General features: G+C 62.0%; 63 protein-coding genes (2 of these 63 only partly in view). 25 read left to right on the top strand and 38 right to left on the bottom strand.

Going from position 1 to position 54,627, the window contains the following annotated elements; genetic code table 11:
• Positions 1–61: the start of an aldehyde dehydrogenase family protein gene (locus ACODNH_RS15110; RefSeq protein WP_306705554.1), read on the bottom strand. 1,466 nt of this gene lie to the left of the window's left edge; 61 of the gene's 1,527 nt are visible here — the first part of the coding sequence; it begins with the start codon at positions 59–61; the stop codon falls past the left edge of the window.
• 369 nt (positions 62–430) lie between these two features.
• On the opposite strand from ACODNH_RS15110, the gene ACODNH_RS15115 reads away from it, so the two are divergent.
• Positions 431–1,549 carry a bactofilin family protein gene (locus ACODNH_RS15115; RefSeq protein WP_306705556.1) on the top strand — a complete coding sequence of 373 codons (1,119 nt, stop codon included), beginning with the start codon at positions 431–433 and terminating at the stop codon, positions 1,547–1,549.
• Between the two features lie 28 nt (positions 1,550–1,577).
• Here the strand turns inward: ACODNH_RS15115 and ACODNH_RS15120 are convergent, their stop codons facing one another.
• The 4 genes from ACODNH_RS15120 to dapA form a co-directional block, all read right to left on the bottom strand.
• The gene (locus ACODNH_RS15120) at positions 1,578–2,105 is read right to left on the bottom strand and encodes a hypothetical protein (RefSeq protein ID WP_434530509.1); all 528 of its coding nucleotides are present in this window, start codon (positions 2,103–2,105) and stop codon (positions 1,578–1,580) included.
• 370 nt (positions 2,106–2,475) lie between these two features.
• Complete coding sequence (locus tag ACODNH_RS15125) at positions 2,476–3,306, bottom strand: 2,3,4,5-tetrahydropyridine-2,6-dicarboxylate N-succinyltransferase (protein ID WP_306705559.1); 831 nt, start codon at positions 3,304–3,306, stop codon at positions 2,476–2,478.
• A gap of 413 nt (positions 3,307–3,719) precedes the next feature.
• A complete protein-coding gene (gene dapB, locus ACODNH_RS15130; RefSeq protein ID WP_306705561.1) occupies positions 3,720–4,469 on the bottom strand; it encodes a 4-hydroxy-tetrahydrodipicolinate reductase in 750 nt (249 codons plus the stop codon).
• Entirely contained in the window at positions 4,466–5,386 is a 921-nt protein-coding gene (gene dapA / locus ACODNH_RS15135; RefSeq protein WP_306705563.1) for a 4-hydroxy-tetrahydrodipicolinate synthase, read from the bottom strand. The genes dapB and dapA overlap by 4 nt, the downstream gene beginning before the upstream one ends.
• Before the next feature lie 1,224 nt (positions 5,387–6,610).
• Between dapA and ACODNH_RS15140 the strand changes: the two genes are divergently transcribed.
• Positions 6,611–7,108, top strand: a complete 498-nt coding sequence (locus tag ACODNH_RS15140; protein ID WP_306705565.1) for an NYN domain-containing protein — start codon at positions 6,611–6,613, stop codon at positions 7,106–7,108.
• A 148-nt stretch (positions 7,109–7,256) separates the two neighbouring features.
• Here the strand turns inward: ACODNH_RS15140 and ACODNH_RS15145 are convergent, their stop codons facing one another.
• Positions 7,257–7,439: a hypothetical protein gene (locus ACODNH_RS15145; RefSeq protein ID WP_306705567.1), complete on the bottom strand. Its 183-nt coding sequence runs from the start codon at positions 7,437–7,439 to the stop codon at positions 7,257–7,259.
• A gap of 591 nt (positions 7,440–8,030) precedes the next feature.
• On the opposite strand from ACODNH_RS15145, the gene ACODNH_RS15150 reads away from it, so the two are divergent.
• Together ACODNH_RS15150 and ACODNH_RS15155 are read left to right on the top strand one after the other, a co-directional pair.
• Entirely contained in the window at positions 8,031–8,498 is a 468-nt protein-coding gene (locus ACODNH_RS15150) for a PUA domain-containing protein (protein WP_306705569.1), read from the top strand.
• Positions 8,499–8,617: 119 nt separating this feature from the next.
• Entirely contained in the window at positions 8,618–9,103 is a 486-nt protein-coding gene (locus ACODNH_RS15155) for a hypothetical protein (protein WP_306705571.1), read from the top strand.
• Here ACODNH_RS15155 and ACODNH_RS15160 read toward each other — a convergent pair whose 3' ends face one another.
• The gene (locus ACODNH_RS15160) at positions 9,104–10,054 is read right to left on the bottom strand and encodes an AEC family transporter (RefSeq protein ID WP_306705573.1); all 951 of its coding nucleotides are present in this window, start codon (positions 10,052–10,054) and stop codon (positions 9,104–9,106) included. It abuts the gene before it with no gap.
• 146 nt (positions 10,055–10,200) lie between these two features.
• On the opposite strand from ACODNH_RS15160, the gene ACODNH_RS15165 reads away from it, so the two are divergent.
• The 4 genes from ACODNH_RS15165 to ACODNH_RS15180 all read left to right on the top strand — a co-directional run bounded on the left by ACODNH_RS15165 (position 10,201) and on the right by ACODNH_RS15180 (position 11,983).
• Positions 10,201–10,590 carry a nascent polypeptide-associated complex protein gene (locus ACODNH_RS15165; RefSeq protein WP_306705576.1) on the top strand — a complete coding sequence of 130 codons (390 nt, stop codon included), beginning with the start codon at positions 10,201–10,203 and terminating at the stop codon, positions 10,588–10,590.
• Between the two features lies 1 nt (position 10,591).
• Positions 10,592–11,314 carry a methyltransferase domain-containing protein gene (locus tag ACODNH_RS15170; protein WP_306705578.1) on the top strand — a complete coding sequence of 241 codons (723 nt, stop codon included), beginning with the start codon at positions 10,592–10,594 and terminating at the stop codon, positions 11,312–11,314.
• 76 nt (positions 11,315–11,390) lie between these two features.
• Positions 11,391–11,600 (top strand): hypothetical protein, encoded by a 210-nt coding sequence (locus tag ACODNH_RS15175; protein WP_306705579.1) that lies wholly within the window; start codon positions 11,391–11,393, stop codon positions 11,598–11,600.
• Between the two features lie 2 nt (positions 11,601–11,602).
• Positions 11,603–11,983 carry a hypothetical protein gene (locus tag ACODNH_RS15180; protein WP_306705581.1) on the top strand — a complete coding sequence of 127 codons (381 nt, stop codon included), beginning with the start codon at positions 11,603–11,605 and terminating at the stop codon, positions 11,981–11,983.
• Here the strand turns inward: ACODNH_RS15180 and ACODNH_RS15185 are convergent.
• The 3 genes from ACODNH_RS15185 to ACODNH_RS15195 form a co-directional block, all read right to left on the bottom strand.
• Positions 11,964–12,575, bottom strand: coding sequence for a hypothetical protein (locus ACODNH_RS15185; protein ID WP_306705584.1), 612 nt, complete (start codon positions 12,573–12,575; stop codon positions 11,964–11,966). The two genes, ACODNH_RS15180 and ACODNH_RS15185, sit on opposite strands and share 20 nt — an antisense overlap.
• A gap of 9 nt (positions 12,576–12,584) precedes the next feature.
• Positions 12,585–12,911, bottom strand: a complete 327-nt coding sequence (locus ACODNH_RS15190) for a transcription factor S (protein ID WP_005535365.1) — start codon at positions 12,909–12,911, stop codon at positions 12,585–12,587.
• A gap of 116 nt (positions 12,912–13,027) precedes the next feature.
• Entirely contained in the window at positions 13,028–14,122 is a 1,095-nt protein-coding gene (locus ACODNH_RS15195; protein WP_306705586.1) for a DUF7139 domain-containing protein, read from the bottom strand.
• Positions 14,123–14,255: 133 nt separating this feature from the next.
• Between ACODNH_RS15195 and ACODNH_RS15200 the strand changes: the two genes are divergently transcribed.
• Together ACODNH_RS15200 and ACODNH_RS15205 are read left to right on the top strand one after the other, a co-directional pair.
• Positions 14,256–14,543 (top strand): DUF5789 family protein, encoded by a 288-nt coding sequence (locus ACODNH_RS15200; protein WP_306705587.1) that lies wholly within the window; start codon positions 14,256–14,258, stop codon positions 14,541–14,543.
• A 160-nt stretch (positions 14,544–14,703) separates the two neighbouring features.
• Positions 14,704–14,904, top strand: coding sequence for a hypothetical protein (locus ACODNH_RS15205; RefSeq protein WP_306705589.1), 201 nt, complete (start codon positions 14,704–14,706; stop codon positions 14,902–14,904).
• Between the two features lie 98 nt (positions 14,905–15,002).
• Here the strand turns inward: ACODNH_RS15205 and ACODNH_RS15210 are convergent, their stop codons facing one another.
• The 9 genes from ACODNH_RS15210 to ACODNH_RS15250 form a co-directional block, all read right to left on the bottom strand.
• Entirely contained in the window at positions 15,003–15,167 is a 165-nt protein-coding gene (locus tag ACODNH_RS15210; protein WP_005535361.1) for a hypothetical protein, read from the bottom strand.
• Positions 15,168–15,256: 89 nt separating this feature from the next.
• A complete protein-coding gene (locus ACODNH_RS15215) occupies positions 15,257–15,421 on the bottom strand; it encodes a hypothetical protein (RefSeq protein ID WP_306705592.1) in 165 nt (54 codons plus the stop codon).
• A gap of 75 nt (positions 15,422–15,496) precedes the next feature.
• Complete coding sequence (locus tag ACODNH_RS15220) at positions 15,497–16,267, bottom strand: creatininase family protein (RefSeq protein WP_306705594.1); 771 nt, start codon at positions 16,265–16,267, stop codon at positions 15,497–15,499.
• Between the two features lie 81 nt (positions 16,268–16,348).
• Entirely contained in the window at positions 16,349–18,046 is a 1,698-nt protein-coding gene (locus ACODNH_RS15225; protein ID WP_306705596.1) for a glycoside hydrolase family 13 protein, read from the bottom strand.
• 98 nt (positions 18,047–18,144) lie between these two features.
• Positions 18,145–19,227 carry a M24 family metallopeptidase gene (locus ACODNH_RS15230; protein ID WP_434530510.1) on the bottom strand — a complete coding sequence of 361 codons (1,083 nt, stop codon included), beginning with the start codon at positions 19,225–19,227 and terminating at the stop codon, positions 18,145–18,147.
• 130 nt (positions 19,228–19,357) lie between these two features.
• Positions 19,358–20,317, bottom strand: coding sequence for a nucleoside hydrolase (locus tag ACODNH_RS15235; protein WP_434530511.1), 960 nt, complete (start codon positions 20,315–20,317; stop codon positions 19,358–19,360).
• Between the two features lie 116 nt (positions 20,318–20,433).
• Complete coding sequence (locus ACODNH_RS15240) at positions 20,434–21,447, bottom strand: ornithine cyclodeaminase family protein (RefSeq protein WP_306705602.1); 1,014 nt, start codon at positions 21,445–21,447, stop codon at positions 20,434–20,436.
• A gap of 78 nt (positions 21,448–21,525) precedes the next feature.
• A complete protein-coding gene (locus tag ACODNH_RS15245; protein ID WP_306705604.1) occupies positions 21,526–21,798 on the bottom strand; it encodes a DUF7513 family protein in 273 nt (90 codons plus the stop codon).
• Positions 21,795–23,348, bottom strand: coding sequence for a Na+/H+ antiporter NhaC family protein (locus tag ACODNH_RS15250; RefSeq protein ID WP_306705606.1), 1,554 nt, complete (start codon positions 23,346–23,348; stop codon positions 21,795–21,797). Before ACODNH_RS15250 ends, ACODNH_RS15245 begins: the two co-directional genes overlap by 4 nt.
• Before the next feature lie 330 nt (positions 23,349–23,678).
• Between ACODNH_RS15250 and ACODNH_RS15255 the strand changes: the two genes are divergently transcribed.
• The gene (locus tag ACODNH_RS15255; protein WP_434530512.1) at positions 23,679–24,431 is read left to right on the top strand and encodes an IclR family transcriptional regulator; all 753 of its coding nucleotides are present in this window, start codon (positions 23,679–23,681) and stop codon (positions 24,429–24,431) included.
• A gap of 105 nt (positions 24,432–24,536) precedes the next feature.
• Here ACODNH_RS15255 and ACODNH_RS15260 read toward each other — a convergent pair whose 3' ends face one another.
• Positions 24,537–25,283, bottom strand: coding sequence for a helix-turn-helix domain-containing protein (locus tag ACODNH_RS15260; RefSeq protein ID WP_306705610.1), 747 nt, complete (start codon positions 25,281–25,283; stop codon positions 24,537–24,539).
• A 138-nt stretch (positions 25,284–25,421) separates the two neighbouring features.
• On the opposite strand from ACODNH_RS15260, the gene ACODNH_RS15265 reads away from it, so the two are divergent.
• Together ACODNH_RS15265 and ACODNH_RS15270 are read left to right on the top strand one after the other, a co-directional pair.
• On the top strand, positions 25,422–26,465 hold the full coding sequence (locus ACODNH_RS15265; protein ID WP_306705613.1) for a DUF1611 domain-containing protein: 1,044 nt from the start codon (positions 25,422–25,424) through the stop codon (positions 26,463–26,465).
• Positions 26,462–27,541 (top strand): dipeptide epimerase, encoded by a 1,080-nt coding sequence (locus ACODNH_RS15270; RefSeq protein WP_434530513.1) that lies wholly within the window; start codon positions 26,462–26,464, stop codon positions 27,539–27,541. Before ACODNH_RS15265 ends, ACODNH_RS15270 begins: the two co-directional genes overlap by 4 nt.
• A gap of 42 nt (positions 27,542–27,583) precedes the next feature.
• Here the strand turns inward: ACODNH_RS15270 and ACODNH_RS15275 are convergent, their stop codons facing one another.
• On the bottom strand, positions 27,584–28,708 hold the full coding sequence (locus ACODNH_RS15275) for a polymer-forming cytoskeletal protein (RefSeq protein WP_306705617.1): 1,125 nt from the start codon (positions 28,706–28,708) through the stop codon (positions 27,584–27,586).
• Between the two features lie 174 nt (positions 28,709–28,882).
• Between ACODNH_RS15275 and ACODNH_RS15280 the strand changes: the two genes are divergently transcribed.
• The gene (locus ACODNH_RS15280; protein WP_434530514.1) at positions 28,883–29,725 is read left to right on the top strand and encodes a DUF7537 family lipoprotein; all 843 of its coding nucleotides are present in this window, start codon (positions 28,883–28,885) and stop codon (positions 29,723–29,725) included.
• A 22-nt stretch (positions 29,726–29,747) separates the two neighbouring features.
• On the opposite strand, the gene ACODNH_RS15285 is transcribed toward ACODNH_RS15280, so the two are convergent.
• A complete protein-coding gene (locus tag ACODNH_RS15285) occupies positions 29,748–31,208 on the bottom strand; it encodes an alpha,alpha-trehalose-phosphate synthase (UDP-forming) (RefSeq protein ID WP_434530515.1) in 1,461 nt (486 codons plus the stop codon).
• Positions 31,209–31,537: 329 nt separating this feature from the next.
• Between ACODNH_RS15285 and ACODNH_RS15290 the strand changes: the two genes are divergently transcribed.
• A complete protein-coding gene (locus ACODNH_RS15290; RefSeq protein ID WP_434530516.1) occupies positions 31,538–32,230 on the top strand; it encodes a 6-hydroxymethylpterin diphosphokinase MptE-like protein in 693 nt (230 codons plus the stop codon).
• A 15-nt stretch (positions 32,231–32,245) separates the two neighbouring features.
• Here ACODNH_RS15290 and ACODNH_RS15295 read toward each other — a convergent pair whose 3' ends face one another.
• Entirely contained in the window at positions 32,246–33,244 is a 999-nt protein-coding gene (locus tag ACODNH_RS15295) for a TIGR04024 family LLM class F420-dependent oxidoreductase (protein ID WP_434530517.1), read from the bottom strand.
• A 247-nt stretch (positions 33,245–33,491) separates the two neighbouring features.
• Between ACODNH_RS15295 and ACODNH_RS15300 the strand changes: the two genes are divergently transcribed.
• Together ACODNH_RS15300 and ACODNH_RS15305 are read left to right on the top strand one after the other, a co-directional pair.
• On the top strand, positions 33,492–33,824 hold the full coding sequence (locus ACODNH_RS15300) for a DMT family transporter (RefSeq protein ID WP_373567948.1): 333 nt from the start codon (positions 33,492–33,494) through the stop codon (positions 33,822–33,824).
• A 107-nt stretch (positions 33,825–33,931) separates the two neighbouring features.
• Entirely contained in the window at positions 33,932–34,612 is a 681-nt protein-coding gene (locus ACODNH_RS15305; RefSeq protein ID WP_306705627.1) for a haloacid dehalogenase type II, read from the top strand.
• A gap of 246 nt (positions 34,613–34,858) precedes the next feature.
• Here the strand turns inward: ACODNH_RS15305 and ACODNH_RS15310 are convergent, their stop codons facing one another.
• Positions 34,859–35,512 (bottom strand): potassium channel family protein, encoded by a 654-nt coding sequence (locus tag ACODNH_RS15310; RefSeq protein WP_306705629.1) that lies wholly within the window; start codon positions 35,510–35,512, stop codon positions 34,859–34,861.
• A gap of 212 nt (positions 35,513–35,724) precedes the next feature.
• Between ACODNH_RS15310 and ACODNH_RS15315 the strand changes: the two genes are divergently transcribed.
• Entirely contained in the window at positions 35,725–37,179 is a 1,455-nt protein-coding gene (locus ACODNH_RS15315; protein ID WP_306705631.1) for an APC family permease, read from the top strand.
• A gap of 3 nt (positions 37,180–37,182) precedes the next feature.
• The gene (locus ACODNH_RS15320) at positions 37,183–37,836 is read left to right on the top strand and encodes a potassium channel family protein (protein ID WP_005535322.1); all 654 of its coding nucleotides are present in this window, start codon (positions 37,183–37,185) and stop codon (positions 37,834–37,836) included.
• A gap of 134 nt (positions 37,837–37,970) precedes the next feature.
• On the opposite strand, the gene ACODNH_RS15325 is transcribed toward ACODNH_RS15320, so the two are convergent.
• Positions 37,971–39,128: a dihydropteroate synthase gene (locus tag ACODNH_RS15325; RefSeq protein ID WP_434530518.1), complete on the bottom strand. Its 1,158-nt coding sequence runs from the start codon at positions 39,126–39,128 to the stop codon at positions 37,971–37,973.
• Positions 39,129–39,251: 123 nt separating this feature from the next.
• On the opposite strand from ACODNH_RS15325, the gene ACODNH_RS15330 reads away from it, so the two are divergent.
• Positions 39,252–40,439: a sensor histidine kinase gene (locus tag ACODNH_RS15330; protein WP_434530519.1), complete on the top strand. Its 1,188-nt coding sequence runs from the start codon at positions 39,252–39,254 to the stop codon at positions 40,437–40,439.
• Positions 40,440–40,535: 96 nt separating this feature from the next.
• Positions 40,536–41,552 carry a phosphotransferase family protein gene (locus ACODNH_RS15335; RefSeq protein ID WP_434530520.1) on the top strand — a complete coding sequence of 339 codons (1,017 nt, stop codon included), beginning with the start codon at positions 40,536–40,538 and terminating at the stop codon, positions 41,550–41,552.
• Here ACODNH_RS15335 and ACODNH_RS15340 read toward each other — a convergent pair.
• A complete protein-coding gene (locus ACODNH_RS15340) occupies positions 41,549–42,427 on the bottom strand; it encodes a carbohydrate kinase family protein (protein WP_434530521.1) in 879 nt (292 codons plus the stop codon). The genes ACODNH_RS15335 and ACODNH_RS15340 overlap by 4 nt on opposite strands.
• Before the next feature lie 166 nt (positions 42,428–42,593).
• Here ACODNH_RS15340 and ACODNH_RS15345 point away from each other — a divergent pair, with 166 nt between their 5' ends.
• The 3 genes from ACODNH_RS15345 to ACODNH_RS15355 are packed head-to-tail and all read left to right on the top strand — an operon-like array spanning position 42,594 to position 45,890.
• Positions 42,594–44,087 (top strand): hypothetical protein, encoded by a 1,494-nt coding sequence (locus ACODNH_RS15345; RefSeq protein WP_434530522.1) that lies wholly within the window; start codon positions 42,594–42,596, stop codon positions 44,085–44,087.
• A complete protein-coding gene (locus ACODNH_RS15350; protein WP_306705646.1) occupies positions 44,084–44,767 on the top strand; it encodes an ABC transporter ATP-binding protein in 684 nt (227 codons plus the stop codon). Before ACODNH_RS15345 ends, ACODNH_RS15350 begins: the two co-directional genes overlap by 4 nt.
• Positions 44,757–45,890 carry an ABC transporter permease gene (locus ACODNH_RS15355; protein ID WP_306705648.1) on the top strand — a complete coding sequence of 378 codons (1,134 nt, stop codon included), beginning with the start codon at positions 44,757–44,759 and terminating at the stop codon, positions 45,888–45,890. Before ACODNH_RS15350 ends, ACODNH_RS15355 begins: the two co-directional genes overlap by 11 nt.
• Here the strand turns inward: ACODNH_RS15355 and ACODNH_RS15360 are convergent.
• The 12 genes from ACODNH_RS15360 to ACODNH_RS15415 form a co-directional block, all read right to left on the bottom strand.
• Positions 45,887–46,399: an HTH domain-containing protein gene (locus ACODNH_RS15360; protein WP_306705650.1), complete on the bottom strand. Its 513-nt coding sequence runs from the start codon at positions 46,397–46,399 to the stop codon at positions 45,887–45,889. The two genes, ACODNH_RS15355 and ACODNH_RS15360, sit on opposite strands and share 4 nt — an antisense overlap.
• A 631-nt stretch (positions 46,400–47,030) precedes the next feature.
• Positions 47,031–48,104, bottom strand: a complete 1,074-nt coding sequence (locus ACODNH_RS15365; protein ID WP_306705652.1) for a methionine synthase — start codon at positions 48,102–48,104, stop codon at positions 47,031–47,033.
• A 4-nt stretch (positions 48,105–48,108) separates the two neighbouring features.
• Positions 48,109–49,107 carry a 5-methyltetrahydropteroyltriglutamate--homocysteine methyltransferase gene (locus ACODNH_RS15370; RefSeq protein WP_306705654.1) on the bottom strand — a complete coding sequence of 333 codons (999 nt, stop codon included), beginning with the start codon at positions 49,105–49,107 and terminating at the stop codon, positions 48,109–48,111.
• A 62-nt stretch (positions 49,108–49,169) separates the two neighbouring features.
• Positions 49,170–49,760 (bottom strand): HemK2/MTQ2 family protein methyltransferase, encoded by a 591-nt coding sequence (locus tag ACODNH_RS15375; protein ID WP_306705656.1) that lies wholly within the window; start codon positions 49,758–49,760, stop codon positions 49,170–49,172.
• Between the two features lies 1 nt (position 49,761).
• A complete protein-coding gene (locus tag ACODNH_RS15380; protein ID WP_306705658.1) occupies positions 49,762–50,619 on the bottom strand; it encodes a 16S ribosomal RNA methyltransferase A in 858 nt (285 codons plus the stop codon).
• An 81-nt stretch (positions 50,620–50,700) separates the two neighbouring features.
• Positions 50,701–51,273: a DUF655 domain-containing protein gene (locus tag ACODNH_RS15385; RefSeq protein WP_306705659.1), complete on the bottom strand. Its 573-nt coding sequence runs from the start codon at positions 51,271–51,273 to the stop codon at positions 50,701–50,703.
• A 179-nt stretch (positions 51,274–51,452) separates the two neighbouring features.
• Positions 51,453–51,809: an RNA polymerase Rpb4 family protein gene (locus tag ACODNH_RS15390; RefSeq protein WP_306705661.1), complete on the bottom strand. Its 357-nt coding sequence runs from the start codon at positions 51,807–51,809 to the stop codon at positions 51,453–51,455.
• Positions 51,806–52,096, bottom strand: coding sequence for a 50S ribosomal protein L21e (locus tag ACODNH_RS15395; RefSeq protein WP_005535295.1), 291 nt, complete (start codon positions 52,094–52,096; stop codon positions 51,806–51,808). The genes ACODNH_RS15390 and ACODNH_RS15395 overlap by 4 nt, the downstream gene beginning before the upstream one ends.
• Before the next feature lie 113 nt (positions 52,097–52,209).
• Positions 52,210–52,476 carry an elongation factor 1-beta gene (locus tag ACODNH_RS15400; protein WP_004962801.1) on the bottom strand — a complete coding sequence of 89 codons (267 nt, stop codon included), beginning with the start codon at positions 52,474–52,476 and terminating at the stop codon, positions 52,210–52,212.
• Positions 52,477–52,478: 2 nt separating this feature from the next.
• Entirely contained in the window at positions 52,479–52,658 is a 180-nt protein-coding gene (locus ACODNH_RS15405) for an HVO_2753 family zinc finger protein (RefSeq protein WP_004516620.1), read from the bottom strand.
• Between the two features lie 72 nt (positions 52,659–52,730).
• Positions 52,731–53,330 carry a DUF2391 family protein gene (locus tag ACODNH_RS15410; RefSeq protein ID WP_306705672.1) on the bottom strand — a complete coding sequence of 200 codons (600 nt, stop codon included), beginning with the start codon at positions 53,328–53,330 and terminating at the stop codon, positions 52,731–52,733.
• Positions 53,327–54,199: a 3-hydroxyacyl-CoA dehydrogenase family protein gene (locus ACODNH_RS15415; protein WP_306705675.1), complete on the bottom strand. Its 873-nt coding sequence runs from the start codon at positions 54,197–54,199 to the stop codon at positions 53,327–53,329. The genes ACODNH_RS15410 and ACODNH_RS15415 overlap by 4 nt, the downstream gene beginning before the upstream one ends.
• Before the next feature lie 136 nt (positions 54,200–54,335).
• On the opposite strand from ACODNH_RS15415, the gene ACODNH_RS15420 reads away from it, so the two are divergent.
• Positions 54,336–54,627, top strand: partial view of a sugar phosphate isomerase/epimerase family protein gene (locus tag ACODNH_RS15420; RefSeq protein WP_306705676.1) — the start only. 677 nt of this gene lie beyond the right edge of the window; the window shows 292 of its 969 coding nt (coding positions 1–292); the start codon lies at positions 54,336–54,338; the stop codon falls past the right edge of the window.

Consider the following 54,627-nt stretch of genomic DNA (forward strand, 5'->3'; position numbering starts at 1 on the left):
GACGCTTCTTTATCGCTGACTTCCGCTCCGTGGCGCTTTGCTGCTTGCTGTCACTAGACATATCTACGGCCAACATTTCATGCCATTAATACTTAAAGTTGTATGGTGGTGTGGCCAGTAGCAATTACAAAAAAGAGAATTTAGAAGAAAAAGAAACGAGTATTGGTTTCTCCTTGTCCGACACACTTCTAAAGTACAATCGACATCTCGGCTGTGCTATCGGACAAGAGGTCACCGGGAATCGCTGTCGACCTATCTCCAAAATATCGGATAGTCGACACAGACCCCTCGCTCGGTCCAATCCCCGCGGTTGATGCCCGCGTTCCGAGTGCCGATGCTCCGTGCACTCCCGCTACTCTCTTCGGGTGGTATTCTCGCTACCTGATAGTGTCAGTGTATATTTATCATCTTGCCAATAAAATCAGATTGTATGTGTTCTAGACTCTCAAGCGGTGGCCGGCAAGTCGTGACGCTCGCAATCGTATCGCTCGTTTTGCTATCAACTGTGACCGGTACCGTCGCCGCGCAGTCATATCAGGGAGCAAGCGGAACGATAATCGTCGGACCCGGCGAGACGGTCGATAGCATCGCGGGGGTCGCCGGAACGATCATCGTCCGTGGGACGGTGACCGGAGACGTCGAAACAGCGGCAGGTGCCGTCCACGTCACCGAGACCGGCAGGGTTGGTGGGGACCTCGAAGCCGCAGCAGGGACTGTCCGTATCGATGGCACTGTCGGTGGCAACGTGAGTGTCGCCGGCGGCACAGTCGAGATCGGCGAGACAGCACAGATTGGGGGGAACCTCGAAGCAGGTGCGGGTTTCCTCGCGATTCAGGGGACAATCGACGGGACCGTCCGCGCTGGCGCAGAGGAGTTCGCCCTCGGGCCAACGGCGTCGGTCGGTGGCGATGTCCGCTACGACGCCGCGACGTTCACCCGCGATTCCGGGGCCACCGTCGGCGGAAGCGTCATTCAGGACGAGAGCATCGGCGACAGCGCCGGGCCGGATTCCGGCGGGTTCACGCTGCCGTCGTGGCTCGGTGTCGTCTACAGCCTGCTCGTGAACTTCCTGCTGGGTGCGATCCTACTGGCCGCCTTCCCATCGTTTTCGACGCGCGTCGCCGGACACGTCACGGAGCACTCGGTGAAGTCCGGGGGCGTCGGCCTGTTGACACTTGTCGTCGTGCCCATCGTCCTCGTCGTCCTCCTGTTCACCATCATTGGCATCCCGCTCTCGCTGGTCGGTGCCGTCGTTTTCGGCGTCGCGGCGTGGGTCGCCGTCGTCTACGGCCAGTTCGCCGTCGGGTCGTGGGCACTCTCGCTCACTGATCGGGAGAACCGCTGGCTCGCGCTCGTCGTCGGCCTCGTCGGCTTCGCTCTCCTCGGCGTGATTCCAGTCCTTGGCGGCCTGCTCGAACTGGTTGCGTTCCTGCTCGGCCTCGGCGCGCTGGCGCTCACGCTCAGAGAGTCATACCGGAACCGCGGCACGAAGCCGTCGGGCGGCCGGCAGACGACGCTCGACGAGAGTAGCGACACTCCCGCGGCGTGAACGCCGACTGACGCAACTGCGACGCCCTTCAGGCCTCGCTCGCCACGCTGTCAGGAGCCCTGCGACCCCTGGCCGCGGCGTAGGTCCAGCCGAGGAGCAGGCCGTACACAAGGTGGGCGACGCCCACCGACGCTACGACGAGGAAGCTCCCGAGCATGCCCGGCAGCGGGACCAGCGGTTCTGGGAACGACTGGACTCCCAGTGCGCTCATCGAGACCGGGAGCAAGAACCCTGTCGAGAGCAGGCCGATCGCGGCCGCGAAGACCACGCCGGCCGCGACGCTCTCCCCGACAGACTCGATCTGGCTGTGGAACACCGGCCGGGAGACGACGAATGCGAACAGCAGGCCGGCGAGGATGCTGTTCAGCAAGTGGACGATCCACCCGCCGAAGACGGTCGGCCAGCCGTACAGTGCCCCGATGAACGGCATGAGGTTTGCTCCGGCGTGGAACACGACGCCCATGCCGACGCCGGCGACCAGCCCACTCGCACCGCCAGCGACCCATCTGTACCTCGTCACCGCCGAGACGCGAGAGACGGTGTGTCCCTGGCTCATGCGATAGTGTTTGTGATATGGTAACAAATATGTGGGCGATTGTTCACTCCGTGGTAACGGGTGCTTGTTCGCATGGCCACAGCAGCACACCCTGCGACGGTGCCCACCGTCACTCGGATACAGCACTTCACGGCTCACGGCGCTCGCCGTGTCGAGGGTCGCGCGAAGCCCGGCCCTCGCTACTCCCCGGCTCTCGCCAGTCGCCGTTCCGCCGAGGTTCTCCGCTTCGCTCAGAACCTCGCTACTCACTGATCGCTTCGCTCACCGTCCGTCTAACGAGAACCGCACCCTACGTCGCGCCTCTCGCTACTCCACGGCTCACGAGGTTCGCCGTTCCGCCGAGGCCCGCTCACTGCGTTCGCGCGCCTCGCTACTCCCGAAGCGCGTCTTCTCGCTCCGTCGCTTCCAGCGTCTCCTCCTCCACATCAGTCGCCACGACGGCTGGCTTGTACGCCCCGCCGGGGATCAAATCGTTCTCGCCGACCGAGGAGTCGACAAAGCGCTGGAACGCACGCCGCTCTGGCGGCAGTTCGCCGTACAGCACTTCATCTTCAACGAGGTCGTACACCGGAATCCGCGGTGTCAGGAGCGTGTTCTCGCCGACGATGGAACCCTCACCGACGACGAAGCCGCTGGTGACACGGCAGCCAGCGCCCAGCGACACCTCGTCCTCGACAATGACCGGTGCGTTCTCGACCGGTTCGAGTACGCCGCCGATAAGCGTGTTCGCGCCGAGTTTGACGTCCTGGCCGATCTGGGCGCAGGAACCGACGGTATCACAGGAGTCGACGAGCGTGCCGTCGCCGACGTACGCCCCGATGTTGACGAAGGAGGGCGACATCATGATACAGTCCTCGCCAAGGTACGCACCCCGGCGGATCGTCGTGCCATCCGGCGTGTTGCGGGTTCCGCGCTCGCCGAGGTCCGCGGTCTCTCGCAGCGGGAGTACGTCGTGGTAGTCAACGCCGCCGTACTCGCGAGCGACGGTCTCACGCAGGCCGAAGTTCAGCAAAATCCCCTGTTTGACCCAGGCGTTCGCCTCCCACTCACCGCCGGACTTCTCCGCGGCGCGGACCTCGCCGGCCTCCAGCGCCGCGAGGAACTCTGCAAGTACGTCGAGGTGGTCGTCTGTTGCGTCGGTCGCTGAGAGGCCGTCCTGTTTCCGCTGCCAAAGGTCGTCGATGTCGGCTTTGAGACTCATACCACTCGGTTGCGACGCCGGGGGCTTACCTATCGGGGTTTCGAGATGGGTGTGCTACCACGCAACACTTTTTCGGTGTTGTTCTTTTAGTCGGATCCGCGCCCGGAAATGTACCCACAGTCCCGGCACATGCTGATGCGTGGCGCCGTCACTTCGAATTCACTGGAACATCGTGGGCAATCGGCCGCTGGGAGTTGTACGCGCTGGTTCGTAGCCATACACGAAACTCAGCAATTCCGGCATATAAGGCTGACCGTGGTATTGAGAGAGGTCTTCGAGTGTGTATTATCACATATTCATACTTCTCGGACAGCACGTCTCAGTATGTGTCGCCGTTTTCTGCGTCGTCTAAAACAGCAATCAATTGCCAAGTACACCGCGAAAAACCGTCTCTGTTGTCTTCCTGCTTCCGTTCAGGCGTCTACAACATCGCCAAACTCGTACCAGCCAGCGTCGCGGCCGACGAGCCACGCTGCTGCATCGAGTGCGCCGGCGGCAAACACGCCGCGGTCCTCGGCGCGATGGGTGAGTGAGAGGACTTCGTCGTTGCCGGCCAGCACGAGTTCGTGCTCCCCGCGAACGTCGCCAGCCCGGCGAGCGAACACGCCGATCTCGTCGGCCTCGCGTGGGGCGTGCCCCTCTCGGCCGTACACTGGCTCCACGTCGCGCTCTTCCTGAATCACGTCGAGGATACTGCTGGCAGTTCCTGACGGCGCGTCGACTTTGCGGTTGTGGTGGGTCTCCATGAGTTCGAGGTCGTAGTCTTCGAGCGTCCCGACGGCCTCGCTGACGAGACGCTGGAGGACCTGAATCCCCTGCGAGAAATTCGTGGCCTTTAGCAGCGGAATCGCCTCGGTGGCGTCTTTCAGGCGAGCCAGCCCGTCCTCGTCGAAGCCGGTGGTTCCGACGACCATCGGGACACCAGCTTCGACGCAGGCTTCGGCGACGGTCAGCGCGCCCTCGGGGACGGCGAAGTCGACCACGACGTCCACGTCGTACTCTTGTAGCGCCTCAGCAGCCTCAGCCGGGTGGACGACAGGGACGCCGTCCACCGCGTCCGTCTCGCTGGTCGCGAAGCCGACCACGACCTCGCTGTCGGTGGCGGCCTCGATGACGGCCCCGCCCATCTGACCGGTGACACCGTTGACCGCCACTCGCATCATCGTTCGGCCTCCGCGTACTCGTCTTCGAGGTCCTCGGTTTCAAGCGTGGCAAGCACGTCACGCAGGTGATCGAGGTGTTCGTCGGACAGGCGAGTCAGCGGCGAACGGAGGTGTGCCGGGCCATAGCCCCGGATTTGCATGGCCTCCTTGACAGGGATGGGGTTGGTCTCGACGAACATCGCGCGGAACAGCGGCCCGAGTTCGTGATGAATCGCCCGCGCTCGCTCGAAGTCGCCGGATAGCGCCGCACCGACCATGGCGCAGGTACGCTCCGGTTCGATGTTGGCCGAGACGGAGATACAGCCGGTCCCGCCAACTGACAGCATCGGTAGCGTCATCCCGTCGTCGCCGGACAGCACCGCGAAGTCCTCGTCCCGCGTGCGTTCGATAATCTCGGATATCTGGTTCATGTCGCCGCTTGCGGCCTTGTATGCGCGGATGTTCGGGTGCGATGCAAGTTCGGCCGCCGTGTCTGGTTCGATGTTCTGGCCCGTCCGCGAGGGGACGTTGTAGACGATCTGTGGCAAGTCGACGGCGTCGGCCAGCGTCGTGTAGTGGTCGATAAACCCCTGCTGTTCGGGCTTGTTGTAGTACGGCGAGATGAGCAACAGGGCATCAGCGCCGGCCTCGGCGGAGCGCCGCGATAGCTCCAGCGCTTCCTTGGTGTTGTTCGACCCTGAGCCGGCGATGACCGGCACGGCGTCGACGGCGTCGATGACCGCCTCGACGACCTCGATGTGTTCGTCGTGGGAGAGCGTCGCCGATTCGCCAGTCGAACCGACGGGCACGAGTCCGTCCACGCCGGCGGATTCGAGCCGCTTGGCGTCTTCTCTGAGTGTTTCGAAGTCAATACTGCCGTCCTGATGGAACGGCGTGCACATCGCCGGGAACACGCCGTGGAAGTCAATCGCTGTCATTGCTGAGTGTGTGGTGTCGCTGTGGGTTCGGTTGTTCGATCGGAAACGGTGCGGAAGCCGGCCGATACCGCCGGCTGTTGTGTGTCAAACGACCTGACCCGAGACGGAGTCGCCACGTCCGCCACGAGTCGCTAAAACGTCGGTTTGCGCTTTGCGCGGACGACGCCCTCTCCGGGGAGCCACGAAGCGGTTCCGGACTGACGGCGTCGTCGCATGGTCGAGTAACTGCGTGTGACCGACTTAGCTTTTGTGTTCTCACTGTCCCCGTTCACAGTACGCTCGAAGGGCTATCGTTGACGGAGCGACTGCATTTTGTTTATTTGCGTCCTGCCTGAAACAACCGGCCAGCAGACGTGCAAAGAATACAATTGAACCAGTGACGAACGCTAACAAAGACACAACGGATATAAGATATTGCACAGAAGATGGGCTTGCTTACTCGTCTGATGAGTTAGGATACTAAAAAGCACTCCTTATATATTTCAGTAATTGCGTAAAATGGAATCAACATCGAAAAATCGATTCAGTGGCCGCGCTCTCATTATACTTGCAGTAGCATCGTTCATTATATCCGGTCTACTCATTGGTGCTCCCTCGGAGCCGACGAACTCAGCTTTCACCACAGAGACGAATGGATCGCAAGTCTCTCCCGATGCTGAAGTAGTCAGTTACAATAACCTTTCAGCAGCGGGCCAAGACGTGTTCGACCAAACACTCCGTGCTGATGGGGCTGCTACAGTGCATCAGTCACCGCCAGATTTTGACTATCTAGGTGACACGATGGACTATACCTACGTCGAAAAAACGGGAGTATATACACTATAGGCACTGGATCAAATACATGCAGGGTGTGTGCCTTCGTGGAGACAGTTAGTATCGTGACTGGACTCGCGGGGGTCATCCTGTTGCTGTGTGGAGTATATCGCTTGGTGAGCGGGGAGGCTGACGCTACATAGAGATGATGACCGGTAGAGCGTCTTTTGACGGTCTGGTTTCAATTTGGCCGCAGGTTTCGCTCACGACCAATTCTGATCAACGTTAGAGCTTTTATAACCTATGAGTTATAATCACTGCACTGTCCGACTGTCTGGTCTCTATATTGATATATTCTCTCCACGACTAGAATTGCTGAATGTACAACAACTGGTCAGTTGGAGCATAATTACCCCGTGATTTCACGTTTTTATCCCGAAAGCATATTCCGGCCGATAGCCAATACCTGATATGACAGTTTCCCAGCCGGGACAGCGCGTGGCCGTACTGGCCGACGCGCAAAACCTCTATCACACTGCCCGGAGCCTTTACTCGCGGAACATCGACTACGGGGCACTACTGGAAGAGGCCGTTGACGGCCGCGAACTGACCCGTGCTATCGCCTACGTCATCCGAGCTGACTCGCCCGAAGAAGAGTCGTTTTTCGACGCGCTCGTTGATATTGGCTTCGAGACGCGCATCAAGGACATCAAGACGTTCCAGGATGGATCGAAGAAAGCCGACTGGGATGTCGGGATGAGTCTCGACGCGGTCTCCTTGGCGAATCACGTCGATACGGTAGTGCTCTGTACCGGCGACGGGGACTTCGCTCGCGTGTGTCGGTATCTCCGCCACGAGGGCTGTCGTGTCGAAGCGATGGGGTTCGAGGAGTCGTCTTCTGAAGACCTCAAAGCGGCCGTTGACGGGTTTATCGACATGAGCGACGATTCCGACCGGTTCCTGCTGTAGCCGAACCAGTGTGTGGGCGTTCATTCCGCTGCTGTGCCAATTGCTGGTACGACTACGTAACTGAACGCCCCTGCGGTTTCCTGCGGTTCAACGGACTTACAGCTACGGTGTTTGGGTTGCTGTCGAATAAAAAAGGCTCTCTCGGCGGTTAGACCGGGCGACCGTCTTCTGACGTTCCAACGAGGAGGGCTCCGGCAGCCAGCCCCAGTGCAGCCAGCACTCCGGCAGCGGCCGGGATACCGATGTCGATTGCCCCTGTACCAAGGATGAGCACAGTGCTGATCACCAGCAGCACAGCGCCCAGAATTACTTTTCGCGTGTCCGTAGCCATATCACCTGTTTCTAAGAAGTCATCCGGTATAAATTTCCCCAAAACCGACGGAGGAAAGTATGGTACAAGACAGCAATGCTCAATATTTCTCTTGAGGGACACCGCTTCTCCGGCCCGGCGGAGCGGTATTTCGGGCCCACCTGCATAGCTGAAGCAGTACATACATCCCCTCGTAGTGCCCCCGACCAGTTGGGTCACAGAGACGACGTGTTGCCACGTGCTGAAGCGTGTCGGTACACCCTCGCGGCTGCTCGTCACGGAACAGGCGCGAGATAGAGACCCACTGCAGTTCCAGGCATCGTAGTCGGACCTCCGACCACGGATTGGATACAGAGGCACACGCCCCGTACACTCGGGCCGGGGCGACTGACGGAACGAACCAATGGCATTCCGGTTCGAGTCTGTCACCCAGAGGGCCGGACCGTTGATTCGGAACGGACTGGGGGGAGTGGCACTCAACATCGCCACACGATTTGCGTCGGCCGTGGTTCGGGCAGCCACGGTCTGGCACACATTTCGATTCGGATTCTACTGGATAGTGGCACGGACGGAACCGAAAGGCGGTTTATCACCCGGCATCGAACACGGGCAATGAGTGACGATGAGTTCCGCGGGCTCCGGCGTGCAGCCGACTACCAGTTCGGCGGTGGCGGCGGGACAGCGCTGTTCGCAGATCCCGATACCCTTGACGTAACACACACCAGTTCCGGCCGTCCGCGGCAGGTCCATGACACGGATGGCCGCATCGCCACATACGGCGACGATGGGCGCTTTCGACTCGGACTCGCTGGGGGGAACCGGCTCCTTGATTCGTTCGACGGGACGCGACACCGCGTAGTCGTCGGCGACGAGAGCGAGCCGTTCATCCGCGAGGGCCGCAACGCCTTCGCGAAATTCGTGCAGTCCGCCGACAGCGCCCTCCGTCCGGGGGACGAAGCCCTCGTTGTCCATGAGAACGGCTATCTGCTCGCCGTCGGCCGCGCGGAACTGCCCGGCAGCGGTATGGACGACTTCGAGACGGGGATGGCGGTGAAAGTCCGGCAGGGCGCAGAGGACTGAGACGGAGTGGCGTCGTGATCTTCTGGTATGTGCCGACCTCGGGGTTGGCACTCTCCAGACCTGCTCGACACCACCTTGTATGACAGAAAGCATTTGCTACTCCCGTCGGGACGAGCGATATGCGCCGCCGCACGCTCCTCGCCGCGCTCGCGCTCTCTCCAGTCACCGGCTGTGTTGCGCCCGGTGACGACACAGCGACGAACAGCTCAACGCCACCGGCAGCCACAGCGACGCCAACGGAACAGTCGACAGCACCGGTGAGCGAGACACCACAGAACACGCCGACACCGACAGTAACGCCCGCCCCCGACGACCCGATCCTGTTTGTTGTCGACAACGACACGGACAGTGAGCAGACTGTCACACTCACCATCACACGGGACGAAACGACGGTTCTCGATGAGACGGAGACGCTGGCTGCTGGCGAGTCTGCCGAGTATGACCCGATGATCGGTACGACCGGCGAATACACGATTACCGTGGAAGTTGTCGGCGGCCCAAGCCGAACTATTGAACGGACGATTGGTCAGTTCGCGGTTAGCAACGGCTCGAATTACTTTGTCGATATTACCGCCGACGAGATTAGGATATACTGGGAAGAGTAGTCACAGCACCAGTCCGGACTGCAGCAGCCACACCAGCAGCGTGACCGTTACCGCACTTGCGATGGTCGTCAAAAACACCGTTGCGCTGACGAGTTCACCCGGCGACTGGTCTCCTGCCCCGTGGCTGAACGCGCCAACGAGGATAATTGTCGTCACGCCGGTCGGCGTTGCCAGCAGTAGTACGACCACCTGCGCGACCGTCTGGTTCTGGAATCCGACCGCAAGCACCGCGGCGAACGCGAGCACCGGAGCCAGCAGGAGTTTCAATGCGCTGGCGATACCGACGGACCGGAAATCGCTGTCCCCGTCGACGTTCGATAGCTGGATGCCCAGAATGAGCAACATCACTGGAATCGACGCGTTGCCAAGCAGTTCCAGCGTCTGCATCACTGTCGACTCCGTCGGCGGCACCGCGCCGACCCATCGGAGTGCCAGCGCCACGATGACGGCGTAGATGAGTGGCACACCGAACACGCGGCGCATATCCGACAGCGGGCTGCCGCCGCTACCCCGGGCGGCAATGTAGATGCCGACGGTGTAGAGCAACACGCCCTGCAGTGCAGTCACGAGGACAGCCGTACTGCGCCCGGTCGCGCCAAAGGCGAAGTCCGCCAGTGGAATGCCGTAGTTCCCAGTGTTGGGGAAGATCGACACGAGGACGAACGCGCCCAGAAGCGGTTCCGAGTGTCCGGTCAGGCGGCCGACGCCCTCCGCGAGGAGGAGCATCGCGGCGGTGAATAGCACGATGGCGAGGACGACGCTCAGAATTGTGTCGCTGGCCAACGTGGACGTGGTCAGGCTGTGGACGACGAGCGCCGGCGCGAGGACGTACACCGTGATGGTGTTGAGCGCGTCGGGGTCGGTGCCTTTCAGCCGGCCGAGCGCAAAGCCGGCCGCAGCGACGGCGACGACTGGGAGAATCGCTGTGGCGAAGATAGACAGCAGTGACACGGCGGGGATGCACGGGCGAGCCTTAGAATCGTTACGAAGCCGTGGGTGTGTGCCGGTTTCGTCCGGGCAGCAGGCCGCTCTCGCAACGAACGTCGGCCCGAGCCCGGGTCGCTACGCTTTTCTGCCCTGCCCCGCCAGTCCTACGTATGTTTGGCGGAGGCGGCGGGATGAACCCGCGCAAGATGAAGCAGATGATGGAACAGATGGGCATCGACATGGAGGATATCGATGCGCAGGAAGTAATTATCCGCACCCCGGACGAGGAACTCGTCTTCGACGACGCGGAGGTCCAGCTCATGGAAGCGCAGGGCCAGAAAACGTATCAGGTCGTCGGCGATCCCGAGAGCCGCGAACTCGGTTCCGGCGAGGGCTCGGCCGCGGCTGACGACGCCGACGAGAGCAGCAGCGACGACGGCGTCGACGAGGACGACGTCGAACTTGTCGCGATGCGGGCCGGCGTCGACGAAGATACCGCGCGAGAGGCGCTCGAAGCCAACGACGGCGACCTCGCGGACGCGGTCGACGAACTGGAGTAACGTGGCGTACCTCTTCGTCCACGAAGACCGCGAGTACCTGCTGGACCCCGGCGAGCGGTTCGAATCCGACCTCGGCATTCTGGAAGTGCCTGAGGACGTGGAACCGGGCGATGTCGTCGAGACGCATCTGGGCACCGGCTTCACCGTCCGCCGACTGCGTGGTCCGGACCTGTTTACCCACCTCGAACGCACCGGCGCGCCGATGATGCCTCGTGACGTGGGGCTAGTCGTCGGCAAGACCGGCGTGGCAGCGGCAGATCGCGTTCTCGATGCCGGCACCGGGACCGGCATCCTCAGCGCGTACATGGGTCGCATTGGCGCTGACGTGGTTACTTATGAGCAGGACCCGGAGTTCGCCGAGGTAGCGCGACAGAACATGGAAATCGCCGGCGTTGCGGACACTGTCGATGTCCGGACCGGCGACATCACCGATGACCTCGACGACCTTTCGGGCTTTGACGTGCTGACGCTTGACACCGAAGACGCGCCCACTGTCGTCGAGCGAACGCCCACGCTGCTGGACCGCGGCGGGTCGCTGGCAGTGTACTCGCCGTTCGTGGAGAACACGCGCGAGGTCGTCGCGACGGCCACCGAGGTCGGCCTTGACGGCGTTGAGACGCTCGACACCATCCAGCGGGAGATGGACTTCGACGACCGCGGTTCGCGCCCTTCGACCGGCGGCGTTGGCCACACTGGCTATCTGACGTTCGCGCGGCGTCCCTGACAGTGCCTGTCAGTTCTGCCAGACCCCTGTTGTTGGGGTCGGCTTTAAACATGTATGAGTACGTATGGGATACTGCATGAGCGAATCAGAAACGCCGATGGAGACGACAACCTGGCCAGACCTCGCAATCGGGCTCTACGACCGTCTGACTGGACGCAACGCTGAAATAACGTACGACTTCGATGACATGGAAGTCGATGTCCCAAGCAAGGCCGGCGATGACGCCGACCACGCTCGCTGGCGGGTCGATGGCACGCTGACTATCACGACACGCGATAACGACTGACAGTGGTCACCACGGCGAAGGCGGTCGGTGATCTGTTCGACCTGATCGAGCGAAAACCGGACCTCCTCGTCGACGCCGACCTGACCGTCGAGCGGGACGGGGTCGCGTTCACCGTCCGCGGATACGACGATCTCGTCGCTGTCGACCTGCCGTCGTTCGGGGCGGCGCTCGATCTCTGGCGGGATCGGCTGGTCGAGGGACGGGACGCCGCCACGGCGCTGGCTGCTGCCGGACTGACGGCTGAAATCCGCGTTCGCGGAGCGCCCGTCGCCCGCCTCGGTGCGGACGCCGTGCCGAGTTCGCTCGCGAAGCGACTCGGTCTCGGGCCGATCCAACTGTTCCTTGACGGCGCGCTCTTGGCGATTACGCCACGGCGCGAATGAGGGAAAGCAGTTCGGTCCGGTAGTCCGACGGCGTCCGCCGCAGCGGTTCAGGCGGATTTTCCACATTCAAAAGTGTCGCCAGCGACCGGTCGGGATACGCTCCAGCGGCGATCCGGAACCCGTCGCTGTGCCAGACGCCGACCCAGCCGGTAATCGACAGCGTCGCGTCGGTCGCTTCGAGATCGAGTTCGGCGCTGTAGGTCCGGAGCCGCGCCCGGTCGCCGCTGTCCACGCGGACTCGTTCTCTCCGCCCCCGTTCGATGGATTCGAACCCCCTGTCGGCCAGTTCATCGGCGAAAGCCGACTGGGCCTCCGAGCGGACCGTCGGGAGAATCATCGCCGGGCCGATACCCGGCGCAAGCGGCGGGGTAAACGACAGTGCGGTCGCGAAGAAGAACCGCCACTGGTGGTCAAGCCCGATGGCGTCTCGGACAGCCTCACGCGTCTCGGCAGCATCGTACACCTTCGTCGCCCCTTCGACGCGGGCCGTTGGTAATTGAAAGACTGTTTCGACGCTCTCGTCGACGAGCTTCCAGCCACCATCGCGCAACTGGTCGGTCGGCACGTCCGGGTACGCGGGGTCAGTGGGCACGGGCTGGCCTCAGTGGTCGTCCTCTCGCCACTTGTGTTCGCACTCGGTGCAGGTGAAAAAGCGCGTCTCGGATTCGTCGGCCGCGCGGATCTGCTTCATCTCGTAGAAGGCCCGCTCGTTCCCACATTCGGGACAGCGAGCGCCCGTCGTCGGCCCCATGTCTTCGGCATCGACCTCGGAGGTGTCGACGACTTCCGACTCCTCCTGACCCTGCGTGGTGACAGCCATCTCCTGTTCGGTCTCGGCGTTTCGAGCCTTCTCGTAGCCGCAGCTACCGCAGACCCAGCGCTCGTCGTCCGTTTTCATCATCGAACCGCATTCGTCGCAAAACTCCATTGTAGTACCACCGTTTGCTTGCCGACCGTGTTAAACACCCGGTTTCGACCGGGCCGTTCTCTCTCCGTGTTGCCGTGTAGTGCAGAACGAACAGCAAAATCGGCGTGTCGACCGTCTCAGTCGTTGCGAACCCACGCCGAGCAGGCTTCCATGTCGTCCATGACCTCGCCGTGGAACGAACAGTACGGCTCAATGTCGCCGTCCTGCATCACGTATTCGAAGTGCCGGCAGTTCCCGCAGTAGGTGTCCGGTTCGCCCTGATGGACCGCCGTCTCGGTAATCGCGTCGCGTCCCGTTGTCGCCGCCCCGCCGTCGGTCGACGGCGATGCTTCCGGGCCTGCCTCAGCAATCCTTGGGTCGAGTGCGTTCTCAGAGGGGCCGGTCTGGTCCGGTCCACTCGACGCGGTGTTTTGCTGACCGGTGCTCGAACGACTGTTCGCCTGACGGCCTGATCGTCGCTCCGTCGCTGTACCGCTATCTGACTGTGGTGAAGACCGCGTGCTGCGGTCAGACTGCGTGTCTCTCGTCGGTTGCCGACGGCGGCTGTCGGCCGTGCGCGTGTCGCCCGAATGCTGTCCGGTCCCGCCATCGCTGACAGCGCCCTCTGTACCTGCCCCCGGTCGATTCGTCTGCGTCTCAACCGTGCCGTCTGGGTCCTGTCCGAAAAACCCGATGCCGCCCAGCCCCGGGAGCGTTCGTGCTTCCTCAACGAGGCGAATTGTCCCTTCCTCGGTAACTTCCATGCGTGCCGTCCCGCCGGGGTCGTTTCGCGTCTTGAACGTCGCAAGCGACGCGAACAGGCACCAGAACGTCGTTACGATACCAGCGAAATAGACAACGCCGGTAAGCAGTGCCAGCAGCGGGTCGCTGCTGGTCCAGCTGTAGGGGTACAGCGACCGGAACAGGCCGACGCCGGCCGCCGCGACACCCGTTCCGCCGAGCGCGGTCAACCGGATCCGACGACTGGCCGGCAACACCGCGAACACGCCGAGAATAACCGACGGCAGCCCGAGCCCGGCGATGATGCCGGCGACTCGCCTGGCTGCGTAGGCGTCCAGTCCGTATCTGTTTCCGACGGCGGTCGTTGCGAGCGCGATTGCCCCGACGAGTCCGGCAACACCAACGAGAAACAGAGCCGTCCCGACGAGTTGCTGGCGACGCGATGCGACGCGTCCAACCTCCCCTTCGTACACGTCGGTGAGACTAGTCATGCAGTACACTACTGCTACATCAGATAAAACTACCCGTCAGACAGATGCATGACGCGGGCACGCGCGTACGCAGTCCGATAGGTACGCGAGCCGTTCCGAAAGCACTAATCGGACCCACGGGCACTGTCCGAGTATGAGCGACGACGAAAGCGAGGACGCGGAGGAGCCGGCTGTCGAACTCGGTGACGGACCCGACGTTGCCGGTGCGCCGCTGTCCCGCGTCTCGGCCCGGCTCACCTGGGGCATCGAACACAGCACCATCGTCGACCGCGAAGGTGACACGACGATTCGGACGCCCGACGGCCCGCAGGAACTGGCAACGGTGCTTGAGGATGTCGGCGTGCCGTATTTCTCCGACCGCCATGAGTTCGAGAACGCGGTCCGAGACGTCATCGGGACCGGTCCCGTTCCGACTGAGTAAGCTGGGTAGCGGACTTTTGTCTGGCCAAAGATGGCCACACTAGCTGGTCCAGCAGCGGTCCATCCGACGACATTGCCCGTCTGGCACCTGCTGTCTGCGTGGCACTCCGCCATCATGTTTGAACCGCAGGGTTTGATACCGTTTGTTGCGGAGACAGCGTGTGTTCCATAGTGGTGGGCTATCCTGGAAAGAGCGAACCGCATTCGCTATCTGGGGATTCGGGGTAATCATCGTACTCCGAACTCTGTACGATGTATTCAGCGTAGAGGGGCGCGAGTTAGCTATCGTGGCCGTCGTCTTGTTCTTTGGCTCGTTCTACGGCGTGTTCATGCCAGTCTGGCGGCGGCTCTCAGCGACGTGACTCACAAGAAGAGGTGCCTATACGGACACAGCGGCGTCAACGGTCCGACGCAGCACGGTCCGCTACCGTAGCGTCACAACACAACAGCTTGCGACCAATTACCGCATATTTTCGAGCGCGTACACCGTGTCGGAGATAATCCACTCCGTCTCACAGTCGGCGTGCTCAATGCTGAGCGCGTTGAAGGTCTCTCGCCCGTCATCGACCGTTATTTCGAACGCTCGGCTACGAAGCGACTCCGGGTGGGGACTCGGTGGGGACACACATCCTCCTCATAGGGTGGGACCGATAAACGAGTCGATTCGCGGCGAGAGGGCCGTAACGCGCCGATTGGCCGCCGTCTGGCGATTGGTCAGGATTCGGGGCGGTCACTCGCTTCGGCCCTGCCGCGGCGCTTCCCGAACAGGTACGCGGCGACGATGAGTGCGATGGGGATGATGAGGAAGATACCCATCATGATGAGGAGGATAACCAGTTCGACAGCACCGGGCATACCGGGAAACAGGAGGGGGACCATACGTTCCGTACACCCGCCTGTCGCAAAAATCCACCCGCAAAGTGAGCGCCGGAATTCGCTCCTGCTGTGTCCGGCTTAGACGTGTGGCTCCGGCAGCAGGTCATCGAACGCCTGCGCGTCCAGCCACTCACAGAGCCTGACGAGCTGTTCGGTCGCGGCCTCGAACATCTCCGCGCCCTTCTCGGCCGTCGCGTCCGTCTGGTCGCCCAGAACGCCGTTGTCGGTGTTATCAGCGGCGTCATAGAAGGTCCGCGAGCCGTATTTCTTTGTCTCCGCCGCCTCGACGCTTGGAATCCCGCCGTCCCGTGCGTCTTCGAGGCGGTCGTCATGGACCAGTTCGGAGCGCAGGTGTTGAATCATGGCCGTCTCTTTCGGCCCGCCGTGTGGCCCGTTCTGCTCGAACAGGTCATCCACGAGGTCCGGGATGCTCTCGTCCCACATCCACTCGATAGCGTACAGCACTTCGTCGTCCCGGAGCCGGCGGCCGACCTCTCTGAGGTGCTCGATATTCCCGCCGTGAGCGTTCACGTAGATGACCCGGTCGATGCCGTGGTATGCAAGGTTCCGGGTGAACGACTCGACGTAGTCACGAAACACCGGCGCGTCGACCCACATCGTCCCGTTGAACTGCCTGTGATGGGGGCTCACGCCGACGTTGATCGTCGGGGTGCAGAGGTAGCCAGTCCTATCGGCGGCTTCCCGGGCGAACGCTTCCCCAATGAGGTGGTCCGTCGCCAGCGGGAGATGCGGGCCATGCTGTTCGGTCGACCCAAGCGGCACGAGCGCGAGCGACTCCGTCTCGAAATAGTCGCCGAGGTCCGGCCAGGTCTCGTCGGCAAGATACATACCCCGTGCTGGTGACGGGCGAGCCTTCAATCTGTGCCTCGCGACGACCTTTGCAGTGGGATTCAGGAAGAGAGGAAGTTATCAGTCGAATAGCTCGTAGACGCGAGCCTCGTACGGTGCGAGTGTCACCGTTCCCGGGTCCGTGTCGTCGCAGTCGTAGTTGCCCTCGACCAGCGTCGCATCGGCGTACTCGACCGGGAGGTCGACGGTCTCCGTCACGTCGTCGAAGTGCAGGACGACGAGAACCCGCTCGGTTCCTGAGTCCGTCGATAGCGACCGCGTGAAGGCGAAGACGGTTTCGTGGTCGGGGAGCAGGTCGGTGTAGTCCCCGTACACCAGCACGTCTCTGTCGGAGCGTAACTGGATGAGTCGTCGGTAGTAGTTGTAGACGGACTCCCCGTCGGCTTGCTGGTCGGCGGCGTTGATATCTCTGTAGTTCGGATTGACCTGGATCCAGGGGTCACCGTCGGTGAAACCGGCGTTTTTCGAGTCGTCCCACTGCATCGGCGTCCGTGCGTTGTCGCGGGTCCGATAGCCGACGATATCTTTCACGTCATCGTACTCCTCGACGCCCTCTTGATCAAGTAGCTCTCGTGCATGGTTAATAGCGTCCACGTCGCGGAGGTCGTCCATCGTCTCCCAGTCGGCGTTAGTCATCCCGAGTTCCTGGCCCTGATAGATGTATGGCGTGCCACGGAGCGTGAGGATGAACGTTCCAAGTAGCTTCGCCGATTCCCGGCGGTAGTTTTCGGGGTCGCCGTAGCGGGAAACGCTCCGCGGCTGGTCGTGATTCTCCCAGTACAACGTGTTCCAGCCGTCCGCCGCCAACCCGTCCTGCCAGCGGTCGATGATACGCTTCAGTTCCGGCAGGCTCCAGTCGCCGACCGACCACCGCTCGCCGTCAGCGTAATCGAGTTTCGTGTGCTGGAAGTGAAACGCCATATCCAGCGGGCCATCTGTGTCGGCGTACTCGAGAGCCGATTCGACGGTGAGCTGTGGCATCTCCCCGACGGTCATCACGTCATAGTTCGATAGCACTTTCTCGTCCAACGCCGTCAGATACGACAGCATCTCCGGACCGTCGATGAAATGCTCGGCGCCGACCCACTCGCTGTCCGGGTCGCCGTCGGGCAACCCTTCGACTTTCGACAGGAGGTTGATTACATCCATCCGGAAGCCGTCGATACCCTTCTCCAGCCACCACTCGATGGTGTCGAAGATGTCCTGTCGGACGCCGTCGTTGCGCCAGTTCAGGTCCGGTTGCGAGGTGTCATACAGGTGAAGGAAGAACTCGCCGCGCTCCTCGTCGTACTCCCAGGCGGAGCCTCCGAAGAAGGACTCCCAGTTGTTCGGCGGTACGGGGTCGCCGTCCTCGTCTGTCCCGCCTTCACGCCAGATGTAGTAGTCCTCGTACTCCGGGTCGCGCTGGCGGGATTTGCGAAACCACTCGTGCTGGTCTGAGGTGTGATTGACGACGAGGTCCATGACGAGCCGCATGTCCCGGTCGTGGACCTCCTCGACCAGCGTTTCCCAGTCGGCCATTGTCCCGAACTCGTCGTAGATGGCCTGATAATCGCTGATATCGTAGCCATTGTCCTTCTGCGGGGAGTCATACACCGGGTTAAGCCAGATGACATCGATGCCGAGGTTGGCGACGTAATCCAGGCGATCGATGATGCCCTGCAAATCACCGATACCATCGCCATCGCTGTCATTGAAGCTCCGGGGATAGATCTGGTAGACGACTGCTTCCTTCCACCAGGCGCGCTCTGCGGTCATACAGAGAGGTAGCCTGACGCGTCGGTTAAATCCACGGGTTCGTACAACACCCGTTGTAAACTGCTCAACCTTACCGAGTAACGGCGGTCCCAGTACCGCTACAACTCTAGCACCGTGTGTCGCGGGAGTTCGAGGTCGTAGCCGACCGCCGAGACCATCTCGGTCGGCCAGTCGCCGGTCCCGGACAGCAGTTCGATGTCGTCATCAGAGACGAGATACGTGTCCTCACTCTTCGTCCCGTCGATAGTCGGGTTCCAGGCGTACCCGTGTGGCAGCGTGACCTCGCCCTCGTGTCCGGGCGTGGCGATCCACTCGCGGCCGGCGAAGCCCGTTGCGCCGCCTTGGTGATGGTTCTGCCACTCGCCTTCCCAGCCGACCTCGGCGTAGGCGTCCTGAATCGCGTCGAACACGTCGCCCGCTGTGCCGCCACCCCGGCCGGCTGCCTGTGTCGCGGCCAGCGCAGTGGTCTCGACTCGGGCGGCTTTGCGGGTTCGCTCGATGAGCCACTCCGGCGGGTCGAACGCGACCGCCCGGGTGGCGCTGACGTGGAGGCCGTTCCGCTCGACGGTCACCGACACGAGCGCATAGTCCCCGAGTTCAGTGTCAGTCGGAGTGTAATGGCGATAGGATTGCGCTCGCTCGGCGCTACCGACGAGCACGACGGGCGTGGCGATGCCCCGGCCTTCGAGCTTCTGTCGAAGCACCGCGGTCACATCGAGTTCGGTATGTGAGGGCTCGACGTTCCGTGCGACAGCCTCGACTGCTTCAGTCGTGTCTCGCGCGAGGTCACGACATTGCTTGATCTGGGTCTCGGTCAGCGGCTGTCGGAGTTGCGTGGCGTCGACTGATTCGAAGCCGGGGACATCGAAGTCCGCCGCCGCCGGGCCCGGGCTCGCTTCAGCGACGGCTTCGGCCAGCGACTCCACGTGCCAGTCGAACGTCTCCACGGTCACATCGCCGTCCAGTTCCTCGTCACGAAGCCGTGGCGCCTCGATGTTATTGGCGACGACCCGTACCTTGTCCCCGTCGTAGCCCGCGGCAGCGACGCCGATGTCGCCCTCTCGGTCGACGACATTGTCGCCACCTCCCGTGAGCCACGCGAAGGAGTTGGGTCGGGCGAACCAGACGGCTTCGAGCCCTGCTGTCCGGAGGTACTGATCGAGACGGTCTGTAAGCGTCATACCCTGACATCTCGCCGGCCCCCAGTAAAAACCAAGGACAACACGCGGCAACAGGACTGGCGCCACAGTCTCGCACAGCGGCAATTACGACACACCGTTCGCTACTATCGTCTTCGACGCCGCTCCTGACTCACTCGGCGATGCCGCTGTCAGGGTCTCGGGACTGGAGCAGCGAGTACATGACCGACTGGAAGGCGTCGCTGTCGACGGACTCCACGACGTGGGTGTTCGGTTCACCATCGGTCACACCGTTGACGTCGACGCTGGTGTACCCGCGGGTGAGCCCGTCGCGGTCGTCCACCGCGACGTGATACGTCGACACCGCCTCGCGGAGTTCCGGGTACGCCAGCAGCGCGGCGGTGACACTGTCCGGGAGTGCTGTCCATCCGGGGCCGTCGTGGCCCTCGCTGTTGAACGCTCGGGCCTGCCTGGTTACCGACTCGAAGAACGACGCCAGTTCAGTGTCGAACGCCGATACCGCCTCAAACTCGGGCGAGCCGAACACCGCGTCTCGAAGACACACGCCCCAGTCGACGAGTGTTACCTCGAAGGCGTCGAACACGCGTTTGGCAGCGTCGGGGTCGACCCACAGATTGAATTCCGCGGCGGGGGTGATGTTCCCCTCACAGTTGACGTTCCCGCCCATCACCCACACCTCATCGACAAGGTCCGGAAGGTCAGGCTCGCGGGCGTACGCCAGCGCCAGATTGGTCAGCGGGCCGATACAGAGCAGCGTGATTTCACCCGGAGCCGCTCGACAGCGGTCGACAATCTCGTCGGGGCCAAAGCCCGCCGCTGATTCGATGTCCGTTTCGGGGAACAGGTCCCCGCCGAGGCCGTCTTCGCCGTGGATATACTCCGCGTGTTCGAACTCCTTGAGAAGCGGCTGTCTCGCCCCTTCGTAGACGGGCACGTCGAGGGAATCGGCGATATCGAGCGTGTACTTCGCGTTCTCGACCTCCCTGTCGAAGGGCACGTTGCCGGCGACGACCGTGACCGCTTCGACGGTAATTCGATCACTGAGACAGGAAAGAAGAATCGCCTGTGTGTCGTCGCCCGCGGTATCCGTGTCAATAATGACGCGTCGCATACCCGCTCATCGCAGGGCCCATACAAATGTCTCGGGCCGCAACTGTGTGCCACATCGACACTGCGGCACTCAGTAGCGATGAATGAACGACCAAGTGACGCTGTGAACCGCCGGGATTACACCATTTCGAGGCGGTGTCCGCTGTCGTCACCGAGCGATTCGTACACGATACGTGCGGCAGCGATGTCCTGAATCGCGAGGCCGGTCGAGTCGAAGACCGTAATCCCGGACAGGTCCTCACGGCCGGACGCGTTCCCGACGACAATCTCGCCGAGTTCGGCGTCGATATCCGACTCGTCGATTTCGCCCGTGCTCCATGGGACGTTTATTTCGCCGGAGTGGGTCGTTTGCTCGAAGTCGTCGATGACGAGCGTCGCCTCGCGGATGACCTCGGTGTGGAGTTCCTGCTTCCCTTCAGCGTCGGCACCCATAGCGTTGACGTGGGTGTGCTCCCCGAGGTCCTCGAGCGTGACGATGGGGTCTTCGACTGGCGTGACTGTCGACAAGACATCACAATGTCCGGCCTCGGAAATTGTGCCTGCTCGCACATCGAACTCGTCGCCGAAGGTGTCGATGAACCGCTGGACACGGTCGTCGTCGAGGTCGCTGACGATGACGGACTCGATCGGTCGCACCTGGGAAATGGCCTCCAGTTGCGTGTACGACTGGACGCCGGCGCCGATGATGCCGAGCGAGGACGCATCCTCGACGGCGAGATGGTCCGTCGCCACGGCGGCGGCCGCACCGGTTCGCTTCATCGTCAGTGTCGTGGCGTCCATCACGGCAACCGGGAAGCCGCTTTCGGGGTCCGTGTACACGAGCGTCCCCATCACAGTCGGCAGGTCGAACTCGTCGGGGTTGTCCGGGTGTACGTTCACCCACTTGATGCCCGACGCTTCCCAGTCGTCTGTTTCGAGGTAGGCCGGCATCGACCGGAAGTCCCCGTTGTGCTGTGGTAGGTCGATGTAGGACTTCGGCGGCATCTGCGCCGTGTCGTTTTCGTATGCGGCGAACGCGGCCTCGATGGCCGGAACGAGGTCCGCCATCTCGACGGCCGCCTCGATGTCCGTACTGGGGACGATAGTCGTCTGGTTGTTCTGTCGTGCTGTGGAATATAGTGAATTGCTCATAGTGTTGTGAATGTATTATATCGGGTTATTCGATCGCGCGATACTGATTCAGCGTATTCTTGGCTCTCTGTGGTACTGTCAGAACGACCCCTGAGACAGCGTCTTTTTGTGAGTGATACGACCGCGGTGCTCGGCGTCGTCAAAGGATTCGACCGTTGCGAGCACACGACAGCCGACGATATCCGCCTCGCCGTTTTCGAAGTGAAGGCGGGTCTCGCCGACCTGTGCGACCAACTCGCCGGATTCCTCGTCGAGTTCGGTGACGTACACCTCTATCTCTTCGCCCGCCTCGAACGTCGGCGTGGTCGACCTGAACGACATCCCGGTAAGGAACTTGGTAAACATGCTCATAGACGGGTCACATCCTTGGATTTGCGGTCAGTGGTGTACTCGAGCCCGAACCCGGTCAGCGCGGAGAGGAGGAACACGCCGAACAGGAACCAGCCGTGGAAGACGTACGGCCAGACCTGCACGGGGTTGACTACCATCGCGCTGGTGAACCACTCGTACTGTCCGGGGAGGCCCTGTAGCGTCGCGAAGCCGATGAGGACACCGCCGCCCCACGGGAAGATGTACCCGAGCGCCGAGGTGTTCGCGTCGAGGATATTCGCCCGGCGGTAACTGTTGATGTTGTACCGCTGGCCAATGCGGGCGATGTACGGCGCAATCGCGATCTCTGCCGCCGTGTTGATCGTGATCATCGAGTTAACGAGGGCGGTGCCGACCACCATCGTCGTCTCGGCCTTTCGGACGCCCGTTGCGACGTTTTCAAGCAGCCATTCCTGTATCGCTTCGAAGCCACCGCCACGGATCATGATCTCAGACCCGGCGACGATGAGCAAGACGAGAACGATAAGCGGGAAGAACCCGGCTGCACCGTTGTAGATGGACCCGGTGACGCCGGCGTTTTCGGCCGCGACCACTTCCGCGATGGGAAGCGAGCCGGCCCAACTTGCGGCTGCTGACGTTTCGGGAACTTTGAACAGCAACACGTCACTCAGCGGTGCGAGACCGAAGACGACGTTGAAGACAACCGCAACGATGAGTCCCCACGAAATGGCTTCGACAATGTGTCGGCCCATGACCGCCGTCACGATGACGACGAGCATGGAAATGAGGTGCAGCAGTCCCGCTGGTTCGCTGTTCTGGACGAACAGGTCCTGTGCCTGCTGGGAGATGTCCAGCCCGGGCATCGCGTTTCCGGCAAAGACGTACGCCGCAAGCGCCAGTACCGCCGCAATAACGGCGTACTTGAACCGCGAGGCGACGACCCCGCCGATATCAGCGTCTTGCGTCACTGCGCTGACAATCGTCGTATCGCTGACCGGCGCGAGGTTGTCCCCGAAGACGGCCCCGGAGAGAATTGCCCCGAACAGCAACACCGGGTTCGCACCGAGCAGGATACCGGCCGGGAAGAAAAGCGCCGAGAAGGCGACTGCCGCTCCGTAGCCGGTTCCGATTCCGGTCGTAAAAAGCGCTGCGAGGATGAAGGTGGCGGCGGGGAACAGCGCGCCCCCGACCTCGGCCGCGTTCGCTGCCCAAACGAGCCCGCCGACGAAGCCACCTGCCTGGAGCGTGTTCGAGAACATTCCTGCCCAGAGCCACGCGACCACTGCTGTCGCGGCGACCCGCTTCGTCATCCCATCGAAGATGGTGTTCGCGTAGTTCTTCCAGTCTCCTTTGGCGAAGAACATCCCGACGATGAGCGCCACGAGCATTCCCGCGACAAGCCCAGTCGTATCCCCGATACCGAACAGACCACTCTGGACAATCGCCCACAGGATAAACAGCCCTATGGGAACGACACTCATCCACCGTCCACCGTAAAACTCGATTGCTTCGACATCCGGGCCGGAGATCTCTTCGATCTCTGTCCCATCGCCACTATCCGTGTCTGACATGCATTCTGTGCCTCGTCAAATACACACGCAAAAGTTCATGATAATAACTATCTCTCCGGTAACAAATCACCGGAGCCGTCTCTGGTAAAGGCTTCTCTTGTCATGGTTGCTGTAGCTATATAAAAGTCCACTTCTATCGGAATTTGAGCAGTGTAGTAACCCTGTATATAGCCCGAACTCAAGCGATAGAACTAATTTCAGATAGATATTCTGAAAAATATAATTTCTGGTAATTGAATAGCTATCAGCTATCGGAATAAGATATAATCTCCACGGTATCTATTCCACTATGACCGGACTTTTTTATACCATGATCAAGTCCACAGTGGTATGGACAGTTCTGGCGGTCGTCGTCTCCAGACGACCGAAACCTCCCTCGCAATCATCGATGCGGTAAACGAGATGGGGGAGGCTCGAATGAGTGAGCTTGCGGACCGGCTGGACCTCTCGACGAGCACCATTCACGTCCACCTCAAGACACTCTTGGACCAGGAGTATCTGGTCAAACGAGGTGAACAGTACCGACTCGGCATGAAGCTGTTCCACCTTGGGGAGGGCGCTCGAACCCGCAATGAGTGGTACGAGGTCGCCCGTCGCAAAACACACGAACTCGCGGATAGTTGCGGTGAGGAGGTCACGTTCGCTGTCGAAGAGTACGGGCGTGCGATAACGCTGTTCAACGTCGTCGCTAACGTCCCCTCGAAAGGGTTCCAGGTGGGACGGTACTACTACTTGCACAACTCAGCAGTCGGGAAGGCGATTCTCGCCGGGTTGCCGGAGACCCGAGTCAACGAAATTCTCGACCGATGGGGACTGCCCGCTGAGACAGAGTACACGGTCACCGACCGAGAAGCGCTTCTGGAAGACATCGCCCGCACGGAAGAGCGCGGCTATTCGGTGAACGATCAGGAGGCAGTCGAGGGGCTTCGGTCAGTCGGTGTGCCGGTTACTGCCCCACACGGCGGCGTTCTCGGCGCGCTCGATATCTCCGGTCCACTGTATCGGCTGCCACCGAACGAGGAACTCGCATCGATGCTGCAAGACGTCGTCGAGGAACTGGAGTCGGAACTCGGGGTCCAGTAGCGCTCGGTCGCACCTGTAGTTGTATTCTAGGTGCAAATATGAGACGCTGGCTCTGTGACCACGGACGCGACAAATAGAAACACGGGCCGAGACGCTGTGCTGCCATCAGTCCCGGTCAGCACCGCTGGGACCGAGAAGTGTGGCCTCGACTTTCCGGAGGTGTTCGTGAAACGTCGTCTTCGCGACACCAAGCTCGTCGGCCAGCTCGCTCCCGCTTACTTCTCTCGGGTAGTCGTAATAGCCGCGGTTGCGGGCCAGTTCGAACACTTCGCGCTGCTTGTCGGAAAGCTGCCGGACAGCCAATCCATCGGATTCCCTGCTTCCAGTAGTCGCGGACGTAATCTGTGTCACGGTTATCGTCGCGTCTTTCTCTGCGCACACGGCGTCGAGTTTCTCCTGTATCGTCGCCCGTGATTCGTCGATAGCGACCGTCCAGTACTCGGTCCCGTCACGTATTCGGATCGGCTCCTGATTCATGAACCCGTGTGAGACCAGCGCGTCGTGGATGCTCTCTTCCGGGCCGTATTCGACAAGAAGCGTGCGCGTTGCTTTGTTTACCGGTGCCGATATTCCGCCGAAGCTACGACGGGTATCCATTTCCGTGACTGCGTGGGTGTGGTCGGACGCCCGGGTCGCCGCAACGAGCGCCTCGACCGTGGCCGCTGACTCAGCGTATGCAACGACGTGGGCCTTGACCTTCCCGTCGACTAAGTACGCAGCGTTGACCAGCAGTCTGGCTGCAGTGGCCGCCGTCACTTCCCGCATCCAGCAGTCGGGGTGTTCCAGTTCGAGCGTCAACTGGAGCCCGCTGCTGGACGAAGCAGCGGTCATATCGGAGCCGTCAGCACCCATTGTTTTCCATGGGTTCTTCGACGTGATCGCGCTCGCCTGTGTTTGCCTTCATCACGAGTGGTCGTTCTCAATTGATGTCACCGAGAGCCACACATGTAAGGCTCTGGTTTGTCAGTCACGCCCGCACTGCATAGCAGTATGGACTTGCGGCGAAAATACGACGAAGGCACGCCCGCTGTTGTGCTCGCAGAGGGGGAGTTCGGACAACCGGAAGGCAAGACGGCCAACGGTATCGTTATGCACGGAGAGCTGTTCGATGCCCAGGCCGTCGTGGACTCGACGTGTCAGAGTCCCCACGCTGGCGCGGCTCTTGATTGGTCGGCTGCTGACGACGTTCCGGTCGTCGAGACCGTCACCGAAGCACTGAATCGAGCGCCAGATGCGGCCGTTCTTGTCATTGGTGTCGCGCCCGCTGGCGGTGACCTCCCCGAGGCCTGGGTCGAGGCCATCCAGCGCGCGATGGAGCGCGGCTGTGACGTTGTCTCCGGCCTGCACGTTTTCTTGAGTGAGCGCCCAGCCTGGACTGAGCGCGCCCAGCAACACGGTGTCGACCTCGTTGATGTCCGAAAACCCCCGTCCGTATCCGACCTGACTCTTGGTGATGGTCGCGGGGACGAGGCCGACGCAGATGTCGTCCTGACGATGGGAACCGACTGTGCGGTCGGGAAGCGAACGACGACCTTCGAACTGTACCGGGCGGCGACTGAGGCCGGACTCGACGCCGGCTGGGTCGCGACGGGACAGACCGGCATCCTCGTCGGCGCGGACCGCGGTGTCGTCATCGACCGCGTTCCGGCCGATTTCGTCTCGGGCGTCGTCGAGGACATGGTGCTTGATGTCGCAGCGGACCACGATATCGTGTTCGTCGAAGGACAGGCTGCCCTCACGCACACCGCATACGGCGGCGTGACGCTTGGGTTGCTCCACGGAGCGGCCCCCGATGCAGTCGTGTTGGCCGACGACCCCTCCCGAGAGGCACGGTCCCACTTTGACGACCTCACGGTCGCCGGGGTCGAGGCCGAACGCCGCGCGATTACCGACCTCACAGAGGCGACAGTCGGAGCGCTTTCCACATGGGGGGACCCGGAGGCGGAAACCGCCAGAACAGGGCTTCCGGCGGCGAACATCTACGACGATGATGGCCCGGAGAAACTCCTCGCGGCCGTTCTGGAGGCGCTATGACTCGTATCGACCGCGTCTCCGTTGAACCGCTTGACCACGAACTCCGCGAGCCGTTCGAAATCTCACTCGGAACCCGAGAGAAAGCACGGAACATAGTCGTCGCAGTGGAGACTGACTCCGGTGTCATTGGCCATGGAGAGGGGTCCCCGTTACCGCCGGTGACCGGCGAGACGCAGGCGGCCGCCGTGGCGACTGCTCGGTCGGTAACATCGATGCTTGAGGGGGCAATCCTCGCCGATTACCGCAAACTCATCAGCGACCTGCGAGCCGCAGTGCCCGGAGCGGTTTCGGCACTGTTCGCTGTCGAGACAGCCCTCCTCGACGCCTACTGTCGCGACCGCGGCATCCCGCTCTCGGAGCTGTTCGGTGGTGCGCCGACGCCCGTTAGGACGGATATCACCGTTCCGATAGTCACACCCGACGCGGCAGCCGAACAAGCCACGCGTGCCGCGGCCGCGGGCTTCGACCACATCAAGGTCAAGACCGGCGAGGTCATCGACGACGACGTTGCCCGAACGGTTGCGGTCGCGGACGCTGCACCCGACGCGACGATTACGGTGGACGCAAATCAGGGCTGGACGCCGAAGGCCACAGAGCAGTTTGTTGACGAGGTGACCGCGGCTGGGGTCGAGCTCGCTCTGGTCGAACAGCCGACGCCGAAGGACGATATTTGGGGTCTCGCGAGGACCCGCGACAGACTTTCGATTCCCGTCGCCGCGGACGAGACCGTATTCACGCCCGCAGACGCGACCACCGTGGTTCGCGACGGGGCTGCTGACGTAATCAACATCAAACTCGGGAAGTCGGGGCTCCTCGGGGCGGCGGCGATTTCAACTATCGCTGAGTCCGCTTCCCTGGATTGCATGCTCGGCTGTATGCTCGAAGGCGCAACCGGGATTGCGACGAGTGCCCACCTTGCCGCTGGGCTCGGTGCCTTCGACTACGTCGACCTCGACGGTCACCTGCTACTCGACGAAACACCGCCGTCGATGTCGTTCGATCCACATATCGATATCGACGGACCGGGACACGGGGTTTCACCGCCGGCCGCTGTGAGTGACGCGACTGAGAACTGAAGCTGTGTGACAGCTTTTTGACGCAAAATAGCGTCCGAGCGGTTACTCTGCGGACTCTGCCGCCTCTTCAACATCGGGACCCTGCTCGGACGTATCGCTGCCGGGCGTCGCTCCGTCTGCATCCTCGTCATCGGTTACAGTACCGTCTACAGTGGCAGGGTCGTCGTCGACTGCTGCATCGGCCGCCGGATCGCTGTCGTCTGAATCGCTTCGTTCGTCAGCTGGCTCCGTAGTGTCAGTGTCAGCTTCGAGCGATTCGGCCATCTCCGCCATCGCCGCAGCGGACTCATCCGGTCGGTCCAGCACTGCCTCGGTGTGCATCCGCATCTCCTCGCTGGCCCGGATCGTCCCGTCGACCGTCGCGTTCTCGTGGAGTTCGACGGTCGTCCCCGAGATGTCGCCCCAGACCTTCGCGCCTGGGCCGACACGGACGGTGCCGCTGCGGGTCGTTACGTCCCCTTTGATCTCCGTGCCCCGGCCGACCACGATATCGTCTTTCGCACGGAGACTCCCGAAGACGACCGTGTCACGGCCGACTTCGAGGGACTTCGCGCGGATATTGCCGTGGAGCCGGCAGTCGTCGCCGACCGTCGCCGGCGTCGAGACGCGCCAGGCGTCGTCCGAGACGCTCGCACCGCGTGGAATCAAAACCGGGTCGTGTTCGTCGCTCCCGTCGTCTAACATCTCGTCGATTACCTCTTCGGCCGCGTCCTCCTCGCCGATTCGGAGGAGCTGCGAGAGGTAGACGAACAGGAAGACGATGGTCGGCATTGGATTGCGGATGACGATCCAGCCGTTCGCCTCGAACCCGTTCTCGATATCCACGTCGTCGCCGATATCTAGGTCGCCAGCGACACGAAGTTCGCCGCCGATATGTACCCGTTCGCCGATGTAGGCGTCCTCGCCGACGAGCACGTTGTCCGCCACGTCGCACCACATATCCAGCCGACAGTCGCCTTCAGCTTCGATGTGGCCGCCAAAGCGGACTCGCTCGTCGGCGATGACCGTCCGCCCGCGCACGCCGAACTCCACGGTCGACTGGCCGCCGACGATGACGTCACCGTCGGTCACCAGGTCGTGTTCCTCGACAGTCGTCCCGTCAGGAATATCGAGTTCGGACAGCGGGTCGGAGCCGAGAGGCACGGTTGCTATAGCGGTTTCGTTCATATTAAACCCTCATGACGTGCATGACGGGCGTCTGACGCTGGTCGGACGGGAACGGCGTCGCCCCAGTTTCGCGCTGGTGGCATAGTCAGTGGCGGGGTATCGCATCTTGACGATAGGGGAACGTGACAGCTGAGCGGCCATAACGAACTAATTCGCTGCTACAGTGACTCCGGTATGTTACTCGAACGCCGCCACCTCTCGCTTGCACTTGTGGTGCTATTGATAGCATCCGCTGGCTGTAGCGGGCTGTTCGGCTCTGAAACGGGCACGGGCACGGGCACATCTGAGACATCGACCTCGGCTGATGCCAACGGCCCCGCACCCGGCTCGTCCGGTTTTGACGCGGGGGCCATCGAACGTGGGCACTTCGAAACGCTGTCGAACTCGTCGTTTACCACCTCGCTGTCGTTCCAGCTTTCGACAGTCCGGGACGGCGAGAACCGGTCGGTGTTCATCAACCGGACAGTTGCTATCGACCGTGAGAGCGACCGGTCGCTGGCCAGCGGTGAACTGGTGCAGGCCAGCGGTGACACGCTGGCAACGACGACCTACACCGCCGACGGAACCACGGCCGAGCGGCGAGTCCTCACCCGCGGTGAGGAGGAGATGACGGACTACCGCTCCGCGTCATCGCCGTACGACGGGCCGGTCCAGCCGGTCAACGAGAGCAGCGTCATCGACCGCTCACTGCTCCAGTCGCTCGGGTCGGCCATCAACTGGACCTACGCCGGAACCGAGACGGTTGACGGTGACAGCGTCTCGCGGTTCGAAGCGACCGGGAGCAATGTCACCGGCTTCGCGGCCGACGACGCTGTCTCGACGACCGTCTCGGCCAACGGGACGACGAACTCGGCCAGTGCAACGGTTCTTGTTGATGAGGACGGCGTCGTCCGGGCGTTCCAGTACCGGGTGAGTACCGAGCGAGACGGCCAGCCGGTGACGGTGTCGCTATCGCTTTCCGTCTCACAGGTCGACGACACCTCCGTCGCGGAACCGGACTGGCTGTCGAACGCGTAGTGTCGACAACCGACGGCAAAGATTACAGCGACTGTCCGGCGCTGAACTGTCTGGCGACCCACTCTGAACTGTCGAGCGTCTCGACGCTGTGCTGCAGGCGCGCCAGCCGGTCACCTCTGTCCGCTTCGTCCAGTTCCAGCGCCCGCTCGATGGCGTCCGCAATCGCCTCGATATCATGTGGGTTGACCGTCAGTGCGCCGTCGAGATGGGTCGCCGCGCCGGCCAGTTCACTCAGCACGAGTGCGCCGTCACCGTCGGTGCAGGCGACCGGGTACTCGTGGGCGACGAGGTTCATCCCGTCGCGGTGTGGCGTCACTACCGCGACATCAGCAGCTCGGTAGAGTCCGGCGAGCGTCTCGCTGTCGAGGTTGGCCTCGGTGTAGACGATGGGCTGCCAGTCATCGGTCCCGAAGCGGTCGTTGACGCGTTCGACGGCATCGACGACGTCCGCTCGATACCGACGGTAGGCGGCGATGCCCTCTCGCGTTCGACTCGCCTTCTGCACGTACGTGAATTCGCCTCGCAGGTCCGGCCGCCGGTCCCAGAGGTGTGCCAGCGCCTCGATCCGCTCGGGGATGCCCTTCGAGTAGTCGAGCCGCTCGACGCCGAGCGCCAAGCGGATGGACGCGTCCGAGCGACTGCCGCCCAGCACGGTATCCCGGATACTGGCCACGTCAGCGGCCCGCGCTCGGCTCCGAACCGCTTCGACATCGATACCCAGCGGGTTCGCGACGACTCGTGTCGTCTCTTCGCTCCGGGTAACCGTCCCGCTGTCCGTGTCGACGGTCGCTGCGGGGAACGCGCTGTCCACGCAGTGCAGGAACTGCTCGGCGTATCCTGCCGTGTGAAAGCCGATGACATCGCAGGCCAGCAGTCCGTCAAGGAGCGCGTCGCTGTGGGGACAGTGCTGGAACACCGACGGCGCGGGCCAGGGGATATGCCAGAACTGTAACAGCGTCGCGTCCGGCCGTCGCTCTCGGACCAGTCTGGGCGCGAGCGCTAAGTGGTAGTCCTGGAACCAGACCGGTTGGCCCGTATCGGCGACCGTATCGACGGCCGCTGCGAACTGCTCGTTGACGCCTCGGTACTGTTCCCAGTAAGCTGGCTCTGCCCACATCCGGCCCGTGTCCTCGTGACAGAGCGGCCAGAGCACTTGGTTGGCGTAACCATAGTAATAGCCCTGCACCGCTGCGTCGGAGAGTGGGACGCGTTTCAGGTCGTACGCCGGGTCCGACGGCGGCACTTCGACGATGCCCTTGTCGGCGACGGCCATATCGGCGTCGCCGCTACCCCAGGCGACCCAGGTACCGCCCCGTGACTGCATTACCGGGTCGAGTGCGCTCGTTAGGCCACCTGCTGCGGACTGGACCCGTATCTCGCCGTCGTCGTCCCGCTCGTGGCTATACGGTTCACGATTCGAAACGATCACGAGCGAGTCCGGAACTACATCGTCCCGCAAATCAATCGACACTCCCGGGCCCATTTGCCGCTGGTAAGGACTGCCCCGTCTTGAGGCTGTCGTGGAGCGCTGGTGTAGCTATATAGCGTAACAAGTCATCGGTGCCTGTGAAGCCCGCCATCTGTGTCTGACGGTAAGAGAAAACTTATACCGGAGGCCTCGAAAGAAAGGGGTGAAAGCCGGAAGGGCACCCGGGTAGGGGTACACGGACGTGCCATTTCGGCTCAACTCGGTTTATCTGGACACGAATCCGGTAGCGACAGCTACGTTGGGGGGCATTTGTGTGCGGGTGCGGTGTGACTGGCCAGGTGAACAAGACAGAAACACGCCCACTGCGTAGTGCCTGACGATAGATGGAATTTCGTACCTGGGAACCAGTGTATGTGGATATCCTCGATGACTTCGGCTACCCCCGTGACGGCGACGAGCGCGCCTGTGGCCGCCTCGTCGAACTGCTCGGTGATGATAAGACGTACGACCCGACAACCATCGGACTCGACGGTGCAACGGTCGCTATCGCCGGGGCCGGCCCGTCGCTGGAAGCTGAGGCAGACCGGGCAGCTGACGCCGACGTAGTCCTCGCGGCGTCCACGGCCGCCGACCGCCTCCGGGCGGCAGGTGTCGCCGTTGACTGCATGGTCACGGATCTGGACAAAAATGCCGACACTGGGCGGGAGCTGACCGCTGACGGGACACCAGTCGTCGCCCACGCCCACGGTGACAACATCCCCGCACTGGAAACCCACATTCCGGCCTACGACAGCGAGTTCGTCGTGCCGACGACACAGGCAAGCCCCGTCCTACCGGTCCGCAACTACGGCGGTTTCACCGATGGCGACCGCGCCGCGTTCCTTGCGGACCACTTCGGCGCTGGGTCGCTGGTGTTCCCCGGCTGGGACTTCGACGACACGTCTGTGACTGCCGAAAAGCGACACAAACTCCACTGGGCCGAACGCCTGCTGCGCTGGCTGGAACAGCGCCGCGGCGAGCGCTTCGACGTGCTCGACGGGCGACGCGACGATATCGAGCCAGTAGTGACCGACTGAAAACGAATCCTTCGCTCAGGGCGCTAATACGTCGATGGTCGTGTCTATCGTGTCCGGTTCGGCAGCGCGGGGGAACGAGATGTTGATCGCGTCCACGCCATCGATATCCTCGAACTGTGCGATGTGGTCGCGACATTCCTCGGGCGTACCGGCAACAGCAATGCTATCCAGTAGTTCGTCGCCGATCGCGTCGACGGCGGCCGCTTTGTCGCCCGACCCCCACTGCTCTGCGATCTCGTAGGCGGTGTCCTCGTACCCCTGCCGGGCCAGCGCATCGCGGTAGAACGTCCCCATCCCGCCGATGTAGAACGCGACGTGCTGGCGGGCCAGTTCACGGGCCTGTGCCCGGTCGTCCATCGCACAGCACGTCAGCGACAGCGTCACCCGCTGGTCGGCGCGGTCGCGGTCGCCGAGGTCTGCACCGTGCTCGAAGTCTTCCAGCCGGTCCCGCAAGCCGTCGGCGGTCAGCATGAGCGCGTGCCAGCCGTCGGCGAAGCGACCGGCAAGTTCGACTGATTTCGGCCCGAGGCCGCCGGCGTCCACGGGTGGCACGGGCTCGGGCGGTTCACAGCGCAGTCGGAACCCGGACAGCGAAAAGATGTCCCCGTCGTAGTCGACGGTCTCTCCGGAGAGTACCAGTTTCATGATGTCGACGGTCTCCCGTGTGTATTTGAGGGGATTCTCGAACTCACGGCCGTGCCAGCCCTCGATGACGATAGGCCCGGACGGCCCGACGCCGGCGCGGAAACGGCCGTCCGAGACCTCCTGCAGCGTCGCCGCGGTCTGGCCGAGCAGCGCCGGCGACCGCGAGTACACGTTCAGAATCGAGGAGCCGAGACCGACCGTCGACGTGTGTTCGGCGATGCTGGTCAGCGTCGTCACCGCGTCTCGTCCCCACGTCTCCGGGAGCCAGACTCGGTCGTAGCCACTGTCCTCGGCCTGCTGGCTCATTTCGACCAGCGTGTCGACCGACGGCTGTGCCGCGACCGGGAGATACACGTCGCGCGCTGTCATCTGTTGCTCCCCACGCGACGAGCGGCGACCGGGACGACTCCTGTTAGCGACTGGACCGTCTGTACTTGAGACATGGCTCGCAGTGCGGCCGCACGGAAAATAAAGCCACGTGAGAGGGGGAGTGTCGCCCGTTGTCCGCGGTTTATTCACAGGATGGTACCGCGGGACTGTCTCAGAAGAAGAGACTGGCGATCCGACGACAGCCGAAATGTATATTATCTGTCCACAATTCTCGGCGAATGAACCCGTGAATCCCTATGCCCTCCTTGGAGCCGCGATTGTGTCCGAACTGCTCGGGACAACGTCACTGAAGCTCTCGGAAGGATTCTCACGCCCTGTCCCCAGCCTCGGCGTCGTCGTCGGCTACGGCCTGGCGTTCTATCTGGTGTCGCTGACGCTCGAAGACCTCCCCATCGGCGTTGTCTACGGGACTTGGGCCGCGCTGGGAATCGTCGGTGTCGCCGCAATCGGGACTGTCGTGTTCGACGAGCCGATCGATCTCCCCGGTGCCGTCGGCATCCTGCTCATCATCATTGGCGTATATTGTGTCAACGTCCTCTCGGAGATGTCTGCGCACTGAATGGGACCCGGTTACGGCACGCCCAGCGTCGCGAGTGTCCCGTGCCAGACGGCTGTGTGCCCGACTCGGCGACCGGCTATATGAGGCACCCGGTTCTACGGGTGCCTATGTCGTTCGACCCGGACCACGTGACGACGATTACATTTGACTCGTACAGTACCATCGTCGACGTTGAGGCGGCCCAGAAAGCCCTCGCCGATCGGGTAGACGACCCCCAGCCGGTATCCCGACTCTGGCGCTCCCGCTCGCTGGCGTACACGTTCCTCGCGAACCAGATTGATGCTTACAAGCCGTTTTACGAGATGAACCGCGATGCACTCCAGTACGCATTAGATGCTCACGGCATTGATATCTCGACGGAAGAGCGCGACGAGATTCTTGCAGTCTACCACGAACTAGACGTGTTTGACGACGTTCGTGACGGCATGAACAAACTCTACGACGCCGGCTACGACCTCTATGTCGTCTCGAACGGCAATCCCGAGATGCTCGACTCCATGGTTGATTTCGCCGGTATCGGCGGCCTGCTCGAAGACACTGTCAGTGCCGACGAGATCCAGACGTTCAAGCCGGCAGCGGAACTGTACCGTCACGCAGCGGAGCGAACGGCGACCAACATCGAGGAAATCGCCCACGTCACCGCGGGCTATTTCGACGTGTACGGGGCGATGCACGCCGGGATGCAGGGTGTCTGGGTCAACCGCGACGACGGCCCGTGGGACGCCTTCGCTGGCGAACCGGACCTCACTATCGGGTCGTTCCACGACCTTCACGACGAACTGCTGTGAGGAGGGAAAAAGGCATCTCGTGGTTCTGGCTCGGTGGTTACGTCAGGAGAGCCAGGAGATGGCGTAGCAAGCGTCTCAGGGAAGACGTGCCAGCTACTCAGAACAGGCGCTCAAGCAGGCCACGATCGCGGTGTTTCTCCACCAGCAGGACCGAACACTCCACGTCGTCGATAATGTAAACACGGGAGATTTGGAGACGAGCCGACGAAGCAGGCGCTCGTCCAATCAGCCTGACAATTCGGCTTGCTACCCGCGCATGAGATTCAACACTTCATCAACGACATCGGTTTCGACGGCGAGAATATACTGCTCGTCAGGCTCCAGCACCGTATCAGCTCCTGCGAGCTCCGTTCGGTCCGCCGTCGAGATCAGCAGACTGCCGGACGGAAGCGCAATTTCATCGAGACGACGCCCCGCCACGGGAGCGGACGGGGCGACGGTCACCTTGATGATATCGAGGTCTGCGGTCGGATAGACGAGCGTCCGGATATCTTCGCCAGTGAGTATATCGGCTGCGTGGTCCCCACCGAGATACTCGGGTAGCAGCGTCGCGTCGACGACTTCGTCGTACTCGTGATCCGCCTCTGTCTCCGCTCTTGCAATGGTCCGAATCGAGGGCGCGTACTGTTGGGCCTCCATGCAGATGGCGAGGTTCGTGCCCGGCTCGTCAGTGAGTGCGGCGATAGCGTCGGCCTCGGCCAGATCGGCCTGTTGCAGAATCGACGGTCGCGTGGCGTCACCGTGGATGACCGGCCCAATATACGCATCTGACAGCGCCTCGACGCGCTCCTCGTCGGACTCGATCAGCAGTACGTCGTGACCCTGATCGACGAGGTTCTCGGCGGTCTGTCTCCCGACGCGTCCGCCGCCGGCGATGATGAATCGCTTTGTCCGGGCCATTAGCGTACTGTTGAGAACGTGCCATCTTCAATGCCCCGACAGTTCCAGCCGACTGAGAACATGGGCGACCATACTGTGCGGTCGGTCGGCAGAAGCTTTTATCAAATCCCCTCACAGTTCTTACAATAGAAGAATTTACCCTGGTACTCAAATGGACCGAACGGAGTACATACAGCGTACGATGGACGGCGTGCCAATCACAAACAGGATGCATGAGTAAGAGCCAGACGCGGTCGCCAGAGGCTGAACTCGGGCTACTTGACGCGACGATGATCGGGATGGGTGCGATGATTGGGGCCGGTATTTTCGTCTTAACGGGGCTGGCCGCCGAAATCGCCGGGCCAGCTGCGATTCTCGTCTTCGCACTGAACGGCGTCGTGACGGCGTTCACGGGACTCTCCTACGCGGAGCTTGCCGCCTCGATTCCGAAAAGCGGCGGTGGCTACGCGTTTGTGCGGGAGATATTCGACGACTTCGCCTCGTTCATCATGGGCTGGATGCTCTGGTTCGCCTACATGATCGCGGGAGCACTGTATGCGCTGGGCTTTGCGCCGAACTTTCTCGAACTGTTGCACGTCTACGGCGTGGTCCCGTCACCGGACCAGGTCGGTGCTGTTGCAGTTCCGGTCATTGATGTAGCGCTCCCACCCGCCTTTTTGCTTGCGTTTATCGCGGTTCTTGGCCTTGTAGCGCTCAACGCCGTCTCGACGGCCGCCAGCGGCAGTGTCGAGACGATTTTCACCATCATCAAAGTCTCCATTCTGGTCGTGTTCGTCGCATTCGGGCTCGCGTCACCGATGTTTTCCGGGGCCGAATTCCAGCCGTTGTTTCCGGAGGGTGGTGGAGCGGCCGCCGTCTTGCCAGCGATGGGGCTCACCTTCATCGCCTTCGAGGGGTATGACCTCATCACCACTGTCACAGAAGAAGTACAGAACCCGCGGGAAAACATCCCGAAAGCGATTTTCATCAGCCTCGCTGTGACTGTCGTCGTCTATCTGGCAGTTGTGACGGTCGCTATCGGGACGCTCGGGGCCGAGGGGCTTGCCGACGCTGGTGAAGCTGGCATCGCCACGGCAGCAACGTCGTTCATGCCGACCGGGTTACCGATTATCCAGAACGGTGGAGCACTCATCGTCTTTGGCGCCGTGTTCTCGACGCTCACTGCGCTTAACGCCGTCGTCATCGCGTCGTCACGCGTCGCGTTCTCGATGGGGCGTGAAGGGCAGTTACTTCCCTCGATTGGCCAGATCCACCACCGCTACGGGACGCCGTTCGTTGCCATCCTCACCAGCGCCGTCGTGATGCTTGGCTCAGTCGCACTGCCGACACAGAGCGCCGGCAATATGTCGAGCCTGTTCTTCCTGCTCTCGTTCATTATCGTCAACGTCGCGGTCATCAGACTCCGCAGGGAACGGCCGAACATGCATCGGCCATACGAGATGCCGTTCTACCCGGCACCGCCGATAATCGGTATCACACTTAATCTGATCCTGACGGGGGTGCTGATAGAGTTCCTGCTCCGGACGGATCCACTGGCACTGGCACTCAGCGGCACATGGATCTTGCTCGGCGCAGTCGTGTATTTCGCCCTCAAACGGATAAAACAGCAATCGGACCGCGAGCAGGCGACTGCCGCCAGCGAAATAACACCCGAGGCTGAAGACTAACTCATGACCAGAACACTCGACATTATCATCGCAGGCGGTGGCCGCGTCGGTTTCCAGACAGCCGAGATACTCGCCGACCGCGGTCATGATGTAACGATTATCGAACGCGACGAGCGGATGGTTTCAGATATCGCCGATCAGTGGGTAGCGACGGTTATCCAGGGTGACGCGACGGACCCGGACATCATCGAACAGGCAGGCATCGAGCGAGCGGACGCAATTGCCGCGCTTACGGGTGAAGCCGGACTGAACCTTGCGGTCTGTTTAGCTGCTGCGGAGCTAACGCCCGAGATCCGAACGGTCGCGCGTATCGACCGCACAGCCGGTGAAACGTACACCCGGTTTGTCGACGCGGTGGTCTTTCCCGAACGGGCCGGTGCGAGGGTGGCAGCAAACGAAATCCTGGGAAGCGATGTCCAGACGCTTGCCGACGTGACGGGTACCCTCGACATCATGCTCGTCCGCGTCGCTGAGGGTGCCCCGGCTGCCGGAAAAGCACTCACAGACGTCCGCTTTCCCGAGGGAACCCTCGTTGTGTCCGACGATAACGGTGAGCAGATCGCCCGTGCAGACACAACCCTGACACCAGGGAGACGCTACGTTATCGCCGTTGAACCTGATGTCGTCGACGAAGTACTGAATCTGCTTCGCGGCTAGTGGCTTGTGGTCAGCCTACCCCCTCGTAGCGCTCTCCGCGAGATTCGCTTGGTCCTACGAATAGCCATCGGCGGTCGGGACGCGACACAGGGAGGCGTGAAAATCCGTCGCTGTAGTACGACCAGCCGCGGCACCTACACGCGCCGGGACAGCGACGCTCGGAGCTCGCCGGCAAGTTCTCGGTGCCCGTCCTCGGCGAGGCTGTCGGTGACGACCTTCAGCGCAGCCCCGGAGCCGCCGACGTAGAGACTGCCACCGTCTTTCTCGACCATCACTACGTCAGTCACCTCGGCGACAGCCCGGAGGCTTGCCCGAGCGTCGTCGGTCACGCCGCCGAGCAGGAACGTGAGCGTCGCGCCGTCGTCGGTCCCGCCGGCGACCGTCTCGCCGAGGGCCTGATGGCGAGCCACTTCCCGTAACGTTACGTCAGTCAGTTCCGCCACGGTAGGGCCGGAGTCGGTCTCCGGTCGTGTCGTCCGCTCATCGCCGAGCGCGTCGGCTACTTTGACTACATCGTGGGTTTCACGAGTATCGTGTGTTCGGATAATGTGTGCGCCGCGTTCGACTTCCATCGTCGCCGCGGCCAGTGACACGGCGAGCTGGTTCTCCGTCTCGGGCTGATCGGCCAGATCACCGAGGAAGTCCTCGCGGTTGGTCGCGGTGAGCATCGGCCGATCGAAGGCGCGGAACTCTCGGAGGCGGCGGAACATCTCCCAGTTGTCCTCGAACTCCTTGCCGTCGTACCAGCCGCCGAAGGCCGGGTCGATGATGGTCCTGTCTGTGAATCCGTCCCGCTGGAGCGCCTCGAAGATGTCGTCGATAGTTTTCAGTGCGCCAGGGCTGGCCAGGTCCGGCGGACTGGCCATCTTGACGACCGGCATGTCGTGGTCCTCGACGACTCCTTTCATGTCCGGGTCGGCGAAGCCACACACGTCGTTGATGAGGTCGAAACCGTGGCCGATGGCCTCCTCAGCAACCTCGGCATAGCGCGTTTCGAGTGACAGTGGCACGTCGGCGTCAAGTTCGTCGACGAGCGGCGCGACCTCTTCGAGCCGGTCTTTCTCCATCTCGACCGGCTTGGACTCGTATTTGGGGTTGGCTGATTGGAGGCCGACATCGATGATGTCCGCGCCGGCGGGGACGAGGTTCTCCTCGATAGCGTCGGCGGCTTCCGCGGGGTCCAGATACACGCTCGGCTTGTACCCGGAGTTCGAACTCATGTTCAGCACGCTCATGACGCGCGTCGGGTGACCATCGCCCACCGGAAGGCCGTCGATTTCGACCGTTCGCATACCGCTCTCTGAGGACTGTGGATACAAAGGTCCCGCGACATCGGCGGGTCGGTGACGCCATGCAACGTATCACTGACACAGAAACACCGAGTTTTATATACAGCGTTGCATGATTTGTACGGGATGGGTGGGGAGTTAACGGTCTCATTCGATCTCGATTCGTTCGAGACTGTCACACAGCAGTTGATGGCTGCGGAGTCCGAACGTGAGATATGTGAGATCGCAATGTCGGGGATTTCGTCCGTGTTCGACGTGCCACTCGGAGCGCTGTGGCTGTATGACAGCGACGCTTCGGAACTGCAGTTGGCGGCGTCGACGGAGCGGGCGGACGAGGTATTCGACTGGCCGGTTACCTACAGACCCGGCAACAGCCTCTCGTGGGAGGCCTTCAAGCAGGATGACGTTCGGACGTACTCCGAACTCGACGACGAGCAAAGCCAGTACAATGAAAACTCCCCCGTCAGTAGCGAGATCATCCTGCCACTTGCCGAGTACGGCGTTATCAACATTGGGTCGCTTACTCCAGTTACGTTCGACAATGAAATGGTCCGACTCGCGCGGATGTACGCGACGCACGTTCAGGCGGCACTACAGAAAGCCGAGCGCGAGCACGACCTCCGCGTCCAGCGCGACCGGATGGAACAGCTCATCGGCGTCGTCTCACACGATCTTCGGAACCCGCTTCACGTTGTCGAGGGACGGCTCGAACTCGTTCGAGAAACCGGCGACCTGTCCCATCTCGACGACGCAGCGGAAGGCGTGGCTCGAATGGAATCGCTCATCGATGACTTGCTGACCCTCGCAAAGAAGGGGTATGCAGTCGAAGATCGTACCACCATTTCGCTTGACAACATTGTCGAACGGACGTGGGAGATGGCCAGAACAGCCGACGCAACGCTGAAAATCGAAGGGTCCGCCCCAGTGTTCGGTGACCAGAACCGCCTCAAACAAGTGTTCGAGAACCTCTTTCGGAACGCGGCGGACCACGCGGGCGACGACGTGACCGTCTGGGTCGGTCCACTTGTCGATGACGAGGCAGCCGAGACAGACAGGGCAGACGAGCGAGGGGAGGGCCGAGTGACAGGCTTCTACGTCGCTGACGACGGACCGGGTATCCCGTCCGACAAACTGAACGACGTTCTCTCGGTCGATGCCTTCTCAGGCAGTAACAACGGCCTCGGCCTGTCTATCGTTGCACAGATCACCGACGCCCACGGCTGGGACATCTCGGTGACCGAGAGCAGGGCCGGCGGCGCACGATTCGAAGTGACTGACGGGACAAAACCGGTCTCACCCTTCCACTCCTGGTAGTGCGGATACGGCGACCGACAGCACCCGAACTGGGAGCCAGTGCTGTCCGCGACGGGATTGACAGATTTATTTGCTCGCCCACTGTATGGTACGTCAGTGCAGACCCCGGAACAGGACATCGAGGCCGTGCTGAAGGAGTCAGGCCCGGATTACGAGGGGTTCCAGTTCGAGACCCCGGGAGGGGGCCACCAGAGCGATGTCTACATGGTGACACTGCGCCACAACGGCGAGGCGTACGAGGTGGTCGTGAAGTTCAAGCCACAGGGCGATGTCCCGTTCGCCGTCGAACCCTGTCTCCACGACTTTGTCGCCGACCGGACTGATATCCCTGTTCCACACATCCTTGTCTACGAAGACAATCCCGACGTCGATGTCCCGCCGTATTTCGTCACCGAGCGTATCCACGGCGAGAACTTGGCCGAGGAGTTCGCCGGGCTTTCGACCGAGGACCGCCAGCGGGTGCTAGCCCAGTCCGGCCGGATACTCGGCGACATGCACTCCGAGATCGGGTTCGAGGCGTTCGGTCGACTCACGCTTCACGACGACCGGATCATCGTGAGTGACTGGATGGGCAACTGGCGAGAGTACTTCGAGAGTCTCACCAGATCCCACCTCTCGCACCTCGATGGGACACCCTTCGAGGACATGACAGACCGGGCGTGGGACTGTATCGAACCAGCCTTGGAGATGGTACCCGAGGACGGCGTTCCGCGGCTGGTACACGACGATTTCAGGCCGGCGAATCTAATGTTCGATCAGACGGCGGACGCGCCGATTACGGCTGTCCTCGACTGGCAGGACGTGCTCGCGGCGCTGCCGGAGTACAACCTCGCACAGACCGAGTTCCTCTTCATCGACTCGTCGTTTCAGGACCCGGAACTGCGCGAATCGCTCCGAACGGTGTTCCACGAGGGATACCAGGAGATGCGCCCGATGGATTTTGACGAGGGGTACGAGCAGCGACGGCCCCTCTATCAGCTCTCGACGCTCCTGTGGCGGATGGCCGGCTTCGAGGCCGTCTTCGCCGACGAGTCCGGCCTTGCCGCCGCTCGGGCCGAAGCCCAGTATCGCCAGCAGTTCGAGCGGCTTGTTGAAGAGATACAGGCGAATTAGGCCGTTTCGGGCGGCCGGCCGCTGTCGACAAGCTCCCGCACCGACTCCCAGTCGAGTGTCGTCTGTGCGCCGGGTGACTGCGCCGCGAGTGCGCCACAGGCGTTGGCGACCGCGAGCGTGCGCTCCGGGTCGGTCTCCTGTGTGCTGGCGAGCAGATACCCGGCCGCGAATGCGTCGCCCGCGCCTGCAGTGTCCACAGATTCTATTGGATACCCGGCGTTCGTGACTGTCTGGTCGCCGATATGGGCCGACGCGCCGCGGTCCCCGTGTTTGACCACAACTGTCGGCACTGTCTCGAAGAGCCCGCTGTCTCTGGCATGGTTGGCCTCCCGGTCGTTGCAAAACAGGATATCCGCATGTGAGAGCACCGACGAGTAATCGCGGTACGGGAGCCGGCGGCCGGGGTCGAAGCTCACCGGAACATCCGCGGCCGCGGCGTCGCGTGCGAGCGCTGCAGCCGTCGTCGGATTCTGACCGGTCAGGTGGAGGTGGTCTGCCTCGGCCAGGGTCTCTGCTGGGAGGTCTGCCGCACTGAACGCCTCGTTGGCCCCATCGTTTCCAAGCACAGCGACGTCGCCGTTCTCGTCTACGATGAGGTATTTCACCGCCGTCGGTTCGTCCGACTCGACCAGTAGCGTCTCGACGCCGGTGGCTGCCAGTTCGCGCCGGGCCCTGGTGCCGTGGTCGTCCCGGCCGACGCTACCGAGGACTAGCGGGTCCGCATCAAGTCCAGCCAGTACGACGGCCGCGTTCGATGCGCTCCCCCCGCTAGACTGTGACCGGTCGGTGATGCGCCCCTCGCCGTCGGGCTCCGGAAGGTGGTCGACGTGGAGCGTCACGTCCCAGTTGACGTGGCCGGCACAGATGACGCGCATATCCACCGCTGGAGGGGCGCTGTGATAGCCGTTTCCACTGGGATATATGCAGCATGTTTAACATTGACCGGAACGGACCGGCGCACATGGTAACGGTCCCCGATAGCGTCCTCCCGATGAGTTGTCGGACCGGCATACGATTACTGCAGCCAGAGGTGACTTCGTGATGCGCCACGGTGTGGCTGTCCTCGCCTGCTTAGTCGTCGTCGGTTCGCTTCCGCTGTCAGTCGCCGGCGCGAGCGTCAACGCGTCAATCTCGAACGTCGATGTGTCGCCGTCATCGCCAGCACCGGGCGAAACCATCACGTTCGACACGACTGTGCGGAACCTCGAGAGCAGCGATGCCCCGCTCGAAATTAACGACATTGCAATCCGGAAATCAGGCGGGAAAGGAATCACAGAGTACGAACGCGTCTCGAATCTTGGCTCGATTTCGCCGGGTAGTACTCTGGAAGTCCCGCTGACTGCCTCGTTTGATTCGGCCGGAAGCAAGGACCTCCGCGTCATTGTGTACGGCCGTGACCGCGGGACCGGCGACAACATTGAACTCAAATATCCGGTCCAGTTGAATGTTCAGGAGCGTCACCCGCAGGTGGATATCACGGCCAATGACTCCGTCGCCGGCGTTGAGTCGACTGGCGATGTCACCGTCGCAAACGGACTCGACACGCAGATAACGAACGTCGAGGTGGTCGTCGAGGGCGAGGGCGTCGAAATGACAAAGAGCCGGACAGTCAGATCAAGCGTCGCAGAGAACGGCTCGATTACAGCCCCGTTCCGGTTCCGACCCGAATCCGCCGGCGAACACTCGCTGACCGCAACAATCAGCTACACGGTTGACGGAGACACTACCCGTAGTACGACGCGGACGACAGTCATCGATTCGGACTCGCTCCGGAACAGCGTAGAACTCGATACGACTGCGGTCGGCAGCGGTACTGACCGCGCGTTACGAGTCGCGGTCTCGAACGGGGCCAACGCTCCGCTCTCGGATGTCATGGTCAGTGCAACGTCGGAGAACGCGTCGTTCCAGCGTGTCCTGCTCGAAAACGTCTCAGCCAGTACGACCCGGCAGGTACGCCTGAACGCCACGATGGACGAACCTCGCGCGGACGTCACTGTCACGGCCAACTACGAACTCGGGACCGAAACGGAACAGACAAGCACCGAAACGACACTCCGGTCTGTCCCGGGAACGATCGACCTCACCGGTCTAGACGTGATCCGACAGGGGGGACGCCTCCAGATTTCCGGGAGTGCAAGCAACGTCGGGTCGACGGATGCGGACAGCGTCCTCGTCAGCGTTGTCAATACCGAGACCGTCACTCCAGCGACCCCAAACCGTGACTACTTCGTCGGCACGGTCCCGGCCAGTGACTTCGTCTCCTTCGACGTGTACGCTCGGACGACAGGGAACGTCACGTCGGTGCCACTGGAGGTGACGTACCTCGTCGACGACACGCGGAAGCGACAGACCTTCGACGTCGATATCGATCGGATGGGTGGTTCGGCACAGCAGGCGGACCAAGACGACGACAGCGAGGGCGGTGACCAGAACAGTATGTTGCCGGTGTTCATCGCTGGCGGGCTGGCGCTACTGGTCGTCGTCGGTGTCCTCGTGCGCCGCTACCGCCGCGGTGACGACGATATCGAGGTATGACGGTTATTGACGCACAGGGACTGGTCAAGCGCTACCGTACCGGCGGCCAGACCCTCTACGCACTAGCGGGTATCGACTTCGCGCTCGAAGCTGGCGAGTTCGTCTCGATTATGGGGCCCAGCGGTAGTGGCAAGACAACCCTGCTGAACATCCTCGGACTGCTGGATACGCCGACGGAGGGGACCGTCCTGCTTGAGGGGCAGGACGTGACTGGACTCGGCGACAGCAAGCGGACCGCGCTCCGCAAGCAAACGATCGGGTTCGTGTTCCAGCACTTCTATCTCCTGCCGACGTTGACTGCCGTCGAGAACGTCGAAGTACCACTGCTACTGGACAGTGACCCGAAAGTCAAACAACGGGCTAGAACCCTCCTAGAGCGGCTTGGGCTCGGTGACCGACTGGGCCACAAACCCGACGAACTCTCCGGCGGCCAGAAGCAACGCGTCGCCATCGCGCGTTCGCTGATCAACAGTCCGAAGGTGGTCCTCGCCGACGAGCCGACAGGGAACCTCGACAGCGAAACCGGTCGACAGATACTTGACGAGTTCCGCCGCATCGCCGACGAAGACGACGTGGCAATCGTCGCAGTCACCCACGACGATTTGGTCAATGAATACGTTGACCGCACCGTGCATTTAGTCGACGGAACTATTGGGAGGGAACGGAAGAATGGCGGGTAGGTTCTTCCCGGCCGCGCTGATGGCGCGGCGAAACCTCACGCGAACGAAGATGCGGTCGCTGCTGGCGTCGCTGGGTATCGTCATCGGCGTCGTTGCCATTGCTTCGCTGGGGATGTTCGGCGTCGCGCTCCAATACTCGTTTACCCAGAACCTCGGTAACGTCGGAAACCAGCTTACGGTCTACCCGAACTCCGGTGAAAACATCACTGAACTCACCGAACGCGATATCCGTACGATCCGCAGAGAGGCGAGCCCGACAGCGACTGTCTCGCCAGTAAAGACACGCTTTGAGCCAGTAGCGTACAACCGCGAGGACGCCGTCAGGGAGACAATATACGGCGTTGAGAATCCGGCGGAGTTATACGAGGCCAAGGAGGGACGGGTATCGCCGTTCCGGTCCGGTGCGCTTGTCGGTTCGAACGTCGCGGAGGAGCACGACCTGCATCCCGGGAGCCAGATCACCGTCAACGGGACCAGTGTCCGTATTCGGGCTGTACTCGAAGAAGGCGACCCGTTCTCTTCGACGAACCCCGATAACCGAATCATCATGCCAGCGACGTCGTTCAGCCAGCGTGGCTACTCGGAAGTGTACGTTATCGAGTCCACAGGGACGCAGGCCAATGAAACGGCGATGGGGATCCGCGACGCGCTCAACGACCGTGAGGAGCGGGTCTTCGTGCAGGAACTTGGCTCGCTCGTCGATACCATCGAAGAGCAGTTCCAGATCATCAACACTGTCCTCGCTGGCATCGCATCTATTTCGCTGCTCGTGGCCGGCATCTCGATTCTCAACGTCATGTTGATGTCCACTGTTGAACGCCGGGAGGAAATCGGCGTCCTCAGAGCTGTCGGCTACCAGAAGCGGGATGTCCTCAAAGTGATGTTGATGGAAGCGACGCTGCTCGGGTTCCTTGGTGGCGTCGCTGGTGTCATTCTGAGCCTCGGTGCCGGGCTGGCGATAAACCACTACGCCGTCGGCGATGCGATGGCCGTTTTCAGGCTACCGAACGCCTGGTACGTCGGTGCGGCGTTCGCCTTTGGGGTGCTGACGAGTATCGTCAGCGGGCTGTATCCGGCCTGGAAGGCGGCGAGCGAAGAACCGGTCGACGCGCTACGCGGTTAAATCGTCGCGTCGACGCCCGGCTCGAGCAGCGGGTCAGTCCGGTCGACCGACAGGGAGTCAAACTGTGCGAGCCAATCCTCATCGCCACGCTCGAAGGCTTCTAGCGCGTCACCGACAGTGTATGTCCGTTTCTCGTCCGAGCACGGGAACACGCCTTCTAGGTCGTCGCTGTCGTAGATCGCCAGCGAAACGACCGGGAAGACGACAACGTCGTCGACCCGGTCCATCCCGACGTAGCTTCGGTTCCGCCGTTCGAACGCCGGTTCGAGCGAGTGGTCGTTCTGGCCTGCCCAGTCTCTGAACTCTTCGTAGGTCCGGATGGCTTCCGACCGCTTGTCCTCTGCCATCGTTCTGATCCGCTGCCACTCGCCGGCCAACATCGACTCGCTGAACACGCCGTTGGCCTCCAGTCGCTTCACCCGATTGAGCACCTGTTGTTGTGCGTCGAACGTGCCGTACGTATCTCCACGAAGATACAGTTCTGCCCGAAGATGTGTGTCCCCTGTCATAGCTTTCTCATCGCTAGCTTCTCCAGAGACCCTCAAAACTCTTTCCCAGACTTGCATGCTAACACACTGCACGAAATTAAAACCTGGAATCTGCGGCATGAGGTTCTCTATATCCATAATATAGAGTATTTACCTGAATACAGAAGCCCCTTATATTATTAGTACGGCGACAGTTATTTTCCCCCTAGGTCGATGTTAGTTTCGATGCTTGTCGAACAAACTATTGGTGAACATCTTCTAGTTTAGGCTCCGGATTCGCAGATTTATAAGAATCTAAATAGTTGTTCGTCGGGAGCTTTTGTGCTCAGGCAGCCTCGTGACGACCTGTTCGGGATCTTGCTAGCCAGAGATTCCACAGGTCTCGCTTGATCCCGCACCCTGTATGTTCGCTGTCCCTGTCTGCGACATTTGCCGGATCCGGGAACGGCGCGCCCGAGTATATTCGATAGCTGCCGAAATCGTAGCCAACCTTCGTCGAAAATACGGTCAGTCATGCTCACCGTGAGCAAACTGCTGTCGGTCACTCACATCACGCTGCTCGCGGGGCGCTCCGTGCACGGCTTCGTTCAGGTGCTCGCTACTCGTCCGCTACAAAAACGGCTGATAGTTCGCAGCCGAGACCCTCACCAGTTTAATCGTCTGCGTGCGCTTCCGCACCACTCGCAACAACATCAATCTCGCCAGCGTCCAGTTCCTCCTCGACTTCGCGAGCTGCCTGCACCATGTTCTCCATCTTGCCGCGGGCGACCTCACGAGGCAGGAGCTTGACGCCACAGTCCGGCGAAACGGTGAGTCGTTCCGGCGGCACGACTTCCAGTCCCTTTTTAATGTTCTTCTTGATTTCCGCAACGGACTCGACCTCCGCGGTGTGGGCGTCCAGCACGCCCATCGCGAAGTCCTTCGTGAATTCGTGCTCTTTGAACACGTCGAGCTGGTCGTAGTCGCCGTTTGCGAGCTCCAGATCGTACTCGTGAACCGGGTAGTCCAGAATCTCGGGGTAGATACGCGAGTAGTCGCCGTAACAGACGTGCAGGCCCAGACGCACATCGTCGGGGATTTCGTCGACGATGCGTTCCAGACACTCTCCAACGATGGCGTGGTCGTCCGGCGTCGTGGCCAGGGCCGGCTCGTCGATCTGGATGTATCGAGCGCCAGCCTCAACCAGCGCCTCGATTTCCTCGTTGACGAGGTCCGCCAGTTCGTAGGCCAACTGCTCCTCGTTGTCGTACACTTCGTTGAACGACCAGTTGGCGAGCGTGTACGGCCCCGTAATCGGAACCTTGACCGGTCGCTCGGCCACCTCGTCGGTGAATTCGAACTCCTCGACGAGCCACTGCTCGCCGTACTCGACCTCGTCGGCGACGCTCGGCTTGTCGAAGTAGTTGTGGCCCCACACCTTCACGCGGCCGTTGAACTCATAGCCGTCGATGCGGTGGGCGAAGTACTCTACCATCTCGTTGCGGCGCATCTCGCCGTCACAGATGACATCGAGGCCTGCGCGTTCGTGCTCGTGAGTGATGAGCCGCGAGGCGTCGTCTTTCGATTCTTCCCACTCGTCCTCGCCGAAGTCGGCGTCCTCGTCCTCGAACAGCTCACGGGCACGGTCGTGCCACTTGGGCTTGGGGTAGGAGCCGACGACGGTCGTCAGCAGGAAATGGTCGTTCGGGTGGTCCGCCGGTTTGAACTGGTCTCGTGGTCCTGTCATCGTTTTATGCCTCCGCCGCCTCCAGATCCGCGGCGTTTGCGAGCGCTTTGAGCTTGTCTTCGAACTTGTTCACCGGGAGGTAGAACGTTTCCGTGTTGGCTGTCGCGTAGACGGTGTCGTACGCGGTGTTCGTCTGCTGTTCGAACCAGTCGATGCGGTCCCGAATTGTTTCAGGTGACTCGACGAGCGTGTTCTGGCCGTCGACAACGCCCAGCGCCACGTCTTCCTTGGTGCCGTACTCCTGCACGTTGTAGACGGTCTGGTCGTGGTTCGCCACGAGGTCGAAGCCGATGGCGTCCACGTCAGCGTCCATCAGGTGTGCGTAGGCCTTCTCCTCGATTGCGCCCCAGTAGGTGTGGGCGACAACGTCGGCGTCGGCGGCCGAGGCGATGGCGTCGATTGCCTCGGCGGCGCGCTCGTCCTCCCCATCAGCAGGCGTGTTCTCGACCAGCGACGGTTCAAGCAGGAACAGCGTCTCGACATCCGGGAACGCGTTCACTTCCTCGACAAGGAACTCGGCGATGGCGTCAAGGAACTCAGCGTCATCACCGTAGTGCTCGTCCGTCGCGAGGTCCGCAAGCGAGTACGGCCCGGGGAGTACAGCCTGGAGTCCCGAATCGACGTGCTCGGCCGCTGTACTGAGGTCCGCGGCAACGTCGCCACCGTCAGCACTCAGGTCGCCCTGCACGACCGGCTCTCGGTAGAAATTGTTGTTGTCATAGTAGCGGACGATGCCTTTCGTCTCCACGCTGTCGTGGACTGCAAGCGGGTGTGCGAGCATGTCGTCCCAGCGGAGCTGGCCCTCGACAACGCGGTCAAGTCCGGCGTCCTGCTGGATGGCGATGACTTCCTCGCGGGCTTTATCGTAGGCTGCAGCAATCTCGCCGGATTCGTCGCCCGAGATGAGATCGGTCTTCTGGTGGCCCTTCAGATCTGCCAGTTCGTCCTTGGCCCAGTCCGGGAGCGGAAAGAGCCCAGGGGTCGTGGCGATTACCTGTGTCATTGCCAAGGAGTAGTCAATGACGGGCTTTAATATTTCCTATTCACTAAAATGCCTAACAGTAATCAAACTCGATAGAACCGCAGGACGACGAGGGCCTCGTATGGGTGTTTTTCACTGGCAAGCTGCTCGCTCGCCAGCCCGTGTTCGCTCGCGTACGCTCGCACTGCATCCGGGTCCGTGAGACTGCTGACAAGCATGAGCGCTTCGCCGCCCGGGGCTAACACACGCTCGACGGCTTCGAGAAACGGGTCGACGAGCCGCCGTCCGTCGTCGCCACCCGACAGCGCGTGTTCCATCCAGTCGTCCCACTCTTGCTCGGGCGGGGTCGGCAAATAGGGCGGATTGAACGCCACGAGGTCGAAAGCCGCTGTCTGGAACGGCTCGACGAGGTCCCCGCGAACGACTGGGACGCCGTTCTCGGCCGCCTCTCGACAGGCCAGCGGGCTCACGTCGACGCCGACCGCCCGTGCCCCAGCGTCGGCGAGCGTCGCGGCGACGTACCCGGAGCCCGTCCCCACATCAAGGACAGTATCGCCCGCCTCGACTCGTTCCTGAGCCGTTCGGGCCAGCAGGTCCGAGTCCTCCGCCGGCTGGTACACCGACTCTACGCCCCGCTGGTCGGCCAGCGAGGGGCGGTCTTCACCGTCACCCATCTCAGGCCTCCGGCTGGCCGACCTCGTACGCGAGTGTCGCAAGCGTGGCAAAATCGGCCGGCGTGAGCTTCCCGGCACGGGCGCTCATGAGGTCCTCGTCGGCAGCCTCGACCACCGCGTCGGGGTCACCCAGCCCGGAGATGTGGGCCGTGTTGCGGACGGCGTTGCGCATTGTCTTCCGGCGCTGGGTGAACACTGCCTTCAGGAAGTCCATGAAGAAGTCATCGCTGGGGACGGTGTAGTCCGGGGTCCGGGGCGTCGTCCGGACGAGCGCACTCGTCACGCGAGGCTGGGGGTCGAATGCTTCCGGTGGCACCGTCTCGACGATCTCCACGTCAGCGTAGTGGCCCGCCGTGACCGAGAGCCGCCCGTAGTCGTCCGTCGCGGGGTCGGCGGCCATCCGCTCAGCGAACTCCTGCTGGAACATCAACAGCAGCGGGCGCTGCTTCGGAAGCAATCGAAAGGCGATCTCTGAGGACGCGCCGTAGGGCAGATTCGAGATGCTTGCGGTGAACTCAGGCAGGTCGACTTCGAGCGCGTCACCCTCAACGATAGTAAGCCGGTCCGCCGCGACTTCCTCGGCGAACTCCTCGCGGAGATGGGCCGCGAAGTCCGGATCACGCTCGACTGCGGTCACGCGCCCAGCCACCGCGAGCAAGCGGTCCGTTAGCGCACCCGGGCCTGCGCCGATCTCCAGCACGTGCGAGAGGTCTACGTCCGCGTCGGTCGCGTACTCCGGAATGCGGTCCAGTACCCGGTCGTCGACGAGGAAGTGCTGGTCCTGCCGGGTGTCGGCCCGTTTGCCAGCCCGCCGGACAAGCGCGTCGGGGTCCCGAGTCCCTGTTTCGATCGTAGTCATTAGCGAGCCGTAACGGGTCGCGGTAGAAAAGGGTCGCCTTGTACTGGCGGCTGTAAGGCTAGCTGCTTGCAGCCGGCACTGTTACGAGGACTGTTCCTCGCGCCGGACGAACAGCCGGTACTTCAGGTCATCGTCCTGTAGCTCTTCGAGTATCCGCTCGACAAGCGTCTCCTTGGGGCTGTGGAGGCCACTAACGCGCTCTTCGAGGTCTTCGAAGCTCTGGAAGGGCTTTCGCTTTCGCTCATCGAGAATCGTGTTCCGGAGCTTCTTCCCGATGCCCGGCAGAAGGTTCAGCTGGTGGAGCCGCAGCGTGATCGGCTGGGCGTCGTTGTAGAAGTCGACGAACCGCTGCTCGTTTGCCTCGACGACTTCCTCGACGGCGTAGTCGAGTTCCGAGCGGGCACCACTCGGGATGTCCTCGAATTCGACTTCGGTCACGCGGCCGAACTCCGTCAGGTCGATGCGGTCACCAAACGCGATATCAACGTCCTTGTCCGCAAGCTGCAGCTCGTAAATGTAGAATTCATCGATGTCGAGTGCGTACGCAAGCGGCTCCTTCTGGTGCTGTGGCCGGTCGTCTCCGGGCCGCCCATGCGGGAGGACATCGAGGACAGCCGCCATCATAGTGTCGCCGCCGCTCTCCGATTCAGTCATGTCAGGCAGTACGAGCAGAGCACACTTAATGCCGGTGGATGCCCCGAACCGCTCCACGGGACGCCGTCGCTATCTTCGTGTTCGGCTCACAGCAACGGACAGCGACTCCCGTTGGCATGGCTAACCGCCGGCGAAATCAGAGAACAGAGCGACGGGCAGCCAAACTGACGAGCCCCTCGTTACGCGTACTGCTTGACGATGTTGAGGATATCGTCGAGTTCGTCGCCGTCGAGCGTGTACCGCTCCTGTGCGAACACAGCCCGGAGCTCGTCGCGGTCCAGCGGTCGGAGGTTCGCGATCTTGTAGGCCGTCGGCGTGTCGACCTTTTCGAGCTCTTCGAGCTCTTCGACCAGTTGTAGCGACTCCTCAGGGTCGAGGAGGGCAAACCGGTTGACGTGCTCGATAGCTCGCTTGAGCTCGTAGCGCATCTCACGGTCCTCCTCGGCAGCCCGCTCCATCTCGAGGTCTTCGAGTATCTCCTTGGTCTCCGCGACCGTCAGGAACTCCTCACTGACTTTTTCTTTAAATATCGTCATTCTTGCCGGCGCAGGTGCGCAGCGGTGACGATGATGGTTTTCTCTTTGCCACCGTCGACGATATCGACCTTGTACGCGTCACCCTGCTTCCCCTCGACGGTTCCGGTCTGGCCGTCGAACCGCGGGTGGAAGCGCCCGTTCGGCACGGACGGGTCGATCTTGAGGTGGACTTTCTCGCCGTCGTCAAACTCTTCGACGGCGCGCTGGGGCGGCGAGGTGCCGCGGTCGCGGGGCTTGTTCTTGAGCTTGTCTCGTGTTCCTTCGAGAGGTCCGTTTGAACTAGGCATTCTTGCTCTCCGCTAATCCGGTCGCCCTAATAAAACGTGCGTTCCGTGACTGTCACCAGCCACGCGTTTGCAGTTGCTACGGAGCCGAGTAGAAAACTACGGTGACGAGTCGATTACAGGCGACCGGTGCTCTCGATGGAGACCGACTCGACGTCATCGACGTTCGCAAAGGCTTCTTCGACGGCTTCCGTGCCACCAGTGTCGTCAGGGACGATGACCGTCGGCGTCAGCGCGACGAGACCGAAGGCGACGTCCTCGCGCTCGAACCCGTTGATCTTCGTTCCTTCGGGAAGCACACCCTCGAGACGCTCCTGCAGGTCGTCGAGGTCGACTTCGGGACTCTCCGGCATGACCTTGATCTTGGCTGCTACTTTCCCCATTGTTATGGCCCCATGAAGCCGCAGTCCGGGCATTTGTAGAGGTTGCTCTGCTTCCGGCAGGTGGCACAGCGGTAGATCTGCTGGCCACAGTCCGGGCACTTGAACGCGGCGGCGTTCGTGCCGGCGATGTTGATGCCACACGAGACGCACTTGCGCGCCTGTTTCTGTTGGCTCTCGCTCATACCACTCCGTATCCGACCGCGGCTTTTAACGATTGCCAAATGCGACCGTCACCGCGAGTGACTGCCATGGCCCTAGTTCCCGGGCAGAATGTCCCCGAGGGCAGCGCCGATCGCCATCGGAACGAACGCCACGGCACAGATGCAGGCCGATTCGTAGACGACCGCGGGGTCGGTCGACCACTCGACGAGCCCCCACCCAGTAAGGAGCGCGACGGAAACCACAAGTGCTGTTCCGGTGACGCCGACAAGTCGCCGCGGCACGATTCCCAGTATCCGGTTCGCCACTCGAACATCCTGAAAGTCGGCGACGTACAGAATCGAGATGACCAACGCGATGGCGATGGCGACTGTCGCGACGAGATACAGCGGGTGTTGGGCGATGTGTAGCCCAGCATCGACCGTCCCGCCTTCGACGGCCATCGGAATCCCGAACAACAGCGAGCCAAGCAGCGCTTCCGCAAGGTCGGACCGGCCAAAGCCCCAGACGACCCGGCCAAAGGTCGCAGGCTCGTGGTCCTGTGAATCGGCGGCCGCACGCATCGCGTCACGGACCTGTCGTCGCTCGTCCTCTGAGTCGACGAGCTGTTCCAGTTCCTGGAGTTCATCGAACAGCGTTGCGAACTCGTCGTCCTCGGTGTCTCGTTCGGCTGGTGAGTCTTCCTGCGTGCTCATCTGAGATCGGGCTCACTATCTCGCGTTGGCACGTCCGGGTCCGGGTCGGCACCGGCCGCCGGAGTGCCGTCTTCCCAGACGTAGAATCCCTCGCCGGTGACAGCACCTCGCTGTCCATCTTCGACCTTCCGACGGAGCAACGCTGGCGGCTCGAACCGCTCGTCGAGCCGGTCAGCGAGGTCTTCGAGCGCTGTGAGCACCGTTTCCAGCCCGTGCCGGTCGGCGCGAACGAGCGGCCCGTCGCGGTCTGAATCACCACGCTCGAACGTCCGGTCGATATCACGAACCCCGGCGACACCATCCTCAACCATCCGGACCGCCTCAGCGATAGTAGCGAGTTCGAGGCGGAGCGCGGCGAACCCGGGTGTGTCTCGCACAACGACCGGTGATGCGTCCAGACTTTCGACGAAGTCAGTGACTCGGTCGCGGGTCGCCGCTGTCGTCTGCTCGGCGATGACGACCTCGACGATAGCGCCGTCCGGCGGGTCGACAAGGTTGAGGCCGACGGCACGGTCCGGACTCCGCAGACCAGTAGCGACGGCAGTTACCGACAGCGACGTGTCGCTGACGGCGATGAGCGTCTCATCCTCGACCATGGTCTCAGTTTCGGCGACCACCTCCCGATGGCTGTCCGTCCCGCCAGCGGTTGCGTCGATGACGATGTCGCTGCCGTTGACAGCGCTTTCGAGCCCGGTGGTTCCGTCGATACCGGCCGAGACGTCCCCGTTGAGTGCGCGTCGAATCTCGTCGACCCGGTCCATCACGTCCGACGCATCCGTTCCCCGGAGACGCACTTCGTGGCCCGCACGGACACATCGCTGTGCGATATTCCGCCCCCGCTGTCCGGTTCCGAGTACGGCCACAATCATGACAGTACCACCGCACTCCCGGCGTTAATCCTTTACGCCGCGGTCTGCCCTCTCCGCCCTGTACCGCTTGTAGGCTGGACAGCGTGACTGGAGCAACGGCAGTACGCTTTTTTCGACACCGGCTGTACCGCCGCGTATGGACATTGGTGTACTGACGGTTCCCTTGGGCGGGCAGTCGCTCGACGAGGCGCTGGCGTATCTCAGCGACCTGGGTGTCAACGCGGTCGAACTGGGGTGTGGTGGTTTCCCCGGGGACGACCACCTCGACCGGCAGGCGTATCTCGACGACGAGGAGAAACAGGCTGAACTTGAGACGCTTTTAGGCGAACACGACCTTCGGGTGAGCGCGCTGGCGACACACAACAATCCGCTCCATCCCGATGACGAACGTGCCGCCGAGGCCGACCGGGAACTCCGGGAGACGATCC

Source organism: Haloarcula sp. NS06 (assembly GCF_051122755.1).
Taxonomy (GTDB): Archaea; Halobacteriota; Halobacteria; order Halobacteriales; family Haloarculaceae; genus Haloarcula.

Bases quoted from the DNA above. Each gene is read 5' to 3' on its own strand.
- ACODNH_RS15270 (WP_434530513.1), top strand. From the start codon at position 26,462: ATGACTCGTATCGACCGCGTCTCCGTTGAACCGCTTGACCACGAACTC.
- ACODNH_RS15355 (WP_306705648.1), top strand. From the start codon at position 44,757: ATGGCGGGTAGGTTCTTCCCGGCCGCGCTGATGGCGCGGCGAAACCTC.
- ACODNH_RS15275 (WP_306705617.1), bottom strand. From the start codon at position 28,708: ATGAACGAAACCGCTATAGCAACCGTGCCTCTCGGCTCCGACCCGCTG.
- ACODNH_RS15115 (WP_306705556.1), top strand. From the start codon at position 431: ATGTGTTCTAGACTCTCAAGCGGTGGCCGGCAAGTCGTGACGCTCGCA.
- ACODNH_RS15220 (WP_306705594.1), bottom strand. From the start codon at position 16,267: ATGTATCTTGCCGACGAGACCTGGCCGGACCTCGGCGACTATTTCGAG.
- ACODNH_RS15190 (WP_005535365.1), bottom strand. From the start codon at position 12,911: ATGGAGTTTTGCGACGAATGCGGTTCGATGATGAAAACGGACGACGAG.
- ACODNH_RS15350 (WP_306705646.1), top strand. From the start codon at position 44,084: ATGACGGTTATTGACGCACAGGGACTGGTCAAGCGCTACCGTACCGGC.
- ACODNH_RS15215 (WP_306705592.1), bottom strand. From the start codon at position 15,421: ATGGTCCCCCTCCTGTTTCCCGGTATGCCCGGTGCTGTCGAACTGGTT.
- ACODNH_RS15325 (WP_434530518.1), bottom strand. From the start codon at position 39,128: ATGCGAACGGTCGAAATCGACGGCCTTCCGGTGGGCGATGGTCACCCG.
- ACODNH_RS15140 (WP_306705565.1), top strand. From the start codon at position 6,611: ATGACAGTTTCCCAGCCGGGACAGCGCGTGGCCGTACTGGCCGACGCG.
- ACODNH_RS15330 (WP_434530519.1), top strand. From the start codon at position 39,252: ATGGGTGGGGAGTTAACGGTCTCATTCGATCTCGATTCGTTCGAGACT.
- ACODNH_RS15395 (WP_005535295.1), bottom strand. From the start codon at position 52,096: ATGCCTAGTTCAAACGGACCTCTCGAAGGAACACGAGACAAGCTCAAG.
- ACODNH_RS15240 (WP_306705602.1), bottom strand. From the start codon at position 21,447: ATGAGCAATTCACTATATTCCACAGCACGACAGAACAACCAGACGACT.
- ACODNH_RS15235 (WP_434530511.1), bottom strand. From the start codon at position 20,317: ATGCGACGCGTCATTATTGACACGGATACCGCGGGCGACGACACACAG.
- ACODNH_RS15415 (WP_306705675.1), bottom strand. From the start codon at position 54,199: ATGATTGTGGCCGTACTCGGAACCGGACAGCGGGGGCGGAATATCGCA.
- ACODNH_RS15260 (WP_306705610.1), bottom strand. From the start codon at position 25,283: ATGGGTGCTGACGGCTCCGATATGACCGCTGCTTCGTCCAGCAGCGGG.
- ACODNH_RS15145 (WP_306705567.1), bottom strand. From the start codon at position 7,439: ATGGCTACGGACACGCGAAAAGTAATTCTGGGCGCTGTGCTGCTGGTG.
- dapB (WP_306705561.1), bottom strand. From the start codon at position 4,469: ATGATGCGAGTGGCGGTCAACGGTGTCACCGGTCAGATGGGCGGGGCC.
- ACODNH_RS15380 (WP_306705658.1), bottom strand. From the start codon at position 50,619: ATGACTACGATCGAAACAGGGACTCGGGACCCCGACGCGCTTGTCCGG.
- ACODNH_RS15280 (WP_434530514.1), top strand. From the start codon at position 28,883: ATGTTACTCGAACGCCGCCACCTCTCGCTTGCACTTGTGGTGCTATTG.
- ACODNH_RS15285 (WP_434530515.1), bottom strand. From the start codon at position 31,208: ATGGGCCCGGGAGTGTCGATTGATTTGCGGGACGATGTAGTTCCGGAC.
- ACODNH_RS15305 (WP_306705627.1), top strand. From the start codon at position 33,932: ATGTCGTTCGACCCGGACCACGTGACGACGATTACATTTGACTCGTAC.
- ACODNH_RS15390 (WP_306705661.1), bottom strand. From the start codon at position 51,809: ATGACGATATTTAAAGAAAAAGTCAGTGAGGAGTTCCTGACGGTCGCG.
- ACODNH_RS15150 (WP_306705569.1), top strand. From the start codon at position 8,031: ATGAGTGACGATGAGTTCCGCGGGCTCCGGCGTGCAGCCGACTACCAG.
- ACODNH_RS15290 (WP_434530516.1), top strand. From the start codon at position 31,538: ATGGAATTTCGTACCTGGGAACCAGTGTATGTGGATATCCTCGATGAC.
- ACODNH_RS15200 (WP_306705587.1), top strand. From the start codon at position 14,256: ATGAGCGACGACGAAAGCGAGGACGCGGAGGAGCCGGCTGTCGAACTC.
- ACODNH_RS15345 (WP_434530522.1), top strand. From the start codon at position 42,594: ATGCGCCACGGTGTGGCTGTCCTCGCCTGCTTAGTCGTCGTCGGTTCG.
- ACODNH_RS15295 (WP_434530517.1), bottom strand. From the start codon at position 33,244: ATGACAGCGCGCGACGTGTATCTCCCGGTCGCGGCACAGCCGTCGGTC.
- ACODNH_RS15245 (WP_306705604.1), bottom strand. From the start codon at position 21,798: ATGAGCATGTTTACCAAGTTCCTTACCGGGATGTCGTTCAGGTCGACC.
- ACODNH_RS15400 (WP_004962801.1), bottom strand. From the start codon at position 52,476: ATGGGGAAAGTAGCAGCCAAGATCAAGGTCATGCCGGAGAGTCCCGAA.
- ACODNH_RS15320 (WP_005535322.1), top strand. From the start codon at position 37,183: ATGACCAGAACACTCGACATTATCATCGCAGGCGGTGGCCGCGTCGGT.
- ACODNH_RS15265 (WP_306705613.1), top strand. From the start codon at position 25,422: ATGGACTTGCGGCGAAAATACGACGAAGGCACGCCCGCTGTTGTGCTC.
- ACODNH_RS15310 (WP_306705629.1), bottom strand. From the start codon at position 35,512: ATGGCCCGGACAAAGCGATTCATCATCGCCGGCGGCGGACGCGTCGGG.
- ACODNH_RS15225 (WP_306705596.1), bottom strand. From the start codon at position 18,046: ATGACCGCAGAGCGCGCCTGGTGGAAGGAAGCAGTCGTCTACCAGATC.
- ACODNH_RS15410 (WP_306705672.1), bottom strand. From the start codon at position 53,330: ATGAGCACGCAGGAAGACTCACCAGCCGAACGAGACACCGAGGACGAC.
- ACODNH_RS15125 (WP_306705559.1), bottom strand. From the start codon at position 3,306: ATGAGTCTCAAAGCCGACATCGACGACCTTTGGCAGCGGAAACAGGAC.
- ACODNH_RS15365 (WP_306705652.1), bottom strand. From the start codon at position 48,104: ATGACAGGACCACGAGACCAGTTCAAACCGGCGGACCACCCGAACGAC.
- ACODNH_RS15405 (WP_004516620.1), bottom strand. From the start codon at position 52,658: ATGAGCGAGAGCCAACAGAAACAGGCGCGCAAGTGCGTCTCGTGTGGC.
- ACODNH_RS15340 (WP_434530521.1), bottom strand. From the start codon at position 42,427: ATGCGCGTCATCTGTGCCGGCCACGTCAACTGGGACGTGACGCTCCAC.
- ACODNH_RS15385 (WP_306705659.1), bottom strand. From the start codon at position 51,273: ATGACTGAATCGGAGAGCGGCGGCGACACTATGATGGCGGCTGTCCTC.
- ACODNH_RS15230 (WP_434530510.1), bottom strand. From the start codon at position 19,227: ATGACGCTTACAGACCGTCTCGATCAGTACCTCCGGACAGCAGGGCTC.
- ACODNH_RS15375 (WP_306705656.1), bottom strand. From the start codon at position 49,760: ATGGGTGACGGTGAAGACCGCCCCTCGCTGGCCGACCAGCGGGGCGTA.
- ACODNH_RS15315 (WP_306705631.1), top strand. From the start codon at position 35,725: ATGAGTAAGAGCCAGACGCGGTCGCCAGAGGCTGAACTCGGGCTACTT.
- ACODNH_RS15120 (WP_434530509.1), bottom strand. From the start codon at position 2,105: ATGAGCCAGGGACACACCGTCTCTCGCGTCTCGGCGGTGACGAGGTAC.
- ACODNH_RS15250 (WP_306705606.1), bottom strand. From the start codon at position 23,348: ATGTCAGACACGGATAGTGGCGATGGGACAGAGATCGAAGAGATCTCC.
- dapA (WP_306705563.1), bottom strand. From the start codon at position 5,386: ATGACAGCGATTGACTTCCACGGCGTGTTCCCGGCGATGTGCACGCCG.
- ACODNH_RS15165 (WP_306705576.1), top strand. From the start codon at position 10,201: ATGTTTGGCGGAGGCGGCGGGATGAACCCGCGCAAGATGAAGCAGATG.
- ACODNH_RS15255 (WP_434530512.1), top strand. From the start codon at position 23,679: ATGGACAGTTCTGGCGGTCGTCGTCTCCAGACGACCGAAACCTCCCTC.
- ACODNH_RS15195 (WP_306705586.1), bottom strand. From the start codon at position 14,122: ATGACTAGTCTCACCGACGTGTACGAAGGGGAGGTTGGACGCGTCGCA.
- ACODNH_RS15155 (WP_306705571.1), top strand. From the start codon at position 8,618: ATGCGCCGCCGCACGCTCCTCGCCGCGCTCGCGCTCTCTCCAGTCACC.
- ACODNH_RS15370 (WP_306705654.1), bottom strand. From the start codon at position 49,107: ATGACACAGGTAATCGCCACGACCCCTGGGCTCTTTCCGCTCCCGGAC.
- ACODNH_RS15360 (WP_306705650.1), bottom strand. From the start codon at position 46,399: ATGACAGGGGACACACATCTTCGGGCAGAACTGTATCTTCGTGGAGAT.
- ACODNH_RS15175 (WP_306705579.1), top strand. From the start codon at position 11,391: ATGAGCGAATCAGAAACGCCGATGGAGACGACAACCTGGCCAGACCTC.